The organism is Dyella sp. (genome assembly GCF_035685885.1).
GTDB lineage: Bacteria > Pseudomonadota > Gammaproteobacteria > Xanthomonadales > Rhodanobacteraceae > Dyella.
In genome coordinates, this window is record NZ_DASRZX010000043.1 from 1 (window position 1) to 56,110 (window position 56,110).

Consider the following 56,110-nt stretch of genomic DNA (forward strand, 5'->3'; position numbering starts at 1 on the left):
GGTCGAATCCCAGGCGCCCGATGCGCTGCACGCACTGCAGGCACAGCTGGATGTCACCGAGATTTCGATCGTGTCGTTTGAAGGTCCCCACGTCGATGCCGTCATGCACCTTCCCGGCGGACCATCGAACCTGCAGATCGACGCGCGACTCGCGCTTGATGGAACCCGGCTGAAGGACGAAGGATCGGCGATCCGGTTGCGCCAGATGCTGGAGCTGGTGGCTTCGACACCGACCTTGCAGGCACGCATCCTGCGCTACCCGCAGCGGGACTTCCGCGTGCGCCATGGCTATGCCGACGCATGGCCACGGGCCAGGCTAGTGCAGCAGTTCGTCGATCAGATGCACGCCTTGGGCAAGTTGGCGGAACTGGAAGCGGCTTCCTCATCCCTGCGCGATGCGGTGATGGTTGAGGAGGGTCGGTCGCCCATCTACTGGCTCGTGCTACCCGATCGGCGGGCCGTGTGGTGGAAAGAATTCGATCCATCGTCGGACGCCGCGGACGGCATGCGCTGCGCCAGCACGCCCTTGCTCGACGACGATGTTGATGATTCCGATAGCCGCCCGGACGTGTGCCGTGGCGTGATCTACGGTGCGGATGGGCAATCGCCCTGAGTCAGGTGATGTCCCACCGTTGCTCGCCATGAAAGGCTGCAATGGTGCAGGGGGGGCTGCAACTACGAGGCTCATGCCAGACTCCTGCGGATGCGCTGGCCTGCTCGCATGATGCTCAGTCCGTCTGCAGCTCCGCCACGAAGTCGTAGATGTCGCCGCGATACCAGGACGTGGTGAATTCCACCACGCGGCCATCTTCCAGGAAGCTGCGGCGCTCGATGTTGAGGCCGGCGCTGCCGGCGGGCACGTGCAGCAGGCGCGCCTGTTGGGCGCCCAGCGATACGGCGCGCAGGCGCTGCAATGCGCGGCGCGGGCGAGCGCCCAGCGTTTCGAGGATCTGGTACAGCGAGTCGTGCACGATCGTCGGGTCGGGCAGGATGCTGGCGGGCACTACGCTGCGCTCGATGGCCAGCGGTTCTTCCTTGGCATAGCGCACGCGATACAGGCGCGCGACCAGCACGCCGGGCGAGAGGTTCAGCGCCATCGATTCTTCCGGCGTCACTTCGCCGATGCTGCGCTCGAAAAACTCCGAACGCGGATTGAGCCCGCGGGCACGCAGGTCTTCGGTGAAGCTGGTGAGGCGCGACATCGGCTTGATGATGCGTTCGGCCACGAAGGTGCCGGCGCCGTGGCGCTGGTTCAGCAGACCCTCTTCGACCAGGCCGGCGATGGCCTTGCGCACCGTCACGCGCGACAGCTGCAGCAGGCGCGAAAGATCGCGCTCGCTCGGCAACGCCTGCCCCGGCTCGATATCTCGGTGTTCCACCACGTTGCGGATGGCGCGACGCAGGCGCAGATAGGCCAGCGGCTGGCTGACGGCCGGGTCGCGGCTGAGCCGGCGGTATTCGTTGACGAGGGCGGTTTCCATGGGCAAACGATACCAATGACCATACCAATCTGGCAATCGGCCGTTCTGGCGCGATTTCGCGGTCGTACCAATTTCACACCCCGATCATTGTCCTGAAGCGCCTGGCGAGGCGGCCAGGAGGAACTGGTGTTGTCTGGTATGTCACTGGTACGATCGACAGGCATGGCGCGTGGTATGCATGCCACGCGCCGCTTCCCGCATCGCCTTGAGGTGACTGAAGTGAGTGCTTCTCCCCAACCGGTCGACGCCTTCGACCTGGTGATTTTCGGCGGAACCGGCGACCTCGCCGTTCGCAAGCTGCTGCCGGCGCTGTACCACCGCTACGTGGACGGCCAGGTTCCCGGGACCAGCCGCATCATCGGCATCGCCCGCGAAGGGCTCGATGACGACGGTTACCGCGTCCATGCGCGCAAGGCGCTGCAGGAGAACGGCGGCGACAAGACCAAGATCGACGACTTCCTCAAGCTGGTGCACTACCGTCCGCTGGATGCGCGCAAGGACGAGGGCTGGGACGATTTCGCCGCGCTGATCGGCGAGCAGCCCGACCACGTGCGCGTGTTCTATCTCTCCACCTCGCCCGACCTGTTCGTGGACATCTGCAATCGCCTGGGTGCGCACGAGCTCAACCAGGGCAAGGCGCGCGTGGTGCTGGAGAAGCCGATCGGCCGCGACCTGAAGAGCGCCAACCAGATCAACGACGCCGTGGGTCGCGTGTTCGACGAATCGCAGACCTTCCGCATCGACCACTACCTCGGCAAGGAGACGGTGCAGAACCTGCTGGCGCTGCGCTTCGGCAACATCCTGTTCGAGCCGCTGTGGAACGCCGAGCACATCGACCACGTGCAGATCACCGTGGCCGAAACGCTGGGCGTGGGCCAGCGCGCGGGCTACTACGACCATGCCGGCGCGCTGCGCGACATGGTGCAGAACCACATCCTGCAGCTGTTGTGCATGGTGGCGATGGAGCCGCCCTCCTCGCTTTCGCCCGATGCCGTGCGCGACGAGAAGCTCAAAGTGCTGCGCTCGCTCAAGCACATCGATGAAAGCAATGCCGCGCAGCTCACCGTGCGCGGCCAGTACCGCGCCGGCGCCGCCGAAGGCCAGAGCGTGCCTGGCTATCTCGACGAACTGAAGGACCACAAGTCGCACACCGAGACGTTCGTGGCGCTGAAGGCCGAGATCGCCAACTGGCGCTGGGCCGGCGTGCCGTTCTACCTGCGCACCGGCAAGCGCTTGCCCGAGCGCGTGTCCGAGATCGTGGTGGTGTTCAAGCCCGTGCCGCACTCGATCTTCGACGCTTCAGCCGGCCCGCTGGCGCAGAACCGCCTGGTGCTGCGACTGCAGCCGGACGAGAACATCAAGCTGTGGGTGACCATCAAGCATCCGGGGCCGGGCGGCTTGCGCCTGCGCCACGTGTCGCTGGACATGAGCTTTGCCGAAGCGTTCGGCGTGCAGCAGCCGGATGCCTACGAGCGGTTGATCCTCGACGTGGTGCGCGGCAATCCCACGCTGTTCATGCGCCGCGACGAAGTGGAGGCCGCATGGCAGTGGGCCGATCCGATCCTTGCCGCTTGGGGCGACAGTGGCGAGTCGCCGCGTCCGTACACGTCGGGCACGTGGGGTCCGAGTGCAGCGGTGGCGCTGATCGAGCGTGATGGCCGCACCTGGAACGAGGACAGTGAATAAGCCGCGGTTCAACACCGTCGAGCACCATGCACGGGTGTTTCACCTGTGCGTGGCGGTCACTCGCCTAGACTCTTTCCCTCGCCACGCGTGTGTCATCCGCGCAGCCTAGCTTTGCTTCCGCCATGCCTGAGATCCTGAACATCACTACCCACAGCTTCACCGATTGCCATGCCCTCGCCGCAGCGCTGGCCGAGCGCGTCGCCGAACGCCTGCGCGAAAGCATCGCCGAGCGCGGCCACGCCTTGCTGGCAGTATCCGGCGGCAGCACGCCGCGCCATTTCTTCGAGCGTCTTTCGCGACAGTCGCTGGACTGGGCCAAGGTGCAGATCACGCTGGTGGACGAGCGCTGGGTGCCCGAAACCCATGAACGTTCCAACGCGGGCATGTTGAAGGCGCTGCTGCTGCAGCACGAAGCCAGCGCCGCGCAGTTCGTGCCGCTGTATACCGATGCACCCACGCCCGAGGCCGGCCTGGCCACCTTGCGCACGCGCATGGCCTCGCTGGCCCTGCCGTTCGATGCGGTGGTGCTGGGCATGGGCAACGACGGCCACACCGCATCGTTCTTCCCGGATGGCGATCGCCTGCCCGAGGCACTGGATGCCAACGGCGAGGCACGCGTGCTGCCGATGCGCGCACCCGGCGCCGGCGAGCCGCGCATCACCTTCACGTTGTCCGCGCTGCTGCAGACACGTGCGTTGTATCTGCACATCGAAGGCGAAACCAAGCGACAGCTGCTGGCTGACGCGCGGCTTGGCCTGGGCGAGGCGGCCAACTTCCCGGTACGCGCGGTGCTGACCCAGCAGCGCGTGCCCGTTGCCGTCTATTGGTGTCCCTGAGGCACCTGCCTTCCTTGGTTGATTGGCGCGCCCCGCGCGCCGGCTGATTCTCCGGAGTTTCCTTCATGAGCGTGCTTCATCCTGTCCTTGCCGAAGTCACCGAACGCCTGCGCGAGCGCAGCCGCGAATCGCGTGCCGATTACCTGCGCCGCATCGACGGCGCGCAGAGCGGCGGCGTGCATCGCGAGCGCCTTTCCTGTGGCAACCTCGCCCACGGCTTCGCCGCCTGCGGAACCACCGACAAGGAGCGACTGCGCGAAGGCCACACGCCCAACCTCGGCATCATCAACGCGTACAACGACATGCTCTCGGCGCACCAGCCGTATGAGCGCTACCCCGAGCTGATCCGCAACATCGCGCGCGAAGCGGGCATCACCGCGCAGATGGCCGGCGGCGTGCCGGCGATGTGCGATGGCATCACGCAGGGCCGCGCCGGCATGGAGCTCTCGCTGTTCTCGCGCGACCTGATTGCGATGGCCACCGCCGTGTCGCTCTCGCACGACATGTTCGATGGCGCGCTGTACCTCGGCATCTGCGACAAGATCGTGCCGGGCCTGCTGATCGGCGCACTGAGCTTTGGCCATCTGCCTGGCATCTTCGTGCCCAGCGGTCCGATGCCCAGCGGCATCAGCAACGAGCAGAAATCGAAAGTGCGCCAGGCCTATGCCGAGGGCAAGGCAACCAAGGCCGAACTGCTTGAAGCCGAAGCGGCGTCCTATCACGCGGCCGGCACCTGCACCTTCTACGGCACCGCCAACTCCAACCAGATGCTGATGGAGATCATGGGCCTGCACCTGCCGGGTTCCAGCTTCGTCGCGCCGGATACGCCGCTGCGCGACGCGCTGACGCGCGAGGCCGTGCTACGTGTGGCCGAGTTGAGCGCGCCGGGCTCGGCGCATCTCCCGCTGGGTCACATCATCGACGAGCGCGCCATCCTCAATGGCGTGATCGGCCTGCATGCCACGGGCGGTTCCACCAATCACCTGCTGCACCTCGTGGCGATTGCACGCGCCGCGGGCATCGAGCTGCGCTGGGACGATTTCGACGCGCTCTCCTCGGTGATTCCGCTGCTGGCGCGCGTGTATCCCAATGGCTATGCCGACGTGAACCAGTTCCACGAGGCCGGCGGCATGGGCTTCCTGATCGATCAGTTGTTGAGCGAGGGCCTGCTGCACGCCGACGTGCGCACGGTGTTCGGCACCGGTTTGGACGGCTATACGCAGGTGCCGCAGCTGGACGACCACGGCGCGCTGGCGTGGAAGCCCGTCTCGAAGGAGAGCGGCAATCGCGGCGTGCTGCGCGGCATCGCCGAACCGTTCCGTGCCGACGGCGGCCTGCGCATGCTGAGCGGCAACCTCGGCCGTGCGGTGATCAAGGTATCGTCGGTGCCGGACGATCGCCTGGTGATCGAGGCGCCGGCCATCGTGTTCCATGACCAGGACGATGTGCGCAAGGCCTTCGAGCGTGGTGATCTCAACCGCGATTTCGTTGCCGTGGTGCGCTTCCAGGGCCCGCAGGCCATCGGCATGCCCGAACTGCACAAGCTCACGCCGACCCTCTCCGTGCTGCAGGATCGCGGCCACCGGATCGCGCTGCTCACCGACGGCCGCATGTCGGGCGCGTCCGGTCGCGTGCCGGCCGCCATCCACGTGACGCCGGAGGCGCAGGACAACGGCGCCATCGCGCGCATCCGCGACGGCGACATCGTGCGGCTTGATGCCGTGAACGGACAGGTGGACGTGCTGGTGGATGCGGCGGAGTTCGCTGCGCGCGTACCTGCAACGGCGGACCTGTCGGCACACCAGTTCGGCATGGGCCGCGACCTGTTTGGCCTGTTCCGTCGCAACGCCACTACCGCCGATCTTGGCGCGGGCGTGTTTTGATGCACGCACGCAGTGACCTCCAAGGCGCCGAACCATGTTCGTCATTCCCGCCTACGCCGGGATGACGGTTCTTCTGAAACGTTCAATCCCAATTCGATTTCACGGAACGCCATGAGCATCGAACAAAAGCAGATTCAGGTTGAAGCCACCTTGCGCCTGGCACCCGTGGTGCCGGTGGTGATCATCGAGGACGCACGCGCCGCGGTGCCGATGGCGCGCGCGTTGGTGGCCGGCGGTACGCCTGCCATCGAGATCACGCTGCGTACGCCGGCTGCACTCGATGCCATCCGGGCCATCGCCGAGGAAGTGGAAGGCGCCGTGGTGGGCGTGGGCACCGTGCTCAGCGCCAAGGACCTGCGCGCCGCACACAAGGCCGGCGCACGCTTCGCGGTGTCGCCGGGCGTGTCGCCGGGCCTGCTGGATGCCGCCGACGACAGCGAGCTGCCCCTGCTGCCGGGCACGGCCACCGCCAGTGAAGTGATGACGTTGCTCGAACGCGGCTACCGCCACGTGAAGTTCTTTCCTGCCGTGCCGGCCGGCGGGCACAAGCTGCTGGGCGCGTGGGCCAGTCCGCTGCCGCAGATGAAGTTCTGCCCGACCGGCGGCATCACGCTGGCGAGCGCGCCGGATTTCCTGTCACTGCCCAACGTGATCTGCGTGGGCGGCTCGTGGCTCACCCCGGCGGACAAGCTGCATGGCGGCGATTGGGCCGGCATCGAATTGCTGGCGCGCGAGGCGGCAGGGTTGAAGCGCCTGTAAGCACCTGACTGTAGGAGCGCACCCAGTGCGCGAACGGCCATGCACACCCAGCGTGCGATTCCATGGTCCGCGATCGCGCACTGGGTGCGCTCCTACAGAAGAAGCCGTGGCGCGAGAACTACTTCACCGCAAGCGTAATGGTGAAACTGGGGTTCTTGCCCTGCCGCGACGCGGCGCGCATCTGGTAGACGCGCACGACGTAGTTGCCATCGCGCGGCAGTGCGCCGCTCCATTGCGCGTCGCCGGTGATGGACGTATTGGTCAGGGCGTCCTGGCCGTCCGGCGGAAGCACGTTGAAGTACACGCCAGCCGGCGCCTTGAGCGTCACCACCAGCGTCTGTCCCGCCCGGGCGCCAAGCACATAGTCGTGGCCCTCGCCCAGCTGCGCGGTGAATGTCGTTGAGTCCGCACCCTTGTCGAAGCTGATGCGTTCGGAGGCCGTGCTTCGGAATCCCGTCAGTGCAATGACGACGAACAATACGACGGCGGCCCAGGCACGTTCTCGTCTCTGCGTCGATCCCATGGCGGCGACTCCGGTGAGTGTCGGCGGCAATCCGGGGCAAAGCGTCGATCCCCTCGCGTCACACGGTGGAACGTGTACCGCGATGCCACTATCCGGGCGCGTTCGTGAAGCCGCCGTGGAGTCGGGCGGCGCTGCTCAGTTTGGCGCTGGCGTCGCCGTGACGCAGTGGTCGATCTGCTCGAAATACCAGCTGTCGTCGTCCTTGAAGGACGAGTAATAACTCGCCACGGTCTTGTCGCTGACGGGCTTGATGTCCACCAGTGCGACGGCCGGCGCGCGATCGTTCATGTGGATCTCGATGGTCGTGCCGCCATAGAGCACGTTCGTTACGAGGTGTACCGGCTTTTGCGACCAGGCGGCGCTGACGCATGCGGCGATGTCCTGCACCGATCCGTTGCCGCGGTACATCGCGGTCGCCTGGGAATCGCGCAGATGGCTGGCGGTGGTGCAACCGGCGAGCAACGTGGCGAGCAGCATGAACGCGGCATGGCGTGTCATCGATCGAGTTCCCTTGGGATGCGTGAGCGCCGCCCATGTTAAGGGCGCGAGCGTCCCGAACGGAACAGGCGGTCAGTGCTGACGCGACGCTAACGGCGCGAGGTGTTGAATGCGCGGACCTGACGGAGGGACGGACATGAACAAGCGTATCAACGGCATCGGCACGGCTTGCGTGGCCGTGGCACTCAGCCTTGCCTGCAGCGTCGGAAGCGCGCAGGACCTGGGCAAGCTGGGCGGCATGGTTCCCGGCGGCAGCTCCATGACCTCGGGCAGCATGGGCAACGTGGCCGGCCTGCTGCAGTACTGCGTGAAGAACAACTATCTCGGCGGCGACTCCGGCGCGTCGGGCATCCAGCAGCAGCTGATGGGAAAGTTGGGCGGCGGTTCCGGTTCGGCCGCGAGCAGCGCCGAGCAGGGTTCCAGCGCCAGCGACATGATGGGACAGCTGACTGGCAAGAAAAAATCCACGTCGAGCACCGATACAAGCGCCGCGGCTGGTTCCAGCGCCGCTACCAGCGATCCTGGCTATCTCAGCGGCGCCAAGGGCATCCTGCAGGGCAGCAGCGGACAGAGCATGGATCTCAACAGCCTGGGCGGTGGCTCCAGCGACATGAAATCGCAACTCACCACCAAGGTGTGCGACACCGTGCTGAAGCAGGGCAAGTCGTTCCTGCACATGTAAGGGACACCGCCGGCTTCTTTTGTAGGAGCGCACCCAGTGCGCGATGAACGAATGAGAGTGCTGCACCCTTCCGCGCCGCGGTCGCGCACTGGGTGCGCTCCTACGATGGCGTCGGGTGCTTCCGGCGCAACCGACGCTCGTCGCGCACGACGTAGATGCCCGCGCCAAGCACCATCAAGGCCAGCGCATACCAGGTGATGAGATAGCTCAGGTGGTTGTTGGGAAAGTCGATCACCGTGAGTCCTCCCTGCGGCCACACGGGCTTGCCCTGGTCCAATGTGCCGGGCGCCGCATCCTGGTCGACGAAATACGGCGCGACACGCTGCAGCGCGCGCGCCTTCGCCATCGCGGGTACGTCACGCGTGTACCAACTATTTTTCGCCGGATCATTGTGGCGGAACACCACGGGCCCTTCGCTCATGCGCAGCAGGCCGGTCACCGTGCTCTCGCCGCCACTGCCGGGCTCGCATGAGCCCGTCAGGCCGCACCAGTCCGGCGGCACGAAACCGCGGTTCACCAGCACGATCGAGCCATCGTCCTGCTGCAGCGGCGTGATGACCCAATAACCGCTGCCGAGGTTGGTGGACGCCCATACCAGCGTGCGTCTGTCATGCAGGAAATGTCCCTGCAGCTGCACATGGCGGTATTCGTCGGATGCCACGGTGACCTGTGGCCACTGCTTCTCTGCCGGCGCAGGCGTCGCAGCAGCGTGCACGCGCGAATCCACGCGTTCGATCAGCTCGCGCTTCCATCCCATGCGGTAAACCTGCCAGGTACCGAGCGCGACGAAGCCGGCGAACAGCACCAGGCCCAGCAAGGCAAACAGGGTCAGCGCGATAGTGCCGCGCGGCGAGCGGTTGGGTTCGTCGGTCATCGGGGCAGCGAAAGGCGGAGACAGGCGCGATGCATCATGGCAGGTTCGACGGATCCATCAGCGGCATCATGTTGTTGTTGAGGTGGTACATGATCCAGATCGATCCGCTGAGCGTGATCACCACCAGCACGATGGTAAACACCAGCGCGAGCATGTTCCAGCCGCCCTCGGATTTCGTGTTCATGTGCAGGAAGTAGATCATGTGCACCACGATCTGCACGGCCGCGAGCCCAAGGATGACTACGGCTGCCGTGCTGGATTTGTCGAACACATGGCCGATCACCACCCAGAACGGGATGATGGTGAGAACCACCGCCAGCACGAAGCCGGTCATGTAGCCGCCGAAGGTGGCGTGGATGCCGAGGTCGTCGTGGTCGTGATGGTGATCGTCGTAGGCGTGCTGCGTTTCCTCGTGCGCGCTCATGGCAGCACTCCCATCAGGTAGACGAAACTGAAGACGCCCACCCACACCACGTCGAGGAAGTGCCAGAACATCGACAGGCACATCAGCCGGCGCTTGTTGGCGGTGATCAGACCCTTTTTTGCCACCTGCACCATCAGCACGATCAGCCACAGGATGCCGCAGGTCACGTGCAGGCCGTGCGTGCCGACCAGGGTAAAGAACGACGACAGGAACGCACTGCGTTGCGGCCCGTTGCCTTCGGCGATCAGGTGTGCAAATTCGCGCAATTCAATGGTGAGGAAGCCCGCGCCGAGCAGGCCGGTGATCACCAGCCACAACATCATCGGCTTCTGGCGGTCGCGCTGCATCTCCAGCACGGCAAAGCCATAGGTGATCGAGGAGAGCAGCAGCAGCGAGGTGTTGAGCGCCACCGTGGGAAGTTCCAGCACCTCGGGTCCCGTCGGGCCGCCGGCATACTCGCGGCCCAGCACGCCATAGGCGGCAAACAGGCAGGCGAAGATGAGGCAGTCGCTCATCAGGTATACCCAGAAGCCCAGCAGGGTGCCATTGGCCGGGTGGTAATCCCTGGACTCGTGGAAGCGCAGCGCTTCCGTGGGTCCGCCTCCGGGGGTCATCGAGGTGGTCATGTCAGACATGGCTGGCCAGGAGCTCCGTGCGGGCTTGTTCGACGCGGCGTACTTCATCCGCCGGTATGTAGTACTCGCGGTCGTAGTTGAAGGTGTGCGCAATGGCCACTACCAGCATCGTCACGAAAGCGACGGCCGCGACCAGCCACATGTACCAGATCATCGCGAAGCCGAAGACGAAGCTCAGGGCGCCCAGGATGATGCCGGTCGGCGTGTTGTGCGGCATGTGGATGGGCAAATAGCCGTCCAGTGGCCGCTGATAGCGATACTTCTTCATCATCCACCACGCATCGTGATCGTGGATGCGCGGCGTGAAGGCGAAGTTGTACGGCGGCGGCGGCGAAGACGTGGACCATTCCAGGGTGCGCCCGCCCCACGGATCGCCGGTCACGTCGCGCAGCTGCTCGCGGCGCATGATGCTCACGGCTATCTGCACCAGCATGCAGCCGATGCCAAGCAGGATCAGGAAGGCGCCGAACGCGGCCAGCACGAACCAGATCTGCAACGACGGATCGTCGAAATGGTTGAGGCGCCGCGTCACGCCCATCAGCCCAAGCACGTACAGCGGCATGAAGGCGAAATAGAAGCCGATCACCCAGAACCAGAAGGCGCACTTGCCCCAGAACGGATCGAGCCGGAAGCCGAACGCCTTGGGAAACCAGTAATAGATGCCGGCGAACAGGCCAAACAGCACGCCGCCGATGATCACGTTGTGAAAGTGCGCGACCAGGAACAGGCTGTTGTGCAGCGAGAAGTCGGCGGGCGGCACGGCCAGCAGCACGCCGGTCATGCCGCCGATCACGAAGGTGATCATGAACGCCACCGTCCACATCATCGGCAGGTCGAACACCACCCGGCCGCGATACATGGTGAACAGCCAGTTGAAGATCTTCGCGCCCGTGGGGATCGAGATGATCATCGTGGTGATGCCGAAGAACGAGTTGACGCTCGCGCCCGACCCCATGGTGAAGAAGTGGTGCAGCCACACCAGGTACGACAGCACCGTGATCACCACCGTGGCGTAGACCATCGAGGCGTAGCCGAACAGCGGCTTGCGGCTGAAGGTGGCGGTCACTTCCGAATAGATGCCGAATACCGGCAGCACCAGGATGTATACCTCCGGATGTCCCCAGATCCAGATCAGGTTCACGTACATCATGGCGTTGCCGCCAAGCTCGGTGGTGAAGAAGTTGGTGCCCACATAGCGATCCAGCGCCAGCAGCGCGAGTACGGCGGTGAGCACCGGGAATGCGGCGACGATCAGCACGTTGGTGCATAGCGCCGTCCAGGTGAACACCGGCATCTTCATCATGGTCATGCCGGGCGCACGCATCTTGATGATGGTCACCAGCAGGTTGATGCCCGATAACAACGTGCCCACGCCCGCGATCTGCAGCGCCCAGATGTAGTAATCCACCCCGGCATCGGGACTGGAGGCGATGTCGGACAGCGGCGGATACGCCAGCCAGCCGGTACGCGCGAACTCGCCGATGAACAGCGACGCCATCACCAGCATGGCGCCCGATACCGTCATCCAGAAACTGAAGTTGTTGAGGAACGGAAACGCCACGTCGCGCGCGCCGATCTGCAGGGGCATCACGAAGTTCATCAGGCCCGTCACCATCGGCATGGCGACAAAGAAGATCATGATCACGCCGTGCGCGGTGAAGATCTGGTCGTAATGCTCCGGCGGCAGGTAGCCAGTGGAACCGCCGAACGCGATCGCCTGCTGGCCGCGCATCATGATCGCGTCGGCGAAGCCACGCAGCAGCATCACGAAGCCAAGCACCATGTACATGATGCCGATCTTCTTGTGGTCGATGCTGGTGAACCACTCGCGCCACAGGTAACCCCATAGCCTGAAGTAAGTGATGGCGCCCAGCACCGCGAGGCCACCGAGCGCCACGCCAATGAACGTGTAGACCACGATGGGCTCGTGCAGGGGCAGCGAGGCGAGCGTGAGGCGACCGAAGATCAGCTTGGCGGGATCGATATGGGCGATCATCGTGGACACCACCTTCAATGGGACTCGGCCGCAGGCATCGGCATGCCGGCCATGCCGGTGGACTCGCCACTGCGCGCGGGTCGCGTGTGCGTCATGCAGGAAGGACTGTCCGGGTCCAGGCAACGCGTGAGGATGGCCTGGTAGAGGCCCGGCGCCACGGTGGCGTAATAACGTGGCGGCTCGTTTTCGCTGGGTTCGGCCAGCTTCACGTAGACCTCACGGCTGAGATCGCTGCCGTTGGCCTTGGCCTGCTGTACCCATTGCGCAAAGCCGTCCTCGCTCATGCCATGGAAAACGAAATGCATGCCGGAGAATCCGTGGCCACTGTAGTTGGCCGAGAAGCCCTGGAAATCGCCAGGCTTGTTGAGCACCGCCTGCAGCTTGGTTTCCATGCCCGGCATCGCATAGATCTGCCCGGCGAGCGCGGGGATGAAGAACGAGTTCATCACCGAGGTGGCCGTAATCTTGAACTTGATCGGCCGGTCCACCGGCGCAGCCAGCTCGTTCACGGTGGCAATGCCTTGTTCGGGGTATATGAACAGCCATTTCCAGTCGAGCGCCACCACGTTCACGGTAAGCGGACGGGCATCGGCAGGCATCGGACGACCAGCGGCGAGACGATCGAGCGGACGATAGGGATCAAGCTTGTGCGTGCTCACCCAGGTGATCGCACCGAGCGCGATGATAATCAGCAACGGTGCGGACCAGATCAGCAGTTCGAGGATGGTGGAGTGTTCCCACTCCGGATCGTAGGTGGCCTTCTTGTTGGAGGCGCGGAAATGCCAGGCGAACACCAGCGTCAGCACGATCACCGGAACGATGATGAGCAGCATCAACACGGTCGAGGTGATGATGAGGTTGCGCTGCTGTACCGCCAGGTCTCCCGACGGCGACATCAGCACGGATTGGCAACCCGCAAGCAGGATGACGACAGCTAGCAGCAGTCCACGAGATACCTTCATAGACATGACCGACGGCGCAACCGATGTTATGGATGTAAAAACGGGTACGCCGTGCAGCGGAACAGGAACCAGGACAGCATCCCCATGACGCGTGAGGCGTGGCGGTGCCAGTGACGGCCGCAACATCCTCCCTCTTTCCAGGTAACGACTATGTCAAGCACCTTCCCTGAACACGGACGCACGAAAGGCACCTCGGTCGAGGAGATCGGGCGGCTGCAAGCCCACGCGAAGGTGGCGCCGGGAGAAATTGCCGTTGGCGTGATCATCGGCCGCACGTCCGAGCATTTCGACTTTTTCGTGTTCGGGATTTCCTGCGTGCTGGTGTTTCCGCAGGTGCTATTCCCCTTTGCCAGCGCACTGGACGGCATGCTGTATGCCTTCACGATATTTTCACTGGCCTTCATCGCGCGGCCGTTCGGCACGGCGCTCTTCATGCATTTCCAGCGTCGCTGGAGCCGCGGCACCAAGCTCACCATCGCGCTGTTCCTGCTGGGCAGCGCCACGGCCGGCATGGCTTTCCTGCCTCCCTACAAGGACATCGGCACGTGGGCGATCGGCCTGCTGGTGCTGTTCCGCCTGTTGCAGGGCATTGCCCTGGGTGGTTCGTGGGACGGCCTGCCATCGCTGCTGGCGCTCAACACACCACCGCAAAAGCGCGGCTGGTACGCCATGCTGGGCCAGCTGAGCGCGCCGATCGGTTTTCTGGTGGCAGGCACGCTGTTCCTGTTCCTGCACGCCAACCTGTCCGAGGTCGACTTCATCGACTGGGGCTGGCGCTATCCGTTCTTCGTGGCGTTCGCCATCAACGTGGTGGCGCTGTTCGCGCGGCTGCGGCTGGTGGTGACCGAGGAATACACGGTGGCCATGGAAGAGCGCGAGCTGGAGCCCATTGGCGCCATCGAGATCCTGCGCACGCAGGGCTACAACATCTTCATCGGAGCGTTCGCGGCGCTGGCCAGCTATGCGCTGTTCCACCTCGTCACCATTTTCCCGCTGTCGTGGATCGTGCTTCAGTCCACGCAGTCGGTGAACGCCGTGCTGGTGGCCGAGATCATCGGTGCCTTCGCCTGCATCCTCGGCATGATCATCTCCGGCGTGATGGCCGACCGCATCGGACGTCGCACCACGCTGGGCATCATGGCTGCGCTGATAGCGATCTTCGCGCTGATCTCGCCGTGGCTGCTGGGCGGCGGCAAGCTGGGCCAGGATGCCTTCATCATCCTGGGCTTCGGCGGACTGGGCCTGTCCTACGGACAGGCAGCCGGCAGCGTGACATCCAATTTCGAAATGCGCCTGCGTTATGCCGGCGCGGCGCTCACCACCGACTTTGCCTGGCTGATCGGTGCGGCGTTTGCACCGCTGGTTGCGTTGAGCCTGTCGGTGCGCTTCGGGCTGGTGGCGGTCAGCGCGTACCTGCTGTCGGGCGTGATATGCACGCTGCTCGCGTTGCGCGTGAACCGGGCGCTCGCCGCGCGCGAATGAGTGCGATCAATCGACGCCGAGGGTAAGGTACTCGGCGGTGAAGTAGACGACCTGGTAGGCCAGCGCGAACAGGGCGATGATCAGTTGCGCCCGGCGGCTGGCGAGCCACGCGCCGAGGCCCGCGATCACCAGCATCAACACCGTGTGCACCGGATACGCGTGGCCCAGCATGTGCCAGCGGCTTTCGCCCTTGAGCGTGGTGTCTGCCAAGTCCATCAGCGTGATCAGCGCGATCATGCCGAAGAACCAGCCGCGACGTTGGATCAGGTAGTGCTCGTAGCTGCCGTACTCGCGTACGTCCTTGGGGAACAGCAGCGTCGACACCATGAAGTAGGTGGCGCAATAGGCGATGACGAATACGTACTTGCCAAAGGTCCACAAGGTGACCTGGGTAAGACGAAACTCCCACCACCAGAAGGTGACGATGGACAGGAATGCCCACGCCGCCCATGTCATGTGGATCCACGACCAGCCGTAGCGCCGGGGATGCTCGATCACCGATGCCAGGCCACTCAGCAGCGTGGTGATGCCCATGCCGAGGATGATGCTCAGCACCACGCGGATATGGGGATAGAGCAGGTCTGGATTCATGGCGGTCGTTTCCCGTTGCGCATGCCGGTCCCCTTCGTTTGTCCGCGTTCGTCAGATGCCGCTGGCGCTGATGCGGTAGCGTGCGCGCCCGCGTGCCTTGGCGTCGTACAGCGCTTCATCGGCGAGGTGCAGCAGGGCATCGGCGGAAGTGACGTTGCGATGCAGTGCAAGACCGATGCTCAGCGATACCTGCAGCGACTTGGTGTCGATCATTACTGGCGGCTGCATGGCCTCTTCGATCTTTCGCGCCAGCGCCTCGGCGTCGGCGACGCTTTCGATGTCGTGGCAAAGGATCACGAACTCGTCGCCGCCCAGCCGTGCGAGCAGGTCGGTGCGCCGCACGCAGGATTTCAGGCGCGCGGCGACTGCGCACAACGCCTCGTCGCCGGCGGCATGGCCATAGGTGTCGTTGATCTGCTTGAAGTGGTCGATGTCGATCAGCATCAACAGCAGCGGCGCGTGCGTGAGCGAGGCACGTTGGATCGACAGCTCGATGCCTTCGCGGAACGAGAGCCGGTTGGGGATGCCGGTGAGCGTGTCCTGGCGCGCGAGGATGGCCAGCTGCTGCTCGGCCTGCTTGATGCGGGTGACGTCGGTGGTCAGGATGTACATGCCGTTGCGTTCGCCGGTGGCTGAGGTCGCCGGCAGATAAGTGGTCTGGAAATAGCGCCGTCCCTTGCCATAGTCGGCGTCGTACTCGAACGTGGTCACCGTGCCCGACAGTGCCAGCGTGATATGCGGTTCCAGCAGCGCGTACGCCTCGGCGCCGCGAACATCCTCGATGGTCCGGCCCAGCATCTTTTCGGGATCGATGCCCACCACTTCGCCCACGTAACCGTTGACGAAGGTATAGCGTTGCTGCAGGTCCACGTGCGCGATGATGGCCGGCATGTTGTCGGTAATGGTGCGCAGGCGTTTCTCGCTTTCCGCGAGCCTCTGTTCGGCCTCTACGTCTTCCGTGACATCGCGGCCGGTGTAAACCAGTTCCATCTCGCCCTCGTGGTCGGGACTGGGCGCGACCCGCGCCAGGGCTTCGATCCACATGTACTCGCCCGAGCGGCGACGCAACCGATAGCGCGTGAGCGATGGGCGGCCGGTTTCCCACAAGCGCTCGGCTGCCTCGAACGTGATTTCACGGTCATCGGGATGGATCAGCTGGCCGCGCAACTGGGTGAACTCTGCGACTTCCCAGCCGAGCATGTCCTTGACCGAAGGCGACACGTAGCGCCGCGTGCCGTCGCGGGCGATGCGCAGGACGAGGTCGCTCGCATAGTCCGCCAACAGGCGATAGCGGTTTTCGCTGTCGCCCACCTGCCGGGCCAGCCGGCGACGATCGGCCAGGGCCAACGCCACCGGCACGGCCACCACGCACAGCACCCCAAGGTAGATCTGCGCGAGCAGCGCTCGCTCGCTGGCGCTGGCATCCGGAATAAGGTCGAACGGACCATGTCCCAGCGCGGTGGCGAAGGTGGTGACCAGCGCCACCAGCGCAATGCCGATCACCAACCCGGGGAAGCGATGCTGAAAGACCATGTAGAGCAGCGGCGCGAATACCACGAACAGCAGGGGGTAGCGCGACTGCCCGAACACGACGACCGCGACCAGCACCAGCAGGCTCGCATCGCGCAGCATGCGCAGCCGGCGCCCGGGTTCGCCCAACACGCGCAGGCCGCGCCGGACAGTCACCAGCGAAAGCGTGCCCACGATCACCATGCCCAACACGTGGGCACGGAACCAGGTGTTGGCGGTCAGCCAGAACGACACGTCGTGCGCCGTCTCCAGCTCGACCGCGGCCAGCAACGCCGAAACCACGCTGCCCAAAAGGGTAGCGCCCAGCGCGATACGGCCAAGCAGCAGGAATTGCGTGTCGTCGGCGATGCGCGGAAACGCACGCCGGATCAGGCTCGCCACGATCAGTATCTCGATGCAGTCACCGGCAGCCAGCGCCAGGCCTGACAGCACATTGGTTTCGCGCGGCCCGCCATGCGTGATGACCTCGCCGAGCGCCAGCGCCACGAACGCCGCTGCGACGGGCCAAGGCCACCGTCGGCGGCTCATGACCAGCAAGCTGCCCACCACGATGCCGTTGGGCACCCAGATAGGCAGGAGACTGCCGACATGCCGGGCAAGCCACAGCGGGCCTGCCGAGGTGACCAGCACCAGCACGAACAGCGTGACCACCACGACCGGCCCGTTCCACGGCCGGTGGCTGGAGTGTCTTGCGTGCGTGGACATGGATGCGGTGATGATGGCCGACCGTGCGAGGCTCACCCATCTTTAGGACGCGCGGCGTCAACGATCTGTCGTCGTGCAGCGCGGCACGTGCGGCTGCAGGAGGTTCAGCGTTGTTCGGGTGGCAGTTTGCGCGCGCTCACCGCCCACGCGGCATGCGCCGCGAGGTCGACGGGTTTCCAGGTCACATGAGTCGTGGCCGGGTGGCGCGCCAGCGTGGCGCCGGGTCGCCATTCAAGCGCGGGCCGGATCGGCCTGGGCACGAAGCCGCCACCGCAGTTGGGGCAGACGTCGTGCAGCAGCGCGACGCAATCACGGCAAAACGTGCATTCGAAGGAGCAGATCATCGCGTCGGTGGACGCAGGCGGCAGCGGCTTGTTGCATTGCTCGCAGGTGGGGCGAAGTTCCAGCATGGGATCTCTCCGGGAGAATCGCATCTTTGCACGGTGCTTCCCATGACCGTCAGTCATTGTGCGGAAGAAGAAAGCGAAAGCGCCGTTTGGCCATCTCCGTGGCGCCGAGCCGGCCATAGAAGCGCGCGGCGTCCGTGTTCCATGACGGTGTCTGCCATTCGATGGCGTGGCAATCCAGCTCACGTGCGAGCGCATGCACCTGTTCCCACAGTCGGGCGCCGATCGAGCGCTGGCGCCAGCCGTCGGCCACGTAGAGGCAGTCCATGTGCAGCTGGCTTGCACGGTCGAGCGTGGAGAAATCCAGCGTCGCGCTGGCGTAGCCAACTGCATGGCTGCCCACGAAGGCCAGCCATGCATGGAGCTGCGGCGGATCGCCTTGCAGGGCGCGGGCCAGCGCATCGATACGCAGTGCCTTCGCATGGGGCAGTCGCTCGTAGGCGGCATGGGATGCGCACAGTTCGACCAGATCGGGTATGTCCGCGATTCGCGCCCGGCGTATCGCCAGCGCTCCGTCTTCAGCCGCGCTCAAGGCCAAAGCCCTCGTCCAGCCAGCCGGTGAGGCCGCCGATCATCTCCTTCACCGGACGACCGAGCTGCGCCAGCTTCACCGCGGCCTTGTTGGCGCCGTTGCAGTGAGGGCCGGCGCAATAGACGACGAACAAGGTGTGCGCCGGATACTCGGTGAGGCGCTGCTCGCTGATCGTGCGCGTGGGCATGTTGAGGGCGCCGGGCACGCGGCCGGCGGCGTAAAGCGCGGGCGTGCGCACATCGAGCAGGATGAAGTCGGCCGTCTCGTGGTGCGTGGCGTAATACACGTCGGCGCAATCGGTCTCAAAGCCCAGCCGGGCCTGGAAATGGGCCAGCGCATCGGTGCTGGCGGCGGCGGGAAAACGCTGGACGACACTGCTCATGGCGACTCGTCGTTAAGGGACGGCGCCAGTATCGGCACTGGTGCCAACCGCCGACATTGGCAAGAATGCCAGTCACCATGAAAAATCCGCCAAAGCGTTCCAGACGTCCATGGGTACCGCAGAACCGCGACGTGGCGGTGCTGATGTACGACGGCCTGTGCACCTTCGAGTTCGGTATCGCCGTGGAAATGTTCGGCCTCTCGCGTCCGGAACTGCCGGAGTGGTACCGCTTCGGCCTCTGCGCGGTGGACGCCGGCGAAATGCGGGCCGCCGGCGGCATGCGCGTGCTGGCGGACAACGGGCTCGAAGCGCTGGCCACCGCAGGCACGGTGATCGTGCCGGGCTGGCGTGGCGTGGACGCCGCGCCGCCGCCCGTGCTGCTCGATGCCCTGCGCGAGGCACATGCGCGTGGCGCACGCCTGCTGTCGTTCTGCTCGGGCGTGTTCGTGCTCGCCGCCACCGGCCTGCTGGACGGACGCCGCGCGACTACGCACTGGCGATACATCGATGCGCTGGCGCAGCGTTTTCCGCGCATCCGCATCGAGCCCGACGTGCTTTACGTGGACGAAGGCAGCCTGCTCACCTCGGCGGGATCCGCGGCGGCGATCGATCTCTCGTTGCATCTGATCCGACGCGATTACGGTCCTGCGGTCGCCAACATGGTGGCGCGCCGCGCTGTGGTGCCGGCGCATCGCGATGGCGGGCAGGCGCAATTCATCCAGTGGGCCGTTCCCGAACAAGGCGCAACACTGGGCAAGCTGCTCGAATGGATGCGACGTCATCTGGACCAGCCGCTGCCATTGCCCGAACTCGCCGAGCGTGCGCGCATGAGCGAACGCACCCTGTTACGCCGCTTCGAGGAAGCCACCGGTTGCTCGCCCAAGCAATGGCTCACCCGCGAGCGGCTCAACCGCGCGCGCGAACTGCTGGAAGGCAGCGACCTGCCGGTGGAACGCGTCGCGGATGTCTGCGGTTTTGGCAGTGCCGATACACTGCGCCACCACTTCCGCCATCATCTGCAGCTGAGCCCGGCGCGCTATCGCGAACGTTTCACACACGCCCGCTAGCCTTGGCGGAGTTCGTGCCGCCCTTGCCACCGATCGCCGCCGCCATGAAGGACCCTGCATGATCTACGTATGGATGAGCGTTGCCTGCAGCGTGCTGGTCTCGGTGCTGCTCAAGCTCGCGCGTCGCCTGGAAGTGGATGTGGGCCAGGCCATCGCCTGGAACTACGTTGCTACCAGCGTGCTCACGGCGATGGTGTTCCACCCGTCGCTGGATGTGCTCAAAAGCGCGCAGGCGCCATGGCTCGGGTTCGTCGGGCTGGGCGTGTTGCTGCCCCTGATCTTCCTGGCGCTGGCAGCCTCCGTGCGCAACGCGGGCATCGTGCGCACCGACGCGGCCCAGCGGTTGTCCCTGCTGCTTTCGCTGCTTGCCGCGTTCCTGCTGTTTGGCGAAACGCTCAACGCGTGGAAGGGCGGCGGCATCGCACTCGGTCTGCTGGCGCTGTCATGCATGGTGTGGAAGGTCGATGCGCGCAGCACGGAAGAAACCACGCGCGGATGGCTATGGCCGCTGGTGGTGTTCATCGGCTTCGGCCTGATCGACATCCTGTTCAAGCAGGTGGCACGCGCCGGCACGCCGTTCGCCGCCTCGCTGCAGGCGATGTTCGCACTGGCCCTGCTGGTATCGGTCGCGTTGCTGCTGTGGCGGCGCTGGCGCGACCGCACCTTCTTCACCCTGCGCGACGCCGTCGCCGGCCTGCTGCTGGGCCTGGCCAACTTCGGCAACATCGTGTTCTACGTGCGCGGCCACCAGGCCTTGCCCGATCATCCCTCGCTGGTCTTCGCCAGCATGAACCTCGGCGTCGTGGCGGTGGGTGCACTGGTCGGCACGCTGGCCTTCCGCGAGCGGCTCAGCTGGATCAATGCGCTGGGCCTGGGCCTTGCCCTGCTGGCCATCGGCCTGATCGCCTGGGCCTGACGCTGCTTTGGCTTTTGTGGGAGCTCACCCTGTGCGCGACCGTGGGCTGTCCGAAGTCATTATTCTCCTGTCGTCGCCATGGCGGTCACTCATGAACCTGCAGGCCCGTCGCGCACAGGGTGCGCTCCTGCAAAGGCGCCGCCTCGCGAAGACGTGAATTGATCGGGAGCTTTCATCATGCGGGAGCTCACCCTGTACGCGACAAGGCCGCTAGGCCGTCCCCTTCACGCCCACGTATCCGCCACCGCCCTACGCTCGCCGTTCCCTCAACCGGAGCGCCTGTCATGAGTACCGAAACCGTCGCCAAGCGACTGGTCGCCATGTGCCGCCATGGCCAGTTCGAGGAAGCGCAGCACGAGCTGTACGCCAAGGATGCCGTGAGCACCGAGCCCGAGGCCGCGGCGAACGGACCGCTGGGCAACGTGAAGGGGCTCGATGCGATCCTCGAGAAAGGCAGGCGCTTCCAGGCGAACATCGTCGAGGTGCACGGCGTGGAGGTCAGCGATCCGATCGTCGCGGGCAACTGGTTCAGTGCATCGATGACGCTCGACGTGACCATGAAGGAATACGGGCGCATCACCATGACCGAGATCTGCGTGTATCACGTCAAGGACGACAAGATCGACTCCGAGCAGTTCTTCTACGACATGGGCTAATACGTCCCCTCCCATGTAGGAGCGCACCCAGTGCGCGATCGGCGATTCTCCTGTTGCCGCGCGGGGCTCACCCTGGCGCCATCGTGCAGGACCATCGCGCACCGGGTGCGCTCCTGCAGAGGTTGGGATGACGCGGTCCCAAACAAAAAGCCCCGCTTTCGCGGGGCCCTTCGTCACTTGCACCAGCGTGGTACTCAGTCGATATCGAGGAACGAGCGCAGCTGCTCCGAGCGGCTCGGGTGACGCAGCTTGCGCAGCGCCTTGGCCTCGATCTGGCGGATGCGTTCACGCGTGACGTCGAACTGCTTGCCGACTTCTTCCAGCGTGTGATCCGTGTTCATGTCGATGCCGAAGCGCATGCGCAGCACCTTCGCTTCACGCGGGGTGAGGCCGGCGAGCACGTCGCGCACGGTTTCCATCAGGCCCGTCTCGGTGGCCGACTCGATCGGCGAGGCAGCATTGCTGTCCTCGATGAAGTCGCCCAGATGCGAATCCTCGTCGTCGCCGATCGGGGTTTCCATCGAGATCGGCTCCTTCGCGATCTTCAGCACCTTGCGGATCTTGTCCTCGGGCATCTCCATTTCCTTGGCCAGCTCCTCCGGCGTCGGCTCGCGGCCGAACTGCTGCAGCATCTGGCGGGAAATGCGGTTCAACTTGTTGATCGTCTCGATCATGTGCACCGGGATACGGATGGTGCGCGCCTGGTCGGCGATCGAACGGGTGATGGCCTGGCGGATCCACCACGTGGCATACGTGGAGAACTTGTAGCCGCGACGGTATTCGAACTTGTCCACCGCCTTCATCAGGCCGATGTTGCCTTCCTGGATGAGGTCGAGGAACTGCAGGCCTCGGTTGGTGTACTTCTTGGCGATCGAGATCACCAGGCGCAGGTTCGCCTCCACCATTTCCTTCTTGGCGCGACGGGCCTTGGCCTCGCCGATCGACATCGTGCGGTTGATTTCCTTGATGTCGGTCAGCGGCAGGAACAGCTGGCGCTCGATGGAAGCGAGCTTCTCCTGCTCGCCATCGATCGCTTCCTTGTGCGGCTTGATGTTCGGCGACCACTTCTGGCGCTTGCGACCCAGTTCGTTGGCCCACTCGAGGTTGCCCTCGTTGCTTGGGAACGCCTTGAGGAACTCGGCCTTGGGCATCTTCACGTGCTTGACGAAGATGTCCATCAGCACGCGCTCGTGGTGACGGATGTCGTTGACCACTTCGCGCAGCTTGCGCACGAAGCCGTCGATCAGCGCGGACGGCAGCTTAAGCTTGAGGAATTCCTCAGCCATCTGCTCGCGCAGCTTCACGACCTTCTTGTCGGTGATGTCGGTGGCCTTGGCCGCCGCCTTCTGGAACTTGCCGTAGTAGTCGCGCAGCAGTTCCATGCGGCGCTTGACCTCTTCCGGATCTGGACCGGTCGGGCCCGCTTCCTCTTCTTCGCTGGCGCCTTCTTCGCCTTCTTCCTCTTCTTCCTCGGTTTCGGCGTCCAGCTCAGCCTCGGCCGCGGCAGCCTGGGCCGCGTCGGCGGCTTCTTCCAGGTCGGCGAAGCCGGCGAGGATCTCGCTCAGGCGACGCTTGCCGTCCAGATGCTGGTCATATTCCTCAAGCAGCAGCTGGACCGTCAGCGGGAAGGTCGCCAGTGCCGTCTGCACCTGGCCCAGGCCTTCCTCGATGCGCTTGGCGATGGCGATTTCGCCCTCGCGGGTCAGCAGCTCGACCGTACCCATCTCGCGCATGTACATGCGCACCGGGTCGGTGGTGCGGCCCACTTCGGAGTCGACGGCCGACAGCAGCGCCACGGCTTCTTCGGCGGCGGCTTCGTCGTCGGTGGATGCACCGGGGGCGTTGTCCGACAGCGGATCGGCATCCGGCGCGGCATCGTGGACTTCGATGCCGACGCCCTTGAGCACCGCCATGATGTCTTCGATCTGCTCCGGATCGACAATGTCGTCGGGCAGGTGGTCGTTGATCTCGGCGTAGGTCAGGTAGCCCTGCTCCAGACCCTTGGAGATGAGCGCCTTGATTTCAGACTGTTGCTCGGGAGCTTTGCTATTCATACCTACCGCCGCGTATGCAGGAACCGATCAGTATACCCATGTGATGCTTTTTTGACCAGTTTTCAAGTAAGAAAAATGGAGGCGGCGATACGCAAAAATCGCGCCAAATCGGCATCTTCCGGGGATTTTGTCGAAGAAGAACGACGTGTGCCAGGGATGGTGACGCTCATGGCGTCTCCAGCCAGAAAGTGACGGGCCCGTCGTTCACCAGATGTACCTCCATATGGGCGCCAAAGCGGCCGATTTCCACCCTTGGATGCGCCGCGCGTGCCAGTTCCACCAGGCGTTCGAACCAGCGGCGGCCTTCTTCGGGCGCGGCCGCGCTGGTGAAACTGGGGCGCATGCCGGAGCGTGTGTCGGCAGCCAGGGTGAACTGGCTGACCAGCAGCAGTTCGCCGCCGGTGTCGGTCAGCGAACGGTTCATGCGGCCCTGTTCGTCGGCGAACACGCGATAGCCCAGCAGGCGTTCGAGCATGCGCTTGGTGCGCGCCTCGTCATCGCCGGGCTGCACGGCCACCAGCGCCAGCAGGCCGGCGCCGATGGCACCGACGGTCTCGTTTTCGACATCCACACGGGCGGACAGGACGCGCTGGATCAGGGCGATCATGGGAGACATAACGGCTGGGTTGGCCAAAAGCTTAGGACCTGGCCACCACCGGCGGTAGCCTCGGAAGCACAAACGACGGCGCTCGCTCCGTGGTTGACCCTCGAACCGCGCGCGGCCCGGTTACACTGCGCCGCTCATGCGATTCGACATCTACCTCCTCTATCTGCTCCTGCGCCTGTTCGGAAAGCTGCCGTTGCGCACGCTGCACGGCGTCGGCGCCGCCATCGGTCGGTTCTTGCGGTGGTCGCGCAGCCGCACGGTGCACAACACCTCGGTGAACCTGCGCATCGTGCGTCCGCAACTGGACGATGCCGCCCACGCCGTTCTGCTGCGGGAGGTGATGGAAGACAGTGGCCGCTCCGCCACCGAGATCGCCAGGATCTGGGGCAACGACGCCGAGCGCGCGCTGGACCTGGTCCGCGAAGTGCGTGGCGAAGCCTTGTTCGACGCCGCGCTGGCCGGCGGCAAGGGCGTGATCATCGCCGCGCCGCACCTGGGTTGCTGGGAGCTGCTCAACTACTGGCTGTGCCGCAAGACGCCGATGGCGATCCTGTATCGCCCGCCGCGCATTGCCGCGGTGGAAGGCCTGCTGCGCAAGGTTCGCGGCGCGCTGGCGCCCGAGCAGGTGCGCGCCGAAGGTGCTGGCGTGCGCACGCTGTACAAGCGGCTGGCCGCCGGCGGCACGGTGGGCATCCTGCCCGACCAGAAGCCCCGGGCCGGCGAAGGCGAGGTGGCACCGTTCTTCGGCCAGGACGCCCTGACGATGGTGCTGCTGCCGCGACTGGCGGCCCGCACCGGGGCGACCGTGCTGTTTGCCTTCGCCGAACGCCTCCCACGCGGCGAGGGCTATCGCATCCATCTGCTGCCGGCGCCGGAAGGCCTTGACGATGCGGATCTTGCCGTCGCCTGCCGCGCCCTCAACCGGGGCGTGGAACAGTGCGTGGAGCTGGCCTTTACGCAGTACCAGTGGCACTACAAGCGCTACTCGGCGGATACGTGGCGCAGTCCTTATGACTGAGAAGTGAGTCGAGAGGAGTGAGCAGTGAGCAGTGAGAGGCGGCAATCGCCGGCCTTCTCGCACTGCTCACTCCTCTTCACTCACTCCTGCCTCACTCCTGCCTCTCGACCCGCTTCAGAAAGACCGTCATTTCCTTCTCCGCCTGCTTGTCGCCCCGCGCCTGCGCCGCGGCGACGCCCTGCCGCCATGCCTCGGCGGCGCCGGTCTTGTCGTCCAGCATCAGGCAGGCCTTGCCCAGCAGTTTCCAGGCGGCCGAATAGTTCGGGTCGAAAGCCACCGCCTGTTTCAGTTCGACGGCGGCGGCCGTGGCGTCACCCGTGGCCAGCAGCGCGTTGCCCAGCGAGAAGCGCAGCAGCGCGCCATCGCGCGGACCGCCGCACTGCGCGCGCAGGTTGGCGATCAGGGTCTCATTCATTACTGCAGGGCGCGGAAGCGCCACTCGTCGACCTTGTAGATGCGCGTCGGGTGCGGCGGCTCGGGTGGCACACGGCCGGCGCGCAGATCCGCCAGCGACTTGGCCGGCCAGATCACCACCCAGCCCGAACGGAACGGCTGCACCAGCAGCGCATAGCGCAGCGCGTTGTTGGAGAGCTTGTCCGGGTGCTCGATGATCAGGCCGTCCGGATGGTCCTGCGCAAACCCCTGCAGCGAGGCGCCTTCATACAGGCGCTCGATCGGCTGGGTGAGCCGGCCTTCGAAGTGGAACTGCCCTTCGTAGTTGCCCAGCAGGCCGATCGTGCGGTGGTCGGCGTCCGCAGCATGCAGCAGCTCGGCCGAAGGACGCAGGTCGAAGTTCTGCCACATGGTCAGCGTGAACAGCGTATTGAGTGCCAGCGTGCCGACCAGGCCGGCAAAGGCCAGGCGGCGCACTTCGCCGCGCCCACGCAATAGCAGCAGGGCGCCGAGCAGGATGAACACAGCACTGAAGTACCGGCTATAGCGTTGCGTGCTGTCGAACCACTCGCCATGCAGGTCGTTGTGCGCCACCAGCACCGGCAACACGAACAGGAAGATGCCGAACAGGATGCCGCCCACGCCCAGCGGCCAAGTGCCCAGCCAGCCTGTGTTGGCCAGCGCCGGGCGTTGGTCACGCAGCACCGCCACGGCGCCAGCGATGAGCAGGGCCGCACCGGCGAACTCCGGCAACGGGTAGTAGAGCTGCTTGCCGCTGATGAAGCAGAACGTGACCATCACCGGCAGCACCCAGCACAGTGCGAAGCGGATGCCGCTATCGAGCGGACGGCGCAGCGTGACCAGCGCGGCCCAGGCCCGCGGCCAACCGCTGAACGGGAACAGCAGCGCCGGGATCATCGGCAGGTACCACCAGAACGGACGGGCGTGGTCGAACGCATCCACCACGCGGCCCGCGGTCTGGGTGAAGAACAGGCGCTGGCGGTACGCCTCGCCACCGGCGAAACCGGCCGGCAATGCCCACGCCAGCAGCATGGCGCCGCCCAGCAGCACGGCCAACGCACCGCGTCCGTACCAGCGGCCGCGGTTGTCGCGCGCCCAGTCGTTCCACAGCGGACCCAGCAGCCACGGGAAGGCGACATGCAGCAGCATCACCGGTCCCTTGGTCAGCAGGCCCGCGCCGATGCACAGGCCAAACAGCAGCCAGCGCGGCTCCGCGCGCTGCGGCTTGGGCGTCAGGCACAGCAGCGCTGACAGCACGCACACGGCCAGCAGCACCTCGTACATGATCTGCAGGCCGAACAGGAACGCGTAACCCAGCGCCAGCAGCATCCACGGCGCGCCCTTGGCGACCCACGGACGCGACGGGAACAGCCGTGCCGCCATCACCGATACCAGCACCAGCTGGGTGCCGCCGAAGATCACCTCGAGCACGCGCGGCCATACATCGTTCACGCCGAAAACGGCCCAGCCGGCGTGGATCAGCCAGAACAGCAGCGGCACCTTTTCGCTGTAGGGCTGGCCATTGATGTGCGGCACCAGCCAGTGATGGTGGTTCCACATTTCCCAGGCCACGGCGAGCGTGCGCGTGGAGTACAGCGGCATCGGTCCGTGCGAGAAGATCGCCAGCAGCGCAGCCAGCGCCCAGAGCGGCAGCCAGGGCCAGAGGGAGCGCAGGTGTTCGGAGCGGCTGTAGCTGCTGGATGCCACGGGCAGTCTTCTTGATGGGAATGAGACGATTCTATCCCGAGCCACCCCTGCTCCATGTTTACCGGCGGCCCAACGGGCCACCGGCGGCTCAGCTGCGGGCGGGACCCCAGTAGCCGATCCGTCGGCGGATCTTCAGTTTTCGCCAGAAATTCCACGGCTTGCGGCGCCGATTGCGGCCGCCGGCGGCGATGAAGCCGTCGATGGCCTGGAGGATGCGTTCACTGGAGTGACCGTCCCGGTACGGGTGGATCGCGTCGCCGTATTCACGGATGGCCTGCATCAGCTCGGGCGGCCGCGACAGCGCCCGCTCGATCGCCGGCTCGAACCGGGAGGCATCATCGATGTCGATCAGCTGCGGACCCGGCCGGCGATTCTTGAAGGTCACCACCGGCTTGCCGGTGAGCAGGAACTCGTTGAGCGCGGACGACGTGTCCGAACACATCATGTCCACCTGGGGGAACAGCTCCAGGATGTTGTCGTTCTCGGCGAACGTCAGGAACTCGTTCTGCAGCGCCTTGTACTTGGCCGTCGTCTCCGGATTCATCTTCGGATGGAAGGTGACGATCCAGCGCCAGCGGCCGTCGCGCGAGAGGCGCTTCACTTCCTCGTACAAGGTCTCGGCCGCGCTCCACGAGGGCGAGAACGTGGAGTGATAAAGGATCACTGGCGGCTGGCGCACCGGCGGCAGCGGGCCGCTGATCTGCTTCATGAAGGGGTCGAGCTTGGGAAAGCCCGTTTCCACCACCGAGAAGTGACCCACCCGGTCGGCGATTTCCCTGAACTTGGCGGTGTCGCGCGGGCCGGTGGTGCAATACAGGTCGAAGAAGCCGCGCACATAGATATGTCGTGGCTTGCCGGCGTCGAAGCCGTGGAAAGTTTCCACCTTCACGCCAGGGAAGAAGTGCGGCACGGCGTTGCTGGAGGTGATCACCGCGCGGGGATTCCAGGCGCGCACTTCCTGCACGGTGAGCAGGCGCTCGCCTTCTACAAGGTCTTCCGCACCGGGACCGTCGAAGAACCAGGCGGCTTCGTCGCCGCGCGCGCGGATCGCTTCCTGCACCGGGCGCAGGATGGCCAGGGCGTAACGTTCGGAGCCGTAGAGAAGGTAGTGCTTTTTAAGAGCGGGTTGCTTGCTCATCGATCGATGCCGTGGCGGGTCAAGGCTTCCGTCGCGCTTTCCAGCGAGGCGGGGTTGCGGCGCATCTCGTAGTAGCGCATGCGTTTGTAGGCCGCGTACGAGGCGGCGGTCTGGGCGATCACGAAGCCGCGCCAGCCGTCGAGGAAGGCGAGCCGGAAAAAATAATCCTTGATGAAGGCGAGCGCGAACACGAACGGCGTCTGCCACATGCGCACCGGCTTGCCCTTCTCCAGCCAGTCACGGCACTTCAGTTCGGCGTAGCGCAACACCTTGAGCTGCTTCTGCGGCAGGCTGGGATTGTTCTCGTGGTTGAAGCGTGCGGCCAGCGTCACCGACGGGCCGTCGAAGCGCAGCGACTCGTGCACGCGCACGTCGGCCCAGCGGGCGCGGTCGCGGTGGAACAGGCGCGCCATCTTCTCGCCCATCGACGGCAGGTACCAGCGCATCGGCGCACCCATGTAAATGGTGGCGCGGCGCAGGATCACCGCGCAGTTGTCGCTGGCCATCAGCTGGGGCAGACGTTGCTCCAGCTCGGCGATCAGTTCCGGCGACAGATATTCATCGGCATCCAGCGCCAGGATCCAGTCGTGGCTGCACTGGGTGGTGGCGAAGTTGCGTTGCGGACCGAACCCCAGCCAGTCCTGGTGCACCACGCGCGCGCCGTGTGCCTGTGCAATGGCGATGGTGTCGTCGGTGCTGCCGCTGTCGATCACTACCTTCTCGAGCGCGAACGGCACGCTGTCCAGGCAGCGCGCAATGGACTTCGCCTCGTTGTAGGTCATGACCACGAGGGTGAGGGGAAAGGTCGGCATGACGTGAATTCTAGCCGTAATCCACGCGACGCCCGGCGCGTTGTCCATATGGCAACAGCAATATGGCGCTCAATGGGGTGGTCGGCTCATTTTCAGCTGCCGGCGTGCACTATCCTGATGGCTTGGTGACACCGGCCTTGGACAGGGCAGGTCCGGACACCTCGTGGGCCGCAGTAATGATCGAGCAAGCAGGCAGTATGGAAAGCAGGGCGAGCCCTTTGAGCGCACATGTAGAAACGAGCACCCGCAGCGTGGTCCGCTCGATCCTGGGCATAGGCATCGCCTGGATGATGCTGGGCATGGTCGTCATGCCGGCCGGTGTTTCATTCAATCCGGGCAAGGCCTACCAGGCCAGCCTGATCCTCCTGCTGTACCTGCCGGCGCTGGTGCTTGCGTTTTCGCAGCGGGCGCTGGTCTGGCGTCAGCTGTGGCCGCTGCCCGCCTTCCGCGTGTTCCTGGTGCTGGTGGCATGGGCGGCGTTGTCGCTGACCTGGGGCGGACCGGCCAAGCCAGGCAATGAACTGGGCAGGCTCATCAGCGTCATGGCCTTCGTGCTGGGCTGGGACGCCTACGCCCGCGATGACGCCGCGCGCATCCGCCAGTTGCTGTTGGGCGTGGGCCTGGCGATCGCCGCCTGTGCCTTGTTCTACAGCGCCAAGTTCGTCGTCGACCCGGTGGACGACGGCCGCATCGTCGGCGAAGGCACCATTGCGACCGCCAACTACGCGGCCGCGCTGATGGGCGTGGTCGCCCTCTGGCTCAGCCAGCTGTCGATCGCGGACCGCCGCTGGTCGCGACTGCGCTGGGTGGCGATTCTTCCGCCGCTGGTGTTCGTGGCCCTCACCCAGACGCGCAGCGTATGGCTGGCACTCTGCGTCAGCGCCGTGCTGATGCCGCTGTGGCTGCGCCCGCGCCGGTTCCGCTGGGTGGTGCCGGCGATCCTGGTGGCGGCGCTCGCGCTGGCGGTGTGGCCCACCGGCCTGTTGCTGGAGCGCGGCACATCGCTGCGTCCGGAGCTGTTCCTGCATTCCATGCACCTCATCATGCAGCACCCGCTGCAGGGTCTGGGCCAGGGCGCACCCTTCCTGCTGCTGGTCAACGGTGCCAACTACACGCATACCCATAACCTGCTGACCCAGGTGACGGTGGAACTGGGCCTGCCCGGCCTGCTGCTGACGGTGGCCATGTGGCTGCTGGTGGCCTGGCAGGGCTGGCGCCACCGCGACACCATGCAGGGCCGGCTGGTGCTGGCCATCTGGGTCTATGCGTCGGTGGTGCTGCAGTTCGACATGCCGCAGATGCTCGACAGCCCCCGGCCGGCGTGGCTGCTGGTGTGGCTGCCGTTTGCGCTGACCCTGGGCATGGCCTGGCGGGACCGCCAGACAATCGCCGCTCAATAAAACTAAAGTACCCCGACGCTGAACGGGGTATCGGGGATATCGATGAACAAAGTGCTGGTGACCGGTGGTGCCGGGTTTCTGGGTTCGCATCTGTGCGACCGCCTGGTGCGCGACGGCCATGACGTGCTGTGCGCGGACAACTTCTTCACCGGCAGCAAGCAGAACATCGCCCACCTGCTGAACCACCCGTACTTCGAGCTGATGCGCCACGACGTCACCTTCCCGCTCTACGTGGAAGTGGACCGCATCTTCAACCTCGCCTGCCCGGCCTCGCCCGTGCATTACCAGCACGATCCCGTGCAGACCACCAAGACCAGCGTGCACGGCGCCATCAACATGCTGGGCCTGGCCAAGCGCACGCACGCGCGCATCCTGCAGGCCTCCACCAGCGAGGTCTACGGCGACCCCGAAGTGCATCCGCAGCGCGAGGACTACTGGGGCCGGGTGAACCCGATCGGCTTCCGCAGCTGCTACGACGAAGGCAAGCGTTGCGCCGAGACGCTGTTCTTCGACTACCACCGCCAGCACAACCTGGACATCAAGGTGGTGCGCATCTTCAACACCTACGGCCCGCGCATGCATCCCAACGACGGGCGCGTGGTGAGCAATTTCATCGTGCAGGCGTTGCGCGGCGAGGACATCACCATCTATGGCGACGGCAGCCAGACGCGCAGCTTCTGTTACGTGGACGACCTCATCGAAGTGATCGTGCGCATGATGGACAGCGAGGCGGGCTTCACCGGTCCCGTCAACATCGGCAACCCGGTGGAATACACCATGCTGCAGCTGGCCGAGCGCGTGCTGGCGCTGGTGGGTGGCCGCTCGAAGCTGGTATTCCGTCCGCTGCCCTCGGATGACCCGCGCCAGCGCCAGCCCAACATTTCGCTGGCCAAGGAAAAACTCGGCTGGGAACCGAAGGTCGGCCTCGACGACGGCCTGCGCGAAACCATCGCCTACTTCCGCAAGCTGCTGCATGGAGAGGTGGCGGCATGACGGCCGGGGTGACCTTCAGCGTCATCATCACCAACTACAACTATCGCGATTACGTCGGCCAGGCAGTGGACAGCGTGCTGGCGCAGACGCGTGCCGCCGCGCAGGTCATCGTGATGGATGATGGTTCCACCGACGGCTCGGCGGCGTGGCTGGCCGAACGCTACGGCAATGAAGCGCGCGTGACGCTGCGCTGCGTGAGCAACGGCGGTCAGCTTTCGGCCTTCGTGAAGGGCCTCGACGGCGTCACCGGCGACGTGGTGTGTTTCCTCGATGCAGACGACTACTGGGGTGAGGATTACCTCGCCCGCGTCGGCGAGGTCTACGACACGCGGCGCGACATCGATTTCGTGTTCACCGACGTCAGCCTGTTCGGCAACGAGCAGGGCATCCAGGGCTATGCCGACCATGCGGTGGACCTCGGTTATACCGCCATCAGCACCTGGGTCACCGCTTACTGGTACGGCGCGGCCACCTCCGCGCTGTCGATGCGCCGAACCTGGGCGCAGCGCGCGCTGGACCTGCCGCCGACCTTCCTGCACACCTGGCGCATCTCCGCCGACAACTGCCTGGTGTTCGGCAGCAGCGTGCTCGGCGCGCGCAAGTACTATCTGCCCACCGGCATGGTGCACTACCGCGTGCACGGCGCGAACGGCTGGTGGCATGCGCGTGATCGCGAGAACCAGTTCGCCAACCTGTTCCGCTCGCGCACTTTGATCAACCAGTACGCCGAACGCATGCATATGGACGTCCATACGCTGGATCTGGCCAAGGCCGAGTTCCGCAGCAAGCCTGCACCCGGCATTGATGAGGCATGGCGTTACGCTGCCATCGCCCTGCGTCGTGGCGCCGCCGCGTGGCCCAAGCGGCTGGATCGTGCCGTCTCGATCCTGCGCCACGGCATGCGACAGCGCCGCAAGGCTGGCGCGTGAGCGACATGCAGGCAGCCGCGATGCCGGACGATCTCACCCTGCGTGTCAGTGTGGTGGTGCTGACCTACAACTGGCCGGAGGCGCTGGAGCGCGTGCTTGAAGGCCTGGCGAAGCAGACGCAGCTGCCCTTCGAAGTCATCGTCGCCGATGACGGCTCGCGGCCGGAGACCGCCGCGTTGATCGCGCGGATGGCCGCCACGTTCCCGGTGCCGCTGCGTCACCTGTGGCAGGAAGACCACGGCTTTCGCGCGGCACGCGCGCGCAACCGCGGCATTGCCGCCAGCCGCGGTGATTACGTGTTGCTGCTCGATGGCGACATGCTGGTGCATCCGGATTTCATCGCGGACCACCTGATGCTGGCCGAACGCGGCTACTTCCTGCAGGGCGGACGCCTCAAGGCCACGCCGGAAGAATCCGAGCGCCTGCTGGCGGGCGGCAAGCCGGTATTCGCGCCGTGGGTGAAGGCCAACTTCGACGAGTTCGACGGTACCCGTCGCCTCTACGCATTCCGCTCGCCGCTGCTGGCGCGATGGAAAGCGCGTTCGCGCAACGGCGGGCGCGTGATGAGCTGCAACATGAGTTTCTGGCGCGACGACCTGCTGCGTATCAATGGCTTCGACGAACGCATGGAAGGTTATGGCGCCGAAGACCGTGAACTGGCCGCACGGCTGGAAAATGCCGGCCTGCGCCGCCGTCCGCTGAAGTGGAGTGCGCTGGCCGAGCACCTGTGGCACGACTCGCGCTCGCCGCCGGACGTGGACGATATGGATCTCCCCAACAATCGCCTCTTCCATGCCACGCGTACGCAAGGCATCACATGGTGTGAGCGGGGCATCAGTCAGCATGTCGACCTGCTCGAGGCGGATCGCGGCTCACCATGAAGCTGCTCTACACCAACTTCCACACGGGCGACGGCGGCGGGCACACCACCTATATCCGTGAACTTGCCGCCGCCCTGGCGTCGAGCCACGAAGTGCATGTCGCCGCACCGCCCGGCAGTCGTCTCAATCGCGAGGCGCGCACGCTGCCCGGCGTATTCGTGGTCGACCAACCCTTCCCCAACGGGCTCAAGCAATGGCGCGAACGCCGCCGCGCTCGCGAGAAGCTCGTGCGCTATCTGAGGGAGCAGGCGTTCGACGTGGTGCACGTGAATGGCTCGGCGGATCACCGGCTGGTGCTTTCGGCGATGCCGGCCCGGCGTCCCGCGCTGGTGTGGACCAAGCACAACTCCAAGGCCGTGCGCGGACTGGGCGCGTGGTGGCGCGCGCGCCGGACGGACCAGGTCATCGCCGTGTGCGATTACACACGTCTTGAACTGGCACATACGGCCTACCGGCATTGCCGGCTGGACACGGTCCACAACGGCGTCGACATCGAGCACTGGTCACCGTGGTCGCCCGAGCAGGCCGCCGTCGAACGGCAGCGTTGGCAGGGCGGCGACAATCGCGTGCTGCTGCTGGGCAGCAACGCCGGCACGGCGAGCTACAAGGGCTGGATGGATCTGCTCGAATCGCTGGCGTTGTTGCCTGACGAAGCGCGTGCGCGCGTGCGCATACTCATCGCCGGCGTTCCGCCCAAGCCTGCGGAGCGGCAGCGCGTGACGGAGCTGGGTCTTGCCGAATGCGTGGCGTTTCCTGGCGTGCTCACCGATCCGCGGCCGATGGTGGCCGCGCTCGACGCGGGCTTCGTGCTGTCCTACGACGTGGAGACCATCTCGTTCGCTTGCCGCGAAATGATGGCGATGGGTAAGCCGGTTCTACTCACCCGTTACGCGGGCCTTCCCGAAAATATCGAAGCGGGCCTCGACGGCTGGCTGGTGCCGGTACGCGATCGCGAGGCCATCGCTGCCGCGGTGCTGAACCTGCTCGAACAGCGCGATGCACTGCCTGCGATGGGCGCCGCGGCGCGTGCACGTGCCGAGCATGAATTCGGTCTGCCGCTGTTCGTGCAGCGTACCGAGTCGGTGTACCAGCGGTTGCTGGCCAGTCGCTAGCTTGGTTCGCGCACTGCGTGCGCTCCTGCAACAACGCAGCCCTGTAGGAGCGCACCCAGTGCGCGATCCAACCCGCCTCAGTCTTCCAGCGAAGCCGCCGACACCCGATCAACGCTCTCGGGCGGCAGGCAGCCCGGTACCACGGCATCGGCCTTGAACATCCACCACTCGCGCCGATTGGCGTGACCCAGGCTCACCGCCTTGCTGCGGTCCACGCACTGGCCCATCACCGGATCCAGCACGAACAGCCAGCGATGCGCCGGATCTTCCGCCTGCCACTTCACGCCCGCGGCGTACTGATCGTGCCAGGGCTGCGTGAAGCCGAAATCGGTGGCCGGATGGTCAAGCATCAGCAGGTTCTGTTCCTTCCACGCGATCATGCCCAGCTGCTCGCCGGGCTTGAGCTGGTTGCGCACGTCTTCCATCAGGCCGGCGGCGGAACTGGAATCGTTGAGGATGGGATACGCCCACAGGCTCCACACCAGCCACATGGCCGCCATGCCGCCCGCCACCGCTGCCACGGCACGCCGCACGCGCAACGTGGCGATGAGCAGCAGCTGCGTGGCGCCGATCACCACAAACATCCACCACAGCGCATGGCCACCGTCGTCAAAGCCACGCGCCGTGGCGAACTCGCTGGCGAACTTCGGATGTGCCACCAGCGCAGCGGCACCCACGCCCAGCATGGCCGCGCCCATCACGCCGATGAAGGCCAGCCCCGCGATGCGCAGCCAGCGCTTCTGCAGCAGCTCTTCCAGGTACGGACCGCTCACCAGCGCCAGCATCGGCAGCGCTGGCATGATGTAGACGTCGCGCTTGCCCTTGGGGATGGAGAAGAACACCAGCAGCAGCACGATCCAGCCCAGCGGCAGCAGCACGCGCGCGTCCTTCGCCTTAAGCGCGCGCCACCAGCGCGGCAGTGTGCCAGGGTAGGTAAGCGCCAGCGGCAGCCAGGTGAACAGCACGATGGGCACGTAATACAGCGTGTTGTGGTGGTGGTCCCACGATTTGCCGTAACGGCCGGCGGTCTGGTGGAACAGGATGTCGTTGACGTAGGCCGCATAGGCAGGATCGCCCGCATGCGCCTTCGCACCCAGCAGCATCGGCACCAGCCACAGCGCCATGGCGATCAGCAACGCCACCAGGCCAAGCGCCCACCGCCACCACGCGCCCGCACCCATGCGCGACACGCCTTGCCATTGTCCGAAGGCGGCCACGAGATACGGCACGAACATCAGCAGCGCAAGCACGCCTACGCCCTTGGTGATCACGCCCAGGCCCGCGCAGAAACAGCCGAACCAGAACGCCCGCCAGTTCGGACCCTTGAGCATGTGCACCAGCAGGCCCCAGTTCGCCGCGGTGATGTAGAACATCACCAGCGGATCGATCTGCGCGCGTTTGGTCTGGTAGACGAACTGGAAGGTGATCAGCAGCGCTGAGGCCGCATAGAGGCCGACTTGCCGGTTCCACAGGCGCCGGCCCAGGTCGTACACCAGCATCAGCGTGCCCAGCGCGGCCAGCAGCGACGGCAGCAGGAACGCGATGCGCCAGCTGCGCACCACTGTGTAGCTGGCCGCTTCCAGCCAGAACAGCATCGGCGGCTTGTCCGAATACAGCTCACTGCCGCGATGCGGAAACAGCCAGTCGCCGCTTTCCACCATCTGCTTGGCGGCCAGGGCGAAGCGCGGCTCGTCCGACGGCCACGGATCGCGCAGGCCCATGCCGGCGCCGATCACCACCAGGGCGATCAGCAACAGCAGCCAGAAGCGTTGGCGTTCCTGCGGGGTAGCTTGGGAAGCATCGAACATGCGTGGATTCCGGGGCGGTGGGGACCGCTTCACAAGAGGGACAGCCTGACGACCGGCGCCTTATGCCGCACTTGGCCGCGAGAGACCGCATTGTGCGCCCGCTGGCCCGGCGCCGCGTCAGACCTTTTCGAGGACGGCATAGTACATGCCGTCCAGGTCGCCATCGCCCGGAAGCATCTGCCAGCCCACCGCCGCGGCTTGGCCGGCGGGCAGCGTGAAGGCAATGGCGCGCGCGTCCTGACGCCCATCGAGCCATGCGTTGATCACGGCATCGTTCTCCTCGCGCAGTAGCGAGCAGGTGATGTAGACCAGACGCCCACCCGGTGAGAGCAGGGGCCACAGGCCGTCGAGAATGCGCCGTTGCTGGGCCACCATGGGCGCGATGTCGCTCTCGCGGCGATGCAGGCGCACATCCGGGCGACGGCGCAGCACGCCAGTGGCCGAGCAGGGCGCATCGATCAGGATGCGGTCGAAGGGCCGGCCGTCCCACCAGCCGGAAGGATCGCCGGCATCGCCGATGGCCAGTGTGGCCGCCAGCCCCAGGCGATCGAGGTTCTGCGTGATGCGGCGTGCCCGCTTCTCGTCGAATTCCAGCGCGGTGAGCGCCACGTCGGCGCGTTCGAGCAGATGGCAGGCCTTGCCGCCCGGCGCGGCACAGGCATCGAGCACGCGCTGGCCGTCCTTCACATCGGCCAGATCGGCCGCGATCTGTGCGGCGCCATCCTGCACGGCAAACGCGCCTTCGGCAAAACCGGGCAGGCGCGTCACGTCGGTGCTGTGCGGAAGCACGATGCCGTCGGCGAGCCAGTCGTGCGGTTCGGCCGTCTGGCCGTCCGAACGGAGCCGCTCGAGCAGCGCCTCGCGCGTGCTGCGGCGCCGGTTCACACGCAGCATCAGCGGTGGCTCGACATTGTCGGCGGTCATTACGGCGTCGGCCTGTTCCGGCCAGTCCTGGGTGATGGCCTTGGCCAGCCAGGCGGGATGCGCATGGCGCGTCTGCGGCCTGGCGTCGAGGAAAGCCAGCAACTCCGTGCGCTCGCGTTGCCAGCGGCGCAATACGGCATTGACCAGCCCGGCCAGCCGCGGACGCTGCAAGGCGCGCGCGGCCTGCACCGTTGCCGCCACCGCGGCGTAGTCAGGCAGTTGGAGGACCTCCAGCTGCACCAGCCCCAGCACCAGCAGCGCATGGATGGCCGGCTCCTTCTGGCGCAGCGGTTTGTCGAGCAAGCGATCGAGCACGGGATCGAAGCGCAGCCACCAGCGCGCGCCATCGCTCAGCAGGGCCATCAGCAGCGCACGATCGCGAGCATCGGGCAGACGTGGCGCGTAACGTTCCATGGCGTCGCGCAGCGAAACACCACGCAGGGCCACGTCGGCAAGGGCTTGGGCAGCGAAGGCGCGGGTGTCGGTCATGGGAGGAAGTTAGTGCAGATGGGTGGAAAGCGGAGTAAACGGCGGAGCAGGATTTTTTTCGTCATTCCGGTGCAGGCTGCAATCCAGTAGAGAAAACGCTGGATTTTCGCGTTCCGCTCAGCGATCTGCACATTCAGCGAAAGCTGACCGTCGTCGCCACTGGATTCCGGCCTGCGCCGGAATGACGAGCGGAGGGGCGGAGCAAATGACGGACTCTAAGCGCCGCGCGTCTTCATCGCGTTGAGGTAATCCGCCGCCGTGATGCGCTTGCCGCCGGCCCGCTGCAGCGAGGTGACGCGCAGCGCGCCTTCGCCACAGGCGATGTCGATGCCGTCGCGGCCCACGTTCAGTACCGAGCCCGGCACGCCGCTGCCTTCGATGGCGCGGGCGGCCCATACGCGCAATGTCTCGCCATTGATCTCACCCTCGGCCACCGGCCACGGATCGAACGCGCGCACCTGGCGCTCCAGCTCGATCGCGGGGCGGCTGAAGTCCAGCTTTGCCTCGGCCTTGTCCAGCTTGTGGGCATAGGTGACGCCCTCGTCAGGCTGCCCGCGCGGTTCCAGCGTTTCGCCAGCCATCACGCGCGCCAGGCCTTCGGCGAGAACGTCGGCACCCAGTGCGGACAGGCGATCGTGCAGTGAGCCGCCGGTGTCTTCGTGCGTGATGGGCGTGCGGCGTTCCAGCAGCACCGGGCCGGTGTCCAGGCCCGCTTCCATCTGCATCAGGTCGACGCCGCTTTCCGCGTCACCGGCGAGAATGGCGCGCTGGATCGGCGCGGCGCCGCGCCAACGGGGCAGCAGGCTGGCATGGACGTTCCAGCAACCCAGACGGGGAATCGCCAGCACCTTGCGCGGCAGGATCAGCCCGTAGGCCACCACCACCATCAGGTCCGGCGCATAGGCCGCCAGCGTGGCGCGGGCGTCTTCCGACTTGAGCGACTCGGGTTGCTCGACGGCAATGCCGGCCGCAACCGCGGCGTGCTTCACCGGGCTGGGCGTCAGCTTGCGACCGCGGCCCGCGGGGCGGTCGGGCTGCGTATAGACGGCCACGACATCCGCGCCGCTGGCGCGGCACGCTTCAAGGCAGGGAACGGAAAATTCGGGAGTGCCCGCGAAAACGACGCGGAGCTTAAGGCGACGCTGATCACGTATCACCATCGTCACCCGTTCCGTCTGTCCGCAGGCCACAGGACCGTTGGCGAAGGCAGGCTGGCTGTCTGTCTAGACGACGGGCCGAAGGCCCGCGGACAGACAGAACGGGCCCCAACTGATGGAATGACAGATGACGGGGTGACGCCTGGAAGGCCCGCCGGCTGCGCCGCGCGGCTTGGCAAGACGTCCAGTCTTCCCGGCGCCACGCGGCGCAGCCGGCGGGCCTTCCAGACATCATGACGATGGCGATACGTGATCAGCGTCGCCTTCAAGCGCTCGCCGCCTGCTTGCGCTGCTTGTCCAGGCGCTTGAGCAGCATGGAACGCTTCAGCGGCGAAAGGTAGTCCACGAACACCTTGCCGGCGAGATGGTCCATCTCGTGCTGGATGCATACGGCCAGCGGACCTTCGAAGTCCATGATGACTTCGTTGCCGTCAGCGTCCTGCGCCTTCACCTTGACCTTCAGCGCGCGCGTCACATCAGCATAGATGCCGGGGAACGACAGGCAACCTTCCTGGTAGACCTGGGCGCCGTCCTTCTCGAGGATCTGGGCGTTGATGAGGGCGAGCGGCTGGTTGCGCTCGTCGCTCATGTCGGCCACCAGCACCTGCTGGTGCACGTTGACCTGGGTGGCGGCCAGTCCGACGCCGTTGGCTTCGTACATGGTCTCGAACATGTCGGCCACGAACTGCTTGAGTTCCGCGTCAAAGACGCGCACGGGCTCGGCCTTGGTGCGCAGGCGGGGATCGGGGAATTCGAGAATGGTCAGGACGGACATGGCTTTACCTCAGGCGCTCAAAGTGCGGGCGAATCGGTAAAAACCAAGCCCGGGCGCGATCTAGAATGGCTCTCATTGTACGCCGCCAAGCCCTCGTCTGGCATGCTGTTTTGCCAACTGGGACGGGTTGCGTGAACAAGTGGTTCGGTTACACTCGCCCGAGCGTCGGGGGATGGGGGATTCCCGTTTATGATCAGAAAGTCCGTTGGGCTGCTGGCCGGCATGCTGGTCACGGTGGCCGTTTACGCTGCGGGTGCGCAACTGCGTGCCGATCACCCCGATACCTATACGGTGCGCAAGGGTGACACGCTATGGGCCATTTCCGCGCGTTTCCTATCCAAGCCGTGGCTGTGGCCAGAAATCTGGCAGGCCAACCCGCAGGTGCAGAACCCGCACCTCATTTACCCGGGTGACGTGCTCAACCTTTCCTTCATGAACGGTCCGCGCCTGACACTTCAGCCGCATGCCCGCGCCGAAGGTGAAGCGGTGCCGGCCATTCCGCTGTCGGACCTGCGCATGTTCCTCAAGGAAATGCGCGTGCTCAATTCCGACGAAGTGAAGTCGCTGCCCTACGTGGTCGGCTTCGAGGAAGCGGACCTGCGCGGCACCGTCGGCCGCAACGTCTACGTGCGCAATCTGCAGGCCCAGCCGGGCCAGCGTTTTGCCATCGTGCGTCCGACCCAGACCTTCCGCAATTTCAACGGCAAGGATGGTCGCGACAATGGCGCCGACCTGGTCGCGCATCCGCTCGACAGCGATGTGTCCACCGTGCGTACGCCGTGGAGCGAAGAAACCCGCGCCGACGGCCACTATGGCAAGGGCGAGGACCTGGGCACCGAAGTCAGCGTGATCGGCACCGCCGAAGTGCTGCGCACCGGTGATCCGACCACGCTGCTGCTGCTCGACTCGACGCTGGAGATCCGCAAGGGCGACCGCATCCTGCCGATCGACGACAAGCCGTACGATCCGTACTACTACCCGCACGCACCGAAGTCGCTGCCGGGCAACGCGCGCGTCATCGCCTTTGCCGATGCGCTCGACGCGGTGGGTCCGCGCCAGGTGGTGGCACTCAACATTGGTGCCCAGGACGGCGTGGACAATGGCCAGACCTATTCGATCTACCAGCCGGGCCAGTCCATTCCCGATGACGTGGCCAGCAACAGCTGGAACCGCGGCACCGGCCAGAGCGTGACGCTGCCGCAGGAGTTCGTAGGTCATGTGATGGTGTTCCGCACCTTCGACCATGTCAGCTACGGCCTGATCATGGACGGCCTGCGCCCGGTGCATAAGCACGACAAGCTCGAGCTGCCGGAATAAGCCACGGCGGTATGGGATGACAGGACGGCGCGGTAATCACCGCGCCGTTTTCTTTTGGGCCGTGCCTAGGCTTGGCGGCCATGAACGATGTCGACCTGCAACGCCAATGGCTCATCCTGCTGCGCACGCCCGGACTCGGGCCTGCCGGCCTGCGCGAAGGCCTGGCCACCCACGCCAACCATGTCAGCTCCGTGCTGGAAGACCTGCGCCAGCGCGCGAACGAGTTGCCGGACGCCACGCGCGCCTGGCTGCTGCGGCCCGATCAGGCACGCCTGGACGCCGACCTCGCCTGGCTGGCCCAGCCAGGTCACCAGCTGCTCTGCTGCACGGAGGAGGATTTCCCACCCCTGCTCGACGCCATCCCACAGGCACCGGCTGCGCTGTTCGTGGCCGGCGATGCTTCGCTGCTGCTGCACCCGCAGATCGCCATCGTGGGCGCGCGTGCCGCCACGCTGGGCGGACGCACGCATGCCAGGGCGTTCGCACAGGCGCTGGGGCGCGCGGGGCTGGTCATCACCAGTGGCATGGCCGATGGCATTGATGGTGCGGCCCATGTTGCCGCGCTGGACGCCGGCCTGCCCACGGTGGCGGTGGTCGGCACCGGTCCGGATCGGGTCTATCCCCGCAAGCACCATGCATTGGCCCGGCGGTTGGTAAAGCACGGCACGGTGGTCACCGAATTTCCCCCGGGAACGGCGGCGCGCGCCGACCACTTTCCCCGCCGCAACCGCATCATCGCCGGGCTGGCGCTGGGCACGCTGGTGGTGGAGGCGGGCCTGGGCTCGGGGTCGCTCATTACGGCCCGGCTGGCGGTCGAACACGGACGCGAGGTATTCGCGCTGCCCGGTTCCATACATAATCCGCTCGCCCAAGGCTGCCACCAGCTGATCCGCGACGGCGCCCGGCTGGTGGAAACCGCCCGGGAGATCGTGGAAACGCTGGGGATGGCTGCGATGGCGCTGGGCCGCGAGTTGGCCAGCCGTCTTGGCGAGGACATGGCTTCAGTGTGCCCGCCGGCGGCCGATCCTGCAGGTCAGGCGCTGCTCGATGCCCTCGGCGGCGGCCCCATGTTGCTCGAGGAGCTGGCGGCCCATACCGGGCAGCCTGTCGCGAGCCTGACGGCCATGCTGCTTATGCTGGAGCTGGAAGGACGGGTTGAACCCTTGCCCGGCCATCGCTATCAGCGCATGCCGGGCTGAGACAAAGCCGCCGCACGACGCGTTTTCACATGGTCGAGCTTGACGCGGTCGAGTCGGCATGCCTTTAACTAAATAAGAGGCTGGCCCCGGATGGGCACGGCCATTGATGGCGGATACCAAGTTACATGGCAAAAAACCTGCTCATCGTCGAGTCGCCGGCCAAGGCGAAGACGATCAACAAGTACCTCGGCAAGGACTTCCAGGTCCTGGCTTCGTACGGCCACGTGCGCGACCTGAGGCCCAAGGAGGGCGCCGTCGATCCCGACAACGGCTTTGCCATGGCCTACGAGGTGATCGACCGCAACGAGAAACACGTCGATGCGATCGCCAAGGCGGCCAAGGTGGCCGACGACATCTATCTGGCGACCGACTTGGATCGCGAGGGTGAGGCCATCTCCTGGCATATCAGCGAGATCCTCAAGGAGCGCGGCCTGACCAAGGGCAAGCAGCTCCATCGCGTGGTGTTCTCCGAAATCACGCCCAAGGCGATCAAGGCCGCCGTGGCGGCGCCGCGCCAGCTGTCGCTGGACATGGTCGACGCGCAGCAGGCGCGCCGCGCGTTGGACTACCTAGTGGGCTTCAACCTGTCGCCGGTGCTGTGGCGCAAGGTGCAGCGCGGGCTGTCCGCCGGCCGCGTGCAGTCGCCGGCGCTGCGTATGATCGTGGAGCGCGAAGAAGAGATCGAAGCGTTCAAGGCGCGCGAGTACTGGACCGTCGAGGCCGCGCTGCGCCATCCGGAAGGCGACTTCACCGCCCGCCTCACCAAGCTCAACGGCAAGAAGTTCGAGCAGTTCGACCTCACCAACGAACACGATGCGATGGCCGCCCGCGCGGCGCTGAAGGAAGCGGCGCATGGCCGCCTCACCGTCAGCGAAGTGGGCAGCAAGGAACGCAAGCGTCGTCCGGCGCCGCCGTTCACCACCTCCACGCTGCAGCAGGAGTCCGCGCGCAAGCTGGGTTTCTCCACCAGCCGCACCATGAAGGTGGCGCAGGGCCTGTACGAAGGCGTCTCGCTGGGCAGTGAGGGCAACGTCGGCCTGATCACCTACATGCGTACCGACTCGGTGGCGTTGTCCGAGGATGCGGTGGGCGAGCTGCGCGAGCTGATCGCCCGCGACTTCGGCCGCAAGGCGCTGCCGGACCATCCGCAGACCTACAAGTCCAAGGCCAAGAACGCGCAGGAAGCGCATGAGGCGGTTCGTCCGACCTCGGCCATGCGCACGCCGCGCGAAGTGTCGGCGTTTCTCAACGAGGAGCAGCGCAAGCTGTACGAGCTGATCTGGAAGCGCACGGTTGCCTGCCAGATGATCCACGCCACGATGAACACCGTGTCGGTGGATTTCGACGTCAAGCACGTTGCCGGCGGCGACGCCGCGTTCCGTTCGACCGGCACCACCGTGATCGACCCCGGCTTCCTGGCTGTATACGAAGAAGGCCGCGATCAGAAGACTACGGAAGATGACGACGAAGGTCGCCGCTTGCCCAAGCTTGAGGTGGGCGAACAGGTCGCGCTGCACGACATCGCGGCCGACCAGCACTTCACCGAGCCGCCGCCGCGCTACTCCGAAGCCAGTCTGGTCAAAACGCTGGAGGAATACGGCATCGGCCGTCCTTCCACCTACGCCAGCATCATCCAGGTGCTGCTTAACCGCGAATATGTGTTCCTCGACAGCCGTCGCTTCAAGCCGACCGACGTGGGCCGTGCGGTAAGCAAGTTCCTCACCTCGCACTTCACCCGCTACGTCGACTACGACTTCACCGCCAAGCTCGAGGACGAGCTGGACGCGGTGAGTCGTGGCGAGGAAGCCTGGGTGCCGCTGATGGAGCGCTTCTGGCAGCCGTTCAAGCAGCAGGTGGACGAGAAGACCGAGACGGTCGACCGCAGCGAAGCCACCGGCGCGCGCGAGCTGGGTACTGATCCCAAGAGCGGCAAGCCGGTGTCGGTGCGCCTGGGCCGCTACGGGCCGTACGCGCAGATCGGCGACAAGGACACCGACGAAAAGCTGCAGTTCGCCAGCCTGCGTCCCGGCCAGAGCATGCACACCATCACGCTGGAGGAGTCGCTGGAGCTGTTCAAGCTGCCGCGCAAGCTCGGCGCGGCCGACAACGGCGACGAGGTGAGCGTGGGCGTGGGCCGCTTCGGTCCGTTCGTGAAGCAGGGCAGCACGTATGCCTCGCTCAAGCCCGAGGACGATCCGTACACCATCGAGCTGCCGCGCGCCCTGCAGATCGTGCAGGAAAAGCTGGAGATGATCGCCAACCGCATCATCCAGGACTTCGGCAACGGCGTGCAGGTGCTCAATGGCCGCTTTGGTCCGTACATCACCGACGGCGAGAAGAACGCGCGCATTCCCAAGGACCAGGAGCCGAAGGAGCTGACCGAGGCCCAGTGCATCGAGCTGCTTGCCGCGGCGCCGGTGAAGAAGGGCCGCGGCGCGTTCAAGAAGACCGCCAGCAAGAAGGTCGCCGCCAAGAAGGCGCCCGCCGAGAAGAAACCGGCCGCGAAGAAGGCTACGGCCAAGAAGGCGACCGCGAAGAAGTCGGCGACCAAGAAAGCTTCCGCCAGCAAGACGGCCACGAAGAAGGCGACGGCCAAGAAGGCCTCGGCGAAGAAGGCTGCCGTCAAGAAGGCGGCCAGCAAGAAGGCGCCTGCCTGAGTGGCGGACCGCTTCACCCTCGCTGAGCTCGATGACGCTGCCGCGCTGCTGCATCGAGGCGGCGTGCTGGCGTATCCCACCGAGGCCGTGTTCGGTCTCGGTTGCGATCCACATGACCGCGTGGCGTTCGAGCGCCTGTTCGCGCTGAAGCAGCGGCCGCCTACGCAAGGCGTGCTGCTGATTGCTGCCGATTTTGCCCAGGTCGAACCCTATATCGACCTGGCATCCGTGCCGGCCGACGTGCTGGCGCAGGTGCGGGCGAGCTGGCCTGGGCCGCATACCTGGATTTTCCCTCGTTCGGCGCGTGTGCCCGACTGGGTCGCCGGTGCGCATGCCGGCATCGCCTTGCGCGTCACCGCCCACGAACCTGCTGCCGCGCTCTGTCGGGCGTTCGGCGCCGCGCTGGTATCCACCAGCGCCAATCCCCATGGCGAGCCGCCCGCACGAAGCGCGGCCACGGTAGAGGCCTATTTCGGCCCTGCCCTGGACGGCCTGCTCGACGCCCCGCTGGGCGATCAGCAAAGGCCTACGATCATCCGCGACGCCATGACTGGCGTTATCATCCGGGCCTGATAGAAGGCGTTGCTTTCGCAAATTTCTGCGAAAGATGAATGACTTCCTCACGCCACCCTTCGTCGGTAGGGACGGATTCAGTGGCTGCCCTGAGGATGGGGAACCTCAACGGGCTTCCGGTTTTTGACCCGTTACATGGCCGCCAAGGCGAGCCGTGCTTGCTGGCGTGATTGCGCGACTAGGGAGATGAGCTTGGCCATCGTTTTTGAAAGCTTCCAGCGGGACCAGGCGGCCCATGGCCTGCCCTTGCTGGTTGCCGGCCAGCCTGAGCGCATCGTGGCCTGGCGTCAGGGCGAGGCGGTGAGCGCCGCCCGTTTCCTTGCCCATGTGCAGGACATCGCGGCCCAACTGCCGCCGGCCGCCACGGCGGTCAACCTGTGCGAGGACCGCTACGCCTTCCTGGTCGCCTTCTGCGCCATCGCATTGCGCGGGCAGGCCAACCTGTTGCCTTCCTCGCGCGCGCCGCAGGCCGTGGCCGAAGTGATGGCGGCGCATCCGGGTTGCTATGCCGTGGGTGAGCTGGCGCTGGACAACCCGCCGCCGCACTATCGCCACCTGCCGTCGCTGTCGGACACGCCCGAAGCCGACGACGGCTATGCATGGCTTGATCTCCCCGTCGACCAGGTGGTGGCCATCGGCTACACCTCCGGTTCCACCGGCGTGCCCAAGGGCAACGCCAAGACGTGGGGCAGTTTCCACGCCAGCAACGCCGGCAACCTGCGCATGCTGCACGCCGCCGTGGGCAAGGGTTTCCACGTAGTAGCGACGGTGCCGCCGCAGCACATGTACGGCATGGAGATGTCCGTGCTGCTGCCACTGCTGGACGATGTCAGCGTGCACGCGGGACGCCCGCTGTTCCCCGCCGATGTCGCCGCGGCTTTGGCGGAAGTGCCCACGCCGCGCGTGCTGGTGACAACCCCCGTGCACCTGCGCGCCCTGATCGAATCGGGCGTGGCCTTGCCGCCCATCGCCGCCATGGTCTCGGCCACGGCACCTATGCCGGTGGAGTTGGCCCAGACCGCGGAAGCGCGCTACGGCGCACCGTTGCTGGAAGTGTTCGGTTCCACCGAAACCTGCGTGTTCGCCAGCCGCCGCGCGGCCGACGACGAGCCGTGGACACTGTTCGACGGCGTGCAGCTGCATCCGCAACCCGACGGCACCCAGGTGCGCGCCCCTCAGCTGGACGAGCCCATGACGCTGGCCGACATCGTCACCCTGCACGACGGCGGCCGGTGTTTCCGCCTGCGCGGCCGCCATGCCGACATGCTGGAGATCGCCGGCAAGCGCGCCTCGCTTGGTGATCTCACGCGGCGCCTGCTGTCGATTGACGGCGTGAAGGATGGCGTGGTGTTCCAGCTCGACGGTGGCGACGCGCTGGGCGTCCAACGCATCGCGGCTCTGGCGGTGGCGCCCGATATGACCGAGCAGGCCATTCTTGAGGCCATGCGACAGGCCGTGGATCCGGTGTTCTTGCCGCGCCCGATGAAGCTGGTGGATGCGCTGCCGCGCAATGAGACTGGGAAGTTGCCTAGGGCGGCGTTGTTGGCGTTGCTGTAGCCGCTTTTTTGAGTTTCATCGGGCCGGGTCTCCGGTTTTCGGGTCATGGCCGGGCCACTGCTCCGCTCCGTTGTAGGGGCGCACCCAGTGCGCGATCGACACTCCCGCGCCGAAAAGCCCTGGCGGTCGCTCCACTCCGCCAAAAACCATGCACTCCACCCGCCCCGGCACTCCTTGCTGCGCTGCGCAAACCCACCCCAGCCACTACAATGATGGACTGCGCCGCCCCCGGCGCTGTCCTCAAGCAGTGGAGCACGCATGAAAGTCCTGGTCATCGGCAACGGTGGGCGCGAACACGCGCTGGCGTGGAAGCTCAAGCAGTCGCCGCGCGTGAGCGAGGTGATCGTCGCCCCCGGCAACGCTGGCACCGCGCGTGAGAAGGGCGTGCGCAATGCGAACGTGGCCGTCACCGACATCGACGGCCTGCTCAAGCTGGCCAAGGCCGAGAAGATCGAGCTGACCGTCGTCGGCCCTGAAGTGCCCCTGGTGGCGGGCCTGGTCGACAAGTTCCGCGCCGCCGGGCTGCGTTGCTTTGGTCCGCGTGCGGTGGCCGCGCAGCTGGAAGGTTCCAAGGCCTTCGCCAAGGATTTCCTGCTCCGCCACAACATCCCCACGGCGCGCTATGCCGTGTTCACTGAACTCAATCCCGCGCTGGCTTATGTACGAGAGCACGGTGCGCCTATCGTGATCAAGGCCGACGGTCTCGCGGCCGGCAAGGGCGTGGTGGTTGCGCTTACGCAAGCCGATGCGGAGCAGGCGCTGCACGACATGCTCGGCGCGCACCAGTTCGGCGATGCGTCCGCACGCGTGGTGATCGAGGAGTTCCTCGAAGGCGAGGAAGCCAGTTACATCGTGATGAGCGATGGCCAGCACGCGCTGCCCATGGCCAGCAGCCAGGATCACAAGCGCCGCGACGAGGGCGACCTCGGCCCGAACACCGGCGGCATGGGTGCCTACTCGCCCGCACCGGTGGTCACGCCCGAGGTGGAAAAACGCATCCTCAAGGAAGTGATCGAGCCCACGTTGCACGGCATGGCGATGGAAGGCGCGCCCTTCATCGGCTTCCTCTACGCGGGCCTGATGATCGACAAGAGCGGCACGCCCAGGGTCATCGAATTCAACGTGCGCTTCGGCGATCCGGAGACGCAGCCGATCATGCTGCGCCTCAAGTCCGACCTGGTCGAACTGATCGAGGCCGCGCTCGATGGCGAGCTGCACCACACGCACATCCAGTGGGATGCGCGCCCGTCGATCGGCGTGGTGATGGCGGCTGGCGGCTATCCGGGCAAGGTGCGCAACGGCGATGTCATTTCAGGGCTGGATGGCGATTTCGGTCCTGACGTGAAGGTGTTTCACGCCGGCACGCAGCTGGATGCGAAGGGACGCGTCGTTACCGCCGGTGGTCGCGTGCTGACGGTGTGCGCGCTGGGCAAGGACATTGCCGGTGCCCGCGAACACGCCTACGCCGCCATCGGCAAGATTCACTACGAAGGTGCGTTTTGCCGTCGCGACATCGCCCATCGGGCATTGCATCGCGGCTGAACATTCAGCGCGTAGCACAAGCAAAGGCCCCGGCATGACCGGGGCCTTTCTTTCTGCGCGACATTCGAACTGATGCGGCGTCACCCGACTCTCAGCGTGCAGATGGCTGCCGTGGATGGACGGCTATCCAGCTTCCGCCATACGCTTCAGGCCCTTCAGCACATCACCGAAATCCCCGGTGACCAGCGGACCAAAATCCTCCGCGCCAGGCCCGTGGATCTGCGTGGCATAGGTGACACGGGCGCCGCCTGCCGATGTCGGTTCGATGCGATGCTCGACAACGACGCGCGTGCCATCGATCACCGTTTCGTCGGTGAAGCCCGCGTTCTCGCTCACGGCGATCAGCGTGCTGACGAACGCATCTTCGCCGGGCGGCTGCATGGTAAAGGTGGTGCCGGTGGCGAACGGCCCGTGCAACTCGATGTGCTCGATGCCCGCATTCCATCGCTTCCATCCGGCGACGTCGCGAAAGAGCTGCCACACGCGCGCCGCCGGTGCTTCGATTTCGATGCTTTCCTCATGCGTCCACATGGTTCGTCCTTGCTGGGATACGGGTCGTAACAAGGCGCCGGCATGTTCCCGTCAATCGGGAATGTTCGGTTCCACCAGCGCAGCCAGGTGCAGCAGCGATTCCTGCCAGCCGAGGTAGCACGCCTCGACCGGAATCATGGCGGGAATACCTTCCTGCACGATATCCACTTCCGTGCCGCACGACACCGGCCGCAACGTGATCGTCGTCCGCATTTCACCGGGAAGGTTGGCATCGTGGAAGGTCGCCGTGTAACGCACGCGTTCGCCAGGCACGAGTTCCTCGTAGCGGCCGCCCCATGCATGGCTATGGCCCGTCGTGAAATTGGTGAATGACATTTCGTAGGCGCCGCCGACCGTGGCATCGATGCGATGCACCCGACCGGTGAATCCATTCGGCGGCAGCCAGCGCGCGAGTGCGTCGGCATCGATAAAGGCGCGGTAGAGCTTGTCCGGCGTGGTGCGCAGCACGCGGTGCAGCCTGACGGTGTGGGTGGTCATGCAGTATTCCTTCGATGTATCCGAAAGTCCGGCGATGAGTCCAACGAAATCACCTCGTCGCGCAGCGCGGCAGCCCTCAGGAGCGCCTGTGCAGGAACACATGGGTTGCGCGCTCGCCGGCGACGGTGCGTTCGCACGCGTAACCCAACTCCCGCAGATCCAGCCCGCCCAGCAACGATTCACCGCGCCCGAGCAGCACCGGGCTGACCGCCAGATGCAGGCTATCGATCAGGCGCTCCTGCAGATACTGCCGGACCGTCGACACGCCACCACCGACACGGACATCACGCTGGCCCGCCGCGGCCTTGGCACGCTCAAGCGCGGCATGGATGCCGTCCGTCACGAAATGGAATATCGTGCCGCCCGCCATGGTGAGCGGTTCGCGTGGGTGATTCGTCAACACGAACACCGGCACATGGTAGGGCGGCTCATCGCCCCACCAGCCTTTCCAGCTATCGTCGGGCCAGGGGCCACGAACCGGGCCGAACATGTTGCGGCCCATGATCCACGCGCCGATGTTCGCAAAGCTGTCTTCCGCCGTGCGATGGTCCACGCCGGTTTCGCCACCGTCGTCACCCTGCATGGCCCGCCAGGCGCGCGTGGGGAAAAACCAGCCCATCAACTCGGGGCCATGGACACCGAGCGGATGCTCCAGGTCCTGGTCGGCGCCGGCGCCGTAACCATCGAGGGATATGGCAAAGCTCTGGACGCGAAGTTTTTGCATGGTGTACTCGCTGCCGTTGGCAAGGTGTCATCTATCCGACGAATCGGTGCGTGCGATTTCGACACAGTCGGCGGCGCAAGCCAAGCTCAGGCAGGTTTGCGCCGATGGCGGCTGGCACGCTGGCGTGGACGACCAAACAATACGCGCAGCTCGTCCTTGGCGGCCTCAAGGTGTTGTCGCTGCTCCCGGGGAAGTTGCCTGCCGCCGCGATTGATATAGAAATTGAGCATCGACATCGCTGACGGGAACGGCGACGACTTGCGCCGTTTGCTGTGTTCGGCAGACGCTTTGAGCGAACGCGCAATCTCGGCCGGATCACGCTTGGCGAATGTGCCGGACTTCAGGTCGAGCGCATCGCTGGTCTCCATCACGTGCTGGGACCAGCGGCGCTTGCCGCGCGGGGAATGGTGTTGCCGGGAACGGGTGGTCATGGCAAGTAATACGCAGTGGGGCGTTGCGCCAAGCAGTAGCGCAGCGCAGGTCACGGCGGTGTGTCGGAAGGCTGATGCAATCGTGATGTGGCCATCAGCATGAAGTGATGTGCGCCCTGCGGCCGCCGCTTGAATGAGTTGTTAGAAGCCAATATGAGCACTCAACGCGAAGGACGCAAAGTACAACGCGACAAAGCCCATTAGGCAGCCGGCGGCGCACAGAGATCCTCGAACTCCTTCGCGCCAACCAAACCCGCGGAAAAAATAGTACGGGATGCCTACAGGCGGGATGATTCCGACCAGCAATGCAGCTGCCTTGGGTGCGGTGATCTGGTGGCTCACTGCATGTGCCTTGCACCAGGCAAATAAAAGAATTACAAGTACGAAGGATTGCGCAATACCTACCTCATTGAGTGGCTGGCCAGCATGAGGGAGGTGAGGTTCCACGACACCTGCAATCAGCCAGATGGTTGCCATGGCAATCACGAGCTTCTGGTCCGTCTTCATTGGCTCCGATGCCTGAATTAAGCGATGGCTGCAAGCCGTTCGCTTGATAAATTGTTAGGCGAGATGGAACCGCCCATTACCTGCAACGATAAGAGCCACTGCCGCTGTTGCGCCAGACGCCAGCAGCACGTCTAAGACAGACATTGCGTAGCCTAGCGACTTGCGCAGTTTGCTGGACGACCGGCGCGCACCTTTGAAAAGTGCAAATGACGCCGGGAACAGCCCGAGGCAGATAGCTTGAGACATAAAGAAAGAGGTGATGCCATCGAGGTGTGTCAGTGCACCTCGGGCTATGGCAATAGACGCTGCCATAACCATCACTGTAAGCAAATATCCAAAGGCCAGAAGTCGATTCATGTCGCCTGACGCCTGAATTGAGCGGCAGCTGTAAGCCGTCCGCTGGATGTGTGTTGTGACATCCTTTCATGGAGGGCGAGGGGCGGCAAGTCAAGAGCATCTTGCCGTGACGGTGATGACCGCCATGGTTTCGCGCTAGGCTTCCCGCGTTCCATCACCAGGGCCACGCATGAGCCAGTTCAACCTGCTTGGAAGCCGTCGTTTCGCTCCGTTCTTCTGGACGCAGGCGCTGGGCGCGTTCAACGACAACGCGTTCCGCAATGCGATGGTGATGCTGGTGGCGTTCCAGATGGGGCTGGACGATCACACCGTGTCGCTCTACACCAACCTGGCGCCGGCGTTGTTCATCCTGCCCTACTTCCTGTTTTCGGCCACGGCGGGCCAGCTGGCGGAGAAGTACGAGAAGTCGCGCATCATCCGTTACGTAAAGCTGTTCGAGATCGCGGCGATGCTGATCGCGGCGATCGGCTTCTACACGCACCACACCACCTTGCTGCTGGTGGTGCTGTTTCTGATGGGGCTGCACTCGACGACGTTCGGGCCGATCAAGTACGCGATCCTGCCGCAGGCGTTGAAGCCGGAGGAACTGGTCGGCGGCAACGGCCTGGTGGAAATGGGCACGCAGTTGGCGATGCTCATCGGCATGATCGTCGGCAATTCGCTGATGCTCATTGCGGGCTACGGGCCGGTCGCCGCATCGGTGGCGACCGTTTCGATTGCGGTGCTCGGCTATCTTGCAAGTCGTCGCATTCCGGCGGCGCCCGCCACGGCGCCCCATCTGAAGTTCAACTGGAACCCGATCACCGAAACGGCACGCGTCTTGGGCATTACGCGCGAAGACCGCAGAGTGTTCAACGCGGTGCTGGGCATCTCCTGGTTCTGGTTCTTCGGAACCGTGCTCGTGGCGCAGCTGCCCAACTACACGCGCATGAACCTGGGCGGCGACGGCTCGGTGAACACGCTAGTGCTCACGTTGTTTTCGCTGGGTACGGGCGTGGGTGCGTTGCTGTGCGAACGCATGTCGGGGCGTCGCGTGGAAGTGGGCCTGGTGCCGCTGGGCGCGTTTGGGCTTACCGCGTTCGGCGTGGATCTGTACTTCGCGCATCCGCATCTGGCGAATGTGCACAACCTCGACTGGATGGGTTTCCTGCACGGCGCGGGAAGCTGGCGCGTGGTGATGGACCTCACGCTCATCGGCGTCTTCAGCGGTTTCTACGTGGTGCCATTGTTTGCCTATGTGCAGGCCCGCACGCCGCGTGATCGCCTCTCACGCGTCATCGCCGGCAACAATATCCTCAACGCGCTGCTGATCTGCCTGGCATCGGGTTTTGGCCTCGCGCTTGGCGCGGCGGGCCTCACCGCCGTACAGATATTCCTTGCGGCGGCGATACTCAACGTGGCGGTGGCGGTCTACATCTTCACCCTGGTCCCCGAATTCCTGATGCGCTTCATCACCTGGGTGCTGGTGAATACGCTCTACCGCGTGCGCGTGGATGGCCTGGACAACATTCCAGAAGAGGGTCCGGCGCTGCTGGTGTGCAACCACGTGAGCTTCATGGATCCGCTGGTGCTGATGGCGAACCTGCGTCGTCCCGCGCGCTTCGTCATGTACTACAAGATCTTCAACATCCCGGTGCTGAAGTTCGTATTCCATACGGCGAAGGCGATTCCCATCGCGGGGCAGAAGGAAGACGCGGCCATCCTGGAGCGCGCCTACGAGGAAGTGGATGCAGCCCTGGCCGATGGCGAATTGGTATGCATCTTTCCCGAGGGTGGGCTGACACGCGATGGCGATATTGCGCCGTTCCGCCCCGGAGTGGCGCGCATCCTCGAACGTCGGCCGGTGCCCGTGGTGCCGTTGGCGCTGCGCGGGCTGTGGGGCAGCGTGTGGAGTCGTCGTGACTCCATGTTGCATCGCTCGCGCCTGCCGCGTCGCTTCAGGGCGCGCGTGGAGCTGGTGGGCGCTGCGCCGATTGCGGCGGCTGATGCACGACTGGCGACGTTGGAGGCGCGGGTGCGCGAGTTGCGCGGGGATTTGGCCTGACTAGCTGCTTACCTGTAGGAGCGCACCCAGTGCGCGAAAAGCCTACGAAGGCGTAACGGCATCCCTCCGCGATCGCGCACTGGGTGCGCTCCTGCAAGGGCAACGCCGGTCAGGCCATCCAGCCTGCCAGCACGATCAGCGCCACCACGCTGAGCCACGCCAGCAGTGCGCGCAGCAGTGCGCCGCGCAGGCGGATCAGTTCGCCAACCACGTCGGTGCGTTCCTCGGCGTAACCGTCGCCGGCCACGATGTCGATTTCCACGTCGGCGCGTGCGGCGGCACCCAGGAATCCCGGGCCTTCGACATACCAGCTATTGGGCGATTGCTGTTGGTGCCACTGTTTCCATGCGCCGATCACGGCATCCCAATGGCCGACCAGCGCAAGCGTGAACACCATCAGCTGCGCCGGCAGCCAGTCCGCGACGTTGGCGAAGGCACGCGCCGCCTGGCGGGCTTGCGCATCGATGCGCAGGCTTGGATCACGCCCCAACGTCTGCGCGAGGCGATACAGCAACGCGCCGGCAGGGCCGAGCAGGAAGAACCACAGCAGTACGCCAAAGCGGCGACGCAACGCGGCGTACGCCGTGGCCTCGCCCAGCGCGACGGCATTCCAGTTCACCGCTTCGCCATCGTCGGACAGCGCTTGCGCCGCGGCTTCGCGCGAGGGTTGGTCGGGTGCGCGGATGATGGCTTCCAGATCCGCTTCGTAGGCATGCGGACCGAAGCAGTACAGCAGCACCACCAGCGAGAAGATCAGGCGGAACAGCTCGCTGCCGGGCAACAGGCTGATCAGCCACACCACGATGAGGCAGAGCACCACCGGCACGCCGAGCGTAACCGTCGTGCGCGCCGGGCCGCTGGTGTCGCCCAGCTGTGACACCCAGCGCCGGAAGCCGCCATCGCCGCGCCAGTGCGCGAGTTGCGGTGCCACGTGCACCAAGCCCAGAGCGATAAGCGCGGCAAGCAGGCTGACAGCCATGAAACAGATCTCCCGTTCGATGGCCGCATTGTAAGGCATGGGGTGTGGCGGTCAGGACGGGCATGTCGCCGTCGTCGTGGGAGCGCACCCGAGACCGCAGCGCCTGGGTGGCGGTGACCATCGATTGTTGAGGTAAGGCGTGGACCGCGGTCGCGCACAGGGTGCGCCCCCGCAACGATGACGAAGCTCAGCGGCGGTGCTTCGCCACCAGCGCATCCAGTTCAAGCCCCGCGCGCTGCCTCAGCCAATGTTCGAGCAGGCGATAGGACACCGATAGCGGCAGCGAGGGCAGGAAGCTGCCATCGGCCAGGCCATCCACGATGTCCTGCGGGGTGAACCAGCGGGCTTCTTCCAGTTCGCGATCGCGCAGGCGGATGGTGCGAGACACGGCGGTGGCGGTGAAGCCGACCATCAGCGATTGCGGCAGCGGCCACGGTTGCGAGGAGTGATAGTGCACGTCGCCGACGATCACGCCCGACTCTTCGGCGACTTCGCGGCGCACGGCATCTTCCAGCGCTTCGCCGGGTTCCACGAAACCCGCCAGCGTGGAGTAGCGACCCTTCGGCCAGCCGGCCTGGCGGCCGAGCAGGCAGGCGCCTTCGTGTTCGACGATGACGATCACTGCGGCGTCGGTGCGCGGGAAATGCATGCGGCCGCATTCGGCGTTGGCGCACTGCGCGCGATGACCGGAGGCGACCAGCACCACTGGAGAGCCGCAGAACGCGCAGTGGCGCGTCTCGCGTTGCCAATGTGCCAGGCCCTTGGCGTAGGCGAACAGGCCCGCCTCGTCCGACGGCAGCAGCAGGCCGATGTCGCGCAGGCCGGCGCGTCGCGCGCCCAGCGCGCTTTCCAGTGCTTCTGCACGATGCGGATCATCGAGCGCCAGCAGGAAATGCGGCCGTTCGTCCGCAAAGCCGAGGAAGGTGGCCTTGAGGTCGCCCAGCAACTGTTCCCGCTCGCCCATGTCCAGCCAGCGCAAGGTCTCGCTGCCGGGCAACAGGAAGGTCTGCCCCAGTGCATCGAGCAGCAGGTAGCGGGCGTGTTCGGAGGCGGCCTGCTCGTTGATCCACAACGATTCGTCGCGCTTTTCGGCGACGCGGTCGAGGATGAGGCTCAGCCCGGCGAATGTATTGAGGCGCGGCGAAACGGTGCGGTCCATGCCTCGGCGCAGGTCAGGTGGAGAATGAAGAGCCGCAGCCGCAGGTGGTCTTGGCGTTGGGGTTGCGGATGACGAACTGCGAACCGCTGAGGCTTTCCGAGTAGTCGATCTCGGCGCCGGTGAGGTACTGCAGCGACAGTGGATCGACCAGCAGGGTGACGCCTTCGCGGTCGAGCGCGAAGTCGTCCTCGGCCTGGGCTTCATCAAAGGTGAAGCCGTACTGGAAGCCCGAGCAGCCGCCGCCGCTGATGTACACGCGCAGCTTCAGCTCGGGGTTGCCTTCCTCGACGATCAGCTCATGCACCTTGCG

General features: G+C 65.4%; 55 protein-coding genes (1 of these 55 cut by a window edge). 23 read left to right on the forward strand and 32 right to left on the reverse strand.

Annotated elements, in window-relative coordinates:
* A partial coding sequence (locus tag VFG49_RS05220) for a hypothetical protein (RefSeq protein ID WP_324858459.1) occupies nucleotides 1-613 on the forward strand: 613 nt, incomplete at its 5' end.
* Nucleotides 614-728: 115 nt separating this feature from the next.
* Here the strand turns inward: VFG49_RS05220 and VFG49_RS05225 are convergent.
* The gene (locus VFG49_RS05225; protein WP_324858460.1) at nucleotides 729-1,481 is read right to left on the reverse strand and encodes a GntR family transcriptional regulator; all 753 of its coding nucleotides are present in this window, start codon (nucleotides 1,479-1,481) and stop codon (nucleotides 729-731) included.
* Between the two features lie 219 nt (nucleotides 1,482-1,700).
* On the opposite strand from VFG49_RS05225, the gene zwf reads away from it, so the two are divergent.
* The 4 genes from zwf (at nucleotide 1,701) to eda (ending at nucleotide 6,645) form a co-directional block, all read left to right on the forward strand.
* A complete protein-coding gene (zwf, locus tag VFG49_RS05230) occupies nucleotides 1,701-3,167 on the forward strand; it encodes a glucose-6-phosphate dehydrogenase (RefSeq protein WP_324858461.1) in 1,467 nt (488 codons plus the stop codon).
* A gap of 122 nt (nucleotides 3,168-3,289) precedes the next feature.
* A complete protein-coding gene (pgl, locus tag VFG49_RS05235; protein ID WP_324858462.1) occupies nucleotides 3,290-4,003 on the forward strand; it encodes a 6-phosphogluconolactonase in 714 nt (237 codons plus the stop codon).
* Nucleotides 4,004-4,068: 65 nt separating this feature from the next.
* Nucleotides 4,069-5,886, forward strand: coding sequence for a phosphogluconate dehydratase (edd, locus tag VFG49_RS05240; RefSeq protein WP_324858463.1), 1,818 nt, complete (start codon nucleotides 4,069-4,071; stop codon nucleotides 5,884-5,886).
* Between the two features lie 111 nt (nucleotides 5,887-5,997).
* On the forward strand, nucleotides 5,998-6,645 hold the full coding sequence (gene eda / locus VFG49_RS05245) for a bifunctional 4-hydroxy-2-oxoglutarate aldolase/2-dehydro-3-deoxy-phosphogluconate aldolase (RefSeq protein ID WP_324858464.1): 648 nt from the start codon (nucleotides 5,998-6,000) through the stop codon (nucleotides 6,643-6,645).
* A 118-nt stretch (nucleotides 6,646-6,763) separates the two neighbouring features.
* Here eda and VFG49_RS05250 read toward each other — a convergent pair whose 3' ends face one another.
* A complete protein-coding gene (locus VFG49_RS05250; RefSeq protein ID WP_324858465.1) occupies nucleotides 6,764-7,168 on the reverse strand; it encodes a hypothetical protein in 405 nt (134 codons plus the stop codon).
* Between the two features lie 135 nt (nucleotides 7,169-7,303).
* Nucleotides 7,304-7,666, reverse strand: coding sequence for a hypothetical protein (locus VFG49_RS05255; RefSeq protein WP_324858466.1), 363 nt, complete (start codon nucleotides 7,664-7,666; stop codon nucleotides 7,304-7,306).
* Nucleotides 7,667-7,802: 136 nt separating this feature from the next.
* Between VFG49_RS05255 and VFG49_RS05260 the strand changes: the two genes are divergently transcribed.
* On the forward strand, nucleotides 7,803-8,348 hold the full coding sequence (locus tag VFG49_RS05260) for a DUF2501 domain-containing protein (protein WP_324858467.1): 546 nt from the start codon (nucleotides 7,803-7,805) through the stop codon (nucleotides 8,346-8,348).
* A 100-nt stretch (nucleotides 8,349-8,448) separates the two neighbouring features.
* Here the strand turns inward: VFG49_RS05260 and VFG49_RS05265 are convergent, their stop codons facing one another.
* The 5 genes from VFG49_RS05265 to cyoA are packed head-to-tail and all read right to left on the reverse strand — an operon-like array spanning nucleotide 8,449 to nucleotide 13,239.
* Nucleotides 8,449-9,222, reverse strand: coding sequence for an SURF1 family protein (locus VFG49_RS05265; protein ID WP_324858468.1), 774 nt, complete (start codon nucleotides 9,220-9,222; stop codon nucleotides 8,449-8,451).
* A gap of 34 nt (nucleotides 9,223-9,256) precedes the next feature.
* A complete protein-coding gene (gene cyoD, locus VFG49_RS05270; protein ID WP_324858469.1) occupies nucleotides 9,257-9,646 on the reverse strand; it encodes a cytochrome o ubiquinol oxidase subunit IV in 390 nt (129 codons plus the stop codon).
* On the reverse strand, nucleotides 9,643-10,281 hold the full coding sequence (gene cyoC / locus VFG49_RS05275) for a cytochrome o ubiquinol oxidase subunit III (RefSeq protein WP_324858470.1): 639 nt from the start codon (nucleotides 10,279-10,281) through the stop codon (nucleotides 9,643-9,645). The genes cyoD and cyoC overlap by 4 nt, the downstream gene beginning before the upstream one ends.
* Complete coding sequence (gene cyoB, locus VFG49_RS05280) at nucleotides 10,274-12,247, reverse strand: cytochrome o ubiquinol oxidase subunit I (protein WP_324858555.1); 1,974 nt, start codon at nucleotides 12,245-12,247, stop codon at nucleotides 10,274-10,276. The genes cyoC and cyoB overlap by 8 nt, the downstream gene beginning before the upstream one ends.
* Nucleotides 12,248-12,291: 44 nt before the next feature.
* Nucleotides 12,292-13,239, reverse strand: a complete 948-nt coding sequence (cyoA, locus tag VFG49_RS05285) for a ubiquinol oxidase subunit II (protein ID WP_324858471.1) — start codon at nucleotides 13,237-13,239, stop codon at nucleotides 12,292-12,294.
* Between the two features lie 150 nt (nucleotides 13,240-13,389).
* On the opposite strand from cyoA, the gene VFG49_RS05290 reads away from it, so the two are divergent.
* On the forward strand, nucleotides 13,390-14,721 hold the full coding sequence (locus VFG49_RS05290; RefSeq protein WP_324858472.1) for an MFS transporter: 1,332 nt from the start codon (nucleotides 13,390-13,392) through the stop codon (nucleotides 14,719-14,721).
* A gap of 6 nt (nucleotides 14,722-14,727) precedes the next feature.
* Here VFG49_RS05290 and VFG49_RS05295 read toward each other — a convergent pair whose 3' ends face one another.
* The 5 genes from VFG49_RS05295 to VFG49_RS05315 all read right to left on the reverse strand — a co-directional run bounded on the left by VFG49_RS05295 (nucleotide 14,728) and on the right by VFG49_RS05315 (nucleotide 18,868).
* Nucleotides 14,728-15,312, reverse strand: a complete 585-nt coding sequence (locus tag VFG49_RS05295; RefSeq protein WP_324858473.1) for a hypothetical protein — start codon at nucleotides 15,310-15,312, stop codon at nucleotides 14,728-14,730.
* A gap of 51 nt (nucleotides 15,313-15,363) precedes the next feature.
* Nucleotides 15,364-17,547, reverse strand: coding sequence for a diguanylate cyclase domain-containing protein (locus tag VFG49_RS05300; RefSeq protein WP_324858474.1), 2,184 nt, complete (start codon nucleotides 17,545-17,547; stop codon nucleotides 15,364-15,366).
* A gap of 104 nt (nucleotides 17,548-17,651) precedes the next feature.
* On the reverse strand, nucleotides 17,652-17,957 hold the full coding sequence (locus VFG49_RS05305; protein ID WP_324858475.1) for a DUF1272 domain-containing protein: 306 nt from the start codon (nucleotides 17,955-17,957) through the stop codon (nucleotides 17,652-17,654).
* 49 nt (nucleotides 17,958-18,006) lie between these two features.
* Entirely contained in the window at nucleotides 18,007-18,486 is a 480-nt protein-coding gene (locus VFG49_RS05310) for a GNAT family N-acetyltransferase (protein ID WP_324858476.1), read from the reverse strand.
* The gene (locus VFG49_RS05315; RefSeq protein ID WP_324858477.1) at nucleotides 18,473-18,868 is read right to left on the reverse strand and encodes a rhodanese-like domain-containing protein; all 396 of its coding nucleotides are present in this window, start codon (nucleotides 18,866-18,868) and stop codon (nucleotides 18,473-18,475) included. Before VFG49_RS05315 ends, VFG49_RS05310 begins: the two co-directional genes overlap by 14 nt.
* Before the next feature lie 77 nt (nucleotides 18,869-18,945).
* On the opposite strand from VFG49_RS05315, the gene ftrA reads away from it, so the two are divergent.
* From ftrA to VFG49_RS05330, 3 genes are all read left to right on the forward strand, one after another.
* Complete coding sequence (gene ftrA, locus VFG49_RS05320; protein ID WP_324858478.1) at nucleotides 18,946-19,935, forward strand: transcriptional regulator FtrA; 990 nt, start codon at nucleotides 18,946-18,948, stop codon at nucleotides 19,933-19,935.
* Nucleotides 19,936-19,993: 58 nt separating this feature from the next.
* Entirely contained in the window at nucleotides 19,994-20,851 is an 858-nt protein-coding gene (locus tag VFG49_RS05325) for an EamA family transporter (protein ID WP_324858479.1), read from the forward strand.
* 284 nt (nucleotides 20,852-21,135) lie between these two features.
* A complete protein-coding gene (locus tag VFG49_RS05330) occupies nucleotides 21,136-21,507 on the forward strand; it encodes a nuclear transport factor 2 family protein (protein WP_324858480.1) in 372 nt (123 codons plus the stop codon).
* A 194-nt stretch (nucleotides 21,508-21,701) separates the two neighbouring features.
* Here VFG49_RS05330 and rpoD read toward each other — a convergent pair whose 3' ends face one another.
* Both rpoD and dtd read right to left on the reverse strand, forming a co-directional pair.
* Nucleotides 21,702-23,561 carry an RNA polymerase sigma factor RpoD gene (gene rpoD, locus VFG49_RS05335; protein ID WP_324858481.1) on the reverse strand — a complete coding sequence of 620 codons (1,860 nt, stop codon included), beginning with the start codon at nucleotides 23,559-23,561 and terminating at the stop codon, nucleotides 21,702-21,704.
* 166 nt (nucleotides 23,562-23,727) lie between these two features.
* Nucleotides 23,728-24,168, reverse strand: a complete 441-nt coding sequence (gene dtd, locus VFG49_RS05340; protein ID WP_324858482.1) for a D-aminoacyl-tRNA deacylase — start codon at nucleotides 24,166-24,168, stop codon at nucleotides 23,728-23,730.
* Nucleotides 24,169-24,304: 136 nt separating this feature from the next.
* Here dtd and VFG49_RS05345 point away from each other — a divergent pair, with 136 nt between their 5' ends.
* On the forward strand, nucleotides 24,305-25,186 hold the full coding sequence (locus VFG49_RS05345) for a lipid A biosynthesis acyltransferase (RefSeq protein WP_324858483.1): 882 nt from the start codon (nucleotides 24,305-24,307) through the stop codon (nucleotides 25,184-25,186).
* A 91-nt stretch (nucleotides 25,187-25,277) separates the two neighbouring features.
* On the opposite strand, the gene VFG49_RS05350 is transcribed toward VFG49_RS05345, so the two are convergent.
* From VFG49_RS05350 to VFG49_RS05365, 4 genes are all read right to left on the reverse strand, one after another.
* A complete protein-coding gene (locus VFG49_RS05350; RefSeq protein WP_324858484.1) occupies nucleotides 25,278-25,601 on the reverse strand; it encodes a tetratricopeptide repeat protein in 324 nt (107 codons plus the stop codon).
* Nucleotides 25,601-27,307 carry an ArnT family glycosyltransferase gene (locus tag VFG49_RS05355; protein WP_324858485.1) on the reverse strand — a complete coding sequence of 569 codons (1,707 nt, stop codon included), beginning with the start codon at nucleotides 27,305-27,307 and terminating at the stop codon, nucleotides 25,601-25,603. Before VFG49_RS05355 ends, VFG49_RS05350 begins: the two co-directional genes overlap by 1 nt.
* An 88-nt stretch (nucleotides 27,308-27,395) precedes the next feature.
* Entirely contained in the window at nucleotides 27,396-28,445 is a 1,050-nt protein-coding gene (locus VFG49_RS05360; protein ID WP_324858486.1) for a CDP-glycerol glycerophosphotransferase family protein, read from the reverse strand.
* The gene (locus tag VFG49_RS05365) at nucleotides 28,442-29,257 is read right to left on the reverse strand and encodes a glycosyltransferase family 2 protein (RefSeq protein WP_324858487.1); all 816 of its coding nucleotides are present in this window, start codon (nucleotides 29,255-29,257) and stop codon (nucleotides 28,442-28,444) included. Before VFG49_RS05365 ends, VFG49_RS05360 begins: the two co-directional genes overlap by 4 nt.
* Nucleotides 29,258-29,508: 251 nt before the next feature.
* Here VFG49_RS05365 and VFG49_RS05370 point away from each other — a divergent pair, with 251 nt between their 5' ends.
* Genes VFG49_RS05370 through VFG49_RS05390 form a run of 5 tightly spaced genes read left to right on the forward strand, consistent with a single transcriptional unit; the run spans nucleotide 29,509 to nucleotide 34,572 of the window.
* On the forward strand, nucleotides 29,509-30,657 hold the full coding sequence (locus VFG49_RS05370; protein WP_324858488.1) for an O-antigen ligase family protein: 1,149 nt from the start codon (nucleotides 29,509-29,511) through the stop codon (nucleotides 30,655-30,657).
* Between the two features lie 42 nt (nucleotides 30,658-30,699).
* Nucleotides 30,700-31,650 (forward strand): UDP-glucuronic acid decarboxylase family protein, encoded by a 951-nt coding sequence (locus tag VFG49_RS05375; RefSeq protein ID WP_324858489.1) that lies wholly within the window; start codon nucleotides 30,700-30,702, stop codon nucleotides 31,648-31,650.
* On the forward strand, nucleotides 31,647-32,579 hold the full coding sequence (locus VFG49_RS05380; protein ID WP_324858490.1) for a glycosyltransferase family A protein: 933 nt from the start codon (nucleotides 31,647-31,649) through the stop codon (nucleotides 32,577-32,579). The genes VFG49_RS05375 and VFG49_RS05380 overlap by 4 nt, the downstream gene beginning before the upstream one ends.
* A gap of 38 nt (nucleotides 32,580-32,617) precedes the next feature.
* On the forward strand, nucleotides 32,618-33,460 hold the full coding sequence (locus VFG49_RS05385; protein WP_414649062.1) for a glycosyltransferase family 2 protein: 843 nt from the start codon (nucleotides 32,618-32,620) through the stop codon (nucleotides 33,458-33,460).
* Nucleotides 33,457-34,572 (forward strand): glycosyltransferase family 4 protein, encoded by a 1,116-nt coding sequence (locus VFG49_RS05390; protein ID WP_324858491.1) that lies wholly within the window; start codon nucleotides 33,457-33,459, stop codon nucleotides 34,570-34,572. The genes VFG49_RS05385 and VFG49_RS05390 overlap by 4 nt, the downstream gene beginning before the upstream one ends.
* A gap of 77 nt (nucleotides 34,573-34,649) precedes the next feature.
* Here the strand turns inward: VFG49_RS05390 and VFG49_RS05395 are convergent, their stop codons facing one another.
* The 4 genes from VFG49_RS05395 to def form a co-directional block, all read right to left on the reverse strand.
* Nucleotides 34,650-36,380: a glycosyltransferase family 39 protein gene (locus VFG49_RS05395; RefSeq protein WP_324858492.1), complete on the reverse strand. Its 1,731-nt coding sequence runs from the start codon at nucleotides 36,378-36,380 to the stop codon at nucleotides 34,650-34,652.
* A gap of 117 nt (nucleotides 36,381-36,497) precedes the next feature.
* The gene (rsmB, locus tag VFG49_RS05400) at nucleotides 36,498-37,793 is read right to left on the reverse strand and encodes a 16S rRNA (cytosine(967)-C(5))-methyltransferase RsmB (protein ID WP_324858493.1); all 1,296 of its coding nucleotides are present in this window, start codon (nucleotides 37,791-37,793) and stop codon (nucleotides 36,498-36,500) included.
* A gap of 215 nt (nucleotides 37,794-38,008) precedes the next feature.
* Nucleotides 38,009-38,953 carry a methionyl-tRNA formyltransferase gene (gene fmt, locus VFG49_RS05405; protein WP_324858494.1) on the reverse strand — a complete coding sequence of 315 codons (945 nt, stop codon included), beginning with the start codon at nucleotides 38,951-38,953 and terminating at the stop codon, nucleotides 38,009-38,011.
* 262 nt (nucleotides 38,954-39,215) lie between these two features.
* Complete coding sequence (gene def / locus VFG49_RS05410; RefSeq protein WP_324858495.1) at nucleotides 39,216-39,725, reverse strand: peptide deformylase; 510 nt, start codon at nucleotides 39,723-39,725, stop codon at nucleotides 39,216-39,218.
* Nucleotides 39,726-39,914: 189 nt separating this feature from the next.
* Between def and VFG49_RS05415 the strand changes: the two genes are divergently transcribed.
* The 6 genes from VFG49_RS05415 to purD all read left to right on the forward strand — a co-directional run bounded on the left by VFG49_RS05415 (nucleotide 39,915) and on the right by purD (nucleotide 48,570).
* A complete protein-coding gene (locus VFG49_RS05415) occupies nucleotides 39,915-41,042 on the forward strand; it encodes a LysM domain-containing protein (RefSeq protein WP_324858496.1) in 1,128 nt (375 codons plus the stop codon).
* 80 nt (nucleotides 41,043-41,122) lie between these two features.
* On the forward strand, nucleotides 41,123-42,241 hold the full coding sequence (gene dprA / locus VFG49_RS05420; RefSeq protein WP_324858497.1) for a DNA-processing protein DprA: 1,119 nt from the start codon (nucleotides 41,123-41,125) through the stop codon (nucleotides 42,239-42,241).
* Nucleotides 42,242-42,366: 125 nt separating this feature from the next.
* A complete protein-coding gene (locus VFG49_RS05425) occupies nucleotides 42,367-44,898 on the forward strand; it encodes a DNA topoisomerase I (protein ID WP_324858498.1) in 2,532 nt (843 codons plus the stop codon).
* A complete protein-coding gene (locus tag VFG49_RS05430) occupies nucleotides 44,899-45,471 on the forward strand; it encodes an L-threonylcarbamoyladenylate synthase (RefSeq protein WP_324858499.1) in 573 nt (190 codons plus the stop codon).
* A 192-nt stretch (nucleotides 45,472-45,663) separates the two neighbouring features.
* On the forward strand, nucleotides 45,664-47,028 hold the full coding sequence (locus tag VFG49_RS05435; protein WP_324858500.1) for an AMP-binding protein: 1,365 nt from the start codon (nucleotides 45,664-45,666) through the stop codon (nucleotides 47,026-47,028).
* 258 nt (nucleotides 47,029-47,286) lie between these two features.
* Nucleotides 47,287-48,570, forward strand: coding sequence for a phosphoribosylamine--glycine ligase (purD, locus tag VFG49_RS05440; protein WP_324858501.1), 1,284 nt, complete (start codon nucleotides 47,287-47,289; stop codon nucleotides 48,568-48,570).
* Nucleotides 48,571-48,693: 123 nt separating this feature from the next.
* On the opposite strand, the gene VFG49_RS05445 is transcribed toward purD, so the two are convergent.
* The 6 genes from VFG49_RS05445 to VFG49_RS05470 form a co-directional block, all read right to left on the reverse strand.
* A complete protein-coding gene (locus tag VFG49_RS05445) occupies nucleotides 48,694-49,101 on the reverse strand; it encodes an SRPBCC family protein (protein ID WP_324858502.1) in 408 nt (135 codons plus the stop codon).
* Between the two features lie 51 nt (nucleotides 49,102-49,152).
* Entirely contained in the window at nucleotides 49,153-49,599 is a 447-nt protein-coding gene (locus VFG49_RS05450) for an SRPBCC family protein (RefSeq protein ID WP_324858503.1), read from the reverse strand.
* A 76-nt stretch (nucleotides 49,600-49,675) separates the two neighbouring features.
* Nucleotides 49,676-50,323 carry a dihydrofolate reductase family protein gene (locus VFG49_RS05455; RefSeq protein ID WP_324858504.1) on the reverse strand — a complete coding sequence of 216 codons (648 nt, stop codon included), beginning with the start codon at nucleotides 50,321-50,323 and terminating at the stop codon, nucleotides 49,676-49,678.
* A gap of 86 nt (nucleotides 50,324-50,409) precedes the next feature.
* Entirely contained in the window at nucleotides 50,410-50,754 is a 345-nt protein-coding gene (locus VFG49_RS05460; RefSeq protein ID WP_324858505.1) for a DUF3175 domain-containing protein, read from the reverse strand.
* 141 nt (nucleotides 50,755-50,895) lie between these two features.
* Nucleotides 50,896-51,261, reverse strand: a complete 366-nt coding sequence (locus VFG49_RS05465) for a hypothetical protein (protein ID WP_324858506.1) — start codon at nucleotides 51,259-51,261, stop codon at nucleotides 50,896-50,898.
* A 54-nt stretch (nucleotides 51,262-51,315) separates the two neighbouring features.
* A complete protein-coding gene (locus tag VFG49_RS05470) occupies nucleotides 51,316-51,618 on the reverse strand; it encodes a hypothetical protein (protein WP_324858507.1) in 303 nt (100 codons plus the stop codon).
* Between the two features lie 169 nt (nucleotides 51,619-51,787).
* On the opposite strand from VFG49_RS05470, the gene VFG49_RS05475 reads away from it, so the two are divergent.
* On the forward strand, nucleotides 51,788-53,662 hold the full coding sequence (locus VFG49_RS05475; RefSeq protein WP_324858508.1) for an MFS transporter: 1,875 nt from the start codon (nucleotides 51,788-51,790) through the stop codon (nucleotides 53,660-53,662).
* Between the two features lie 109 nt (nucleotides 53,663-53,771).
* Here VFG49_RS05475 and VFG49_RS05480 read toward each other — a convergent pair whose 3' ends face one another.
* The 3 genes from VFG49_RS05480 to erpA all read right to left on the reverse strand — a co-directional run.
* Entirely contained in the window at nucleotides 53,772-54,641 is an 870-nt protein-coding gene (locus VFG49_RS05480; protein ID WP_324858509.1) for a cobalamin biosynthesis protein, read from the reverse strand.
* Nucleotides 54,642-54,828: 187 nt separating this feature from the next.
* Nucleotides 54,829-55,800, reverse strand: coding sequence for an NAD(+) diphosphatase (gene nudC, locus VFG49_RS05485; protein ID WP_324858510.1), 972 nt, complete (start codon nucleotides 55,798-55,800; stop codon nucleotides 54,829-54,831).
* A gap of 13 nt (nucleotides 55,801-55,813) precedes the next feature.
* On the reverse strand, nucleotides 55,814-56,110 hold the 3' portion of the coding sequence (erpA, locus tag VFG49_RS05490; protein ID WP_324858511.1) for an iron-sulfur cluster insertion protein ErpA. Its footprint extends 81 nt past the window's final position; the window shows 297 of its 378 coding nt (coding positions 82-378); the start codon falls outside the window, past its right edge; it ends in the stop codon at nucleotides 55,814-55,816.

Coding starts and splice junctions, on each gene's coding strand:
- VFG49_RS05225 (WP_324858460.1), bottom strand. CDS start 1,481: ATGGAAACCGCCCTCGTCAACGAATACCGCCGGCTCAGCCGCGACCCG.
- pgl (WP_324858462.1), top strand. CDS start 3,290: ATGCCTGAGATCCTGAACATCACTACCCACAGCTTCACCGATTGCCAT.
- edd (WP_324858463.1), top strand. CDS start 4,069: ATGAGCGTGCTTCATCCTGTCCTTGCCGAAGTCACCGAACGCCTGCGC.
- eda (WP_324858464.1), top strand. CDS start 5,998: ATGAGCATCGAACAAAAGCAGATTCAGGTTGAAGCCACCTTGCGCCTG.
- VFG49_RS05250 (WP_324858465.1), bottom strand. CDS start 7,168: ATGGGATCGACGCAGAGACGAGAACGTGCCTGGGCCGCCGTCGTATTG.
- VFG49_RS05255 (WP_324858466.1), bottom strand. CDS start 7,666: ATGACACGCCATGCCGCGTTCATGCTGCTCGCCACGTTGCTCGCCGGT.
- VFG49_RS05260 (WP_324858467.1), top strand. CDS start 7,803: ATGAACAAGCGTATCAACGGCATCGGCACGGCTTGCGTGGCCGTGGCA.
- VFG49_RS05265 (WP_324858468.1), bottom strand. CDS start 9,222: ATGACCGACGAACCCAACCGCTCGCCGCGCGGCACTATCGCGCTGACC.
- cyoD (WP_324858469.1), bottom strand. CDS start 9,646: ATGAGCGCGCACGAGGAAACGCAGCACGCCTACGACGATCACCATCAC.
- cyoC (WP_324858470.1), bottom strand. CDS start 10,281: ATGTCTGACATGACCACCTCGATGACCCCCGGAGGCGGACCCACGGAA.
- cyoA (WP_324858471.1), bottom strand. CDS start 13,239: ATGAAGGTATCTCGTGGACTGCTGCTAGCTGTCGTCATCCTGCTTGCG.
- VFG49_RS05290 (WP_324858472.1), top strand. CDS start 13,390: ATGTCAAGCACCTTCCCTGAACACGGACGCACGAAAGGCACCTCGGTC.
- VFG49_RS05295 (WP_324858473.1), bottom strand. CDS start 15,312: ATGAATCCAGACCTGCTCTATCCCCATATCCGCGTGGTGCTGAGCATC.
- VFG49_RS05300 (WP_324858474.1), bottom strand. CDS start 17,547: ATGTCCACGCACGCAAGACACTCCAGCCACCGGCCGTGGAACGGGCCG.
- VFG49_RS05305 (WP_324858475.1), bottom strand. CDS start 17,957: ATGCTGGAACTTCGCCCCACCTGCGAGCAATGCAACAAGCCGCTGCCG.
- VFG49_RS05315 (WP_324858477.1), bottom strand. CDS start 18,868: ATGAGCAGTGTCGTCCAGCGTTTTCCCGCCGCCGCCAGCACCGATGCG.
- ftrA (WP_324858478.1), top strand. CDS start 18,946: ATGAAAAATCCGCCAAAGCGTTCCAGACGTCCATGGGTACCGCAGAAC.
- VFG49_RS05325 (WP_324858479.1), top strand. CDS start 19,994: ATGATCTACGTATGGATGAGCGTTGCCTGCAGCGTGCTGGTCTCGGTG.
- VFG49_RS05330 (WP_324858480.1), top strand. CDS start 21,136: ATGAGTACCGAAACCGTCGCCAAGCGACTGGTCGCCATGTGCCGCCAT.
- rpoD (WP_324858481.1), bottom strand. CDS start 23,561: ATGAATAGCAAAGCTCCCGAGCAACAGTCTGAAATCAAGGCGCTCATC.
- dtd (WP_324858482.1), bottom strand. CDS start 24,168: ATGATCGCCCTGATCCAGCGCGTCCTGTCCGCCCGTGTGGATGTCGAA.
- VFG49_RS05345 (WP_324858483.1), top strand. CDS start 24,305: ATGCGATTCGACATCTACCTCCTCTATCTGCTCCTGCGCCTGTTCGGA.
- VFG49_RS05350 (WP_324858484.1), bottom strand. CDS start 25,601: ATGAATGAGACCCTGATCGCCAACCTGCGCGCGCAGTGCGGCGGTCCG.
- VFG49_RS05360 (WP_324858486.1), bottom strand. CDS start 28,445: ATGAGCAAGCAACCCGCTCTTAAAAAGCACTACCTTCTCTACGGCTCC.
- VFG49_RS05365 (WP_324858487.1), bottom strand. CDS start 29,257: ATGCCGACCTTTCCCCTCACCCTCGTGGTCATGACCTACAACGAGGCG.
- VFG49_RS05375 (WP_324858489.1), top strand. CDS start 30,700: ATGAACAAAGTGCTGGTGACCGGTGGTGCCGGGTTTCTGGGTTCGCAT.
- VFG49_RS05380 (WP_324858490.1), top strand. CDS start 31,647: ATGACGGCCGGGGTGACCTTCAGCGTCATCATCACCAACTACAACTAT.
- VFG49_RS05390 (WP_324858491.1), top strand. CDS start 33,457: ATGAAGCTGCTCTACACCAACTTCCACACGGGCGACGGCGGCGGGCAC.
- VFG49_RS05395 (WP_324858492.1), bottom strand. CDS start 36,380: ATGTTCGATGCTTCCCAAGCTACCCCGCAGGAACGCCAACGCTTCTGG.
- rsmB (WP_324858493.1), bottom strand. CDS start 37,793: ATGACCGACACCCGCGCCTTCGCTGCCCAAGCCCTTGCCGACGTGGCC.
- fmt (WP_324858494.1), bottom strand. CDS start 38,953: ATGGTGATACGTGATCAGCGTCGCCTTAAGCTCCGCGTCGTTTTCGCG.
- def (WP_324858495.1), bottom strand. CDS start 39,725: ATGTCCGTCCTGACCATTCTCGAATTCCCCGATCCCCGCCTGCGCACC.
- VFG49_RS05415 (WP_324858496.1), top strand. CDS start 39,915: ATGATCAGAAAGTCCGTTGGGCTGCTGGCCGGCATGCTGGTCACGGTG.
- dprA (WP_324858497.1), top strand. CDS start 41,123: ATGAACGATGTCGACCTGCAACGCCAATGGCTCATCCTGCTGCGCACG.
- VFG49_RS05425 (WP_324858498.1), top strand. CDS start 42,367: ATGGCAAAAAACCTGCTCATCGTCGAGTCGCCGGCCAAGGCGAAGACG.
- purD (WP_324858501.1), top strand. CDS start 47,287: ATGAAAGTCCTGGTCATCGGCAACGGTGGGCGCGAACACGCGCTGGCG.
- VFG49_RS05445 (WP_324858502.1), bottom strand. CDS start 49,101: ATGTGGACGCATGAGGAAAGCATCGAAATCGAAGCACCGGCGGCGCGC.
- VFG49_RS05450 (WP_324858503.1), bottom strand. CDS start 49,599: ATGACCACCCACACCGTCAGGCTGCACCGCGTGCTGCGCACCACGCCG.
- VFG49_RS05455 (WP_324858504.1), bottom strand. CDS start 50,323: ATGCAAAAACTTCGCGTCCAGAGCTTTGCCATATCCCTCGATGGTTAC.
- VFG49_RS05460 (WP_324858505.1), bottom strand. CDS start 50,754: ATGACCACCCGTTCCCGGCAACACCATTCCCCGCGCGGCAAGCGCCGC.
- VFG49_RS05465 (WP_324858506.1), bottom strand. CDS start 51,261: ATGAAGACGGACCAGAAGCTCGTGATTGCCATGGCAACCATCTGGCTG.
- VFG49_RS05470 (WP_324858507.1), bottom strand. CDS start 51,618: ATGAATCGACTTCTGGCCTTTGGATATTTGCTTACAGTGATGGTTATG.
- VFG49_RS05475 (WP_324858508.1), top strand. CDS start 51,788: ATGAGCCAGTTCAACCTGCTTGGAAGCCGTCGTTTCGCTCCGTTCTTC.
- VFG49_RS05480 (WP_324858509.1), bottom strand. CDS start 54,641: ATGGCTGTCAGCCTGCTTGCCGCGCTTATCGCTCTGGGCTTGGTGCAC.
- nudC (WP_324858510.1), bottom strand. CDS start 55,800: ATGGACCGCACCGTTTCGCCGCGCCTCAATACATTCGCCGGGCTGAGC.